Source organism: Synechococcus sp. PCC 6717 (assembly GCF_022698185.1).
GTDB classification, from domain to species: domain Bacteria; phylum Cyanobacteriota; class Cyanobacteriia; order Thermosynechococcales; family Thermosynechococcaceae; genus Thermosynechococcus; species Thermosynechococcus lividus.
This window is the reverse complement of record NZ_JAKLTV010000025.1, coordinates 1-57,671: the sequence shown is the minus strand read 5'-3', so window position 1 is coordinate 57,671 and position 57,671 is coordinate 1. Positions and strand designations below refer to the sequence as shown.

General features: G+C 53.9%; 52 protein-coding genes (1 of these 52 running past the window's edge). 23 read left to right on the top strand and 29 right to left on the bottom strand.

Going from position 1 to position 57,671, the window contains the following annotated elements; translation table 11 throughout:
- The 7 genes from L5470_RS10390 to L5470_RS10360 all read right to left on the bottom strand — a co-directional run.
- Positions 1–361, bottom strand: partial view of a serine/threonine-protein kinase gene (locus L5470_RS10390; protein WP_499499861.1) — the beginning only. Its footprint begins 1,430 nt before the window's first position; only the first 361 of its 1,791 coding nucleotides appear in the window; its start codon is at positions 359–361; its stop codon lies beyond the left edge, outside the window.
- A 97-nt stretch (positions 362–458) separates the two neighbouring features.
- Positions 459–1,268: a tetratricopeptide repeat protein gene (locus L5470_RS10385; protein ID WP_499499859.1), complete on the bottom strand. Its 810-nt coding sequence runs from the start codon at positions 1,266–1,268 to the stop codon at positions 459–461.
- Between the two features lie 38 nt (positions 1,269–1,306).
- Positions 1,307–1,789, bottom strand: a complete 483-nt coding sequence (locus L5470_RS10380; protein ID WP_099799938.1) for a 2Fe-2S iron-sulfur cluster-binding protein — start codon at positions 1,787–1,789, stop codon at positions 1,307–1,309.
- Between the two features lie 51 nt (positions 1,790–1,840).
- The gene (locus tag L5470_RS10375) at positions 1,841–2,512 is read right to left on the bottom strand and encodes a V4R domain-containing protein (RefSeq protein ID WP_448534486.1); all 672 of its coding nucleotides are present in this window, start codon (positions 2,510–2,512) and stop codon (positions 1,841–1,843) included.
- Positions 2,513–2,547: 35 nt separating this feature from the next.
- Positions 2,548–3,033 (bottom strand): bilin-binding protein, encoded by a 486-nt coding sequence (locus L5470_RS10370; protein ID WP_448526550.1) that lies wholly within the window; start codon positions 3,031–3,033, stop codon positions 2,548–2,550.
- 32 nt (positions 3,034–3,065) lie between these two features.
- Positions 3,066–3,635 (bottom strand): hypothetical protein, encoded by a 570-nt coding sequence (locus L5470_RS10365; RefSeq protein WP_198406027.1) that lies wholly within the window; start codon positions 3,633–3,635, stop codon positions 3,066–3,068.
- Entirely contained in the window at positions 3,616–4,353 is a 738-nt protein-coding gene (locus tag L5470_RS10360; protein ID WP_448513852.1) for a V4R domain-containing protein, read from the bottom strand. Before L5470_RS10360 ends, L5470_RS10365 begins: the two co-directional genes overlap by 20 nt.
- Positions 4,354–4,853: 500 nt before the next feature.
- Here L5470_RS10360 and L5470_RS10355 point away from each other — a divergent pair, with 500 nt between their 5' ends.
- Positions 4,854–5,180, top strand: coding sequence for an MGMT family protein (locus L5470_RS10355; RefSeq protein WP_448513853.1), 327 nt, complete (start codon positions 4,854–4,856; stop codon positions 5,178–5,180).
- Here the strand turns inward: L5470_RS10355 and L5470_RS10350 are convergent.
- The gene (locus L5470_RS10350; RefSeq protein WP_227517386.1) at positions 5,177–6,538 is read right to left on the bottom strand and encodes a PP2C family protein-serine/threonine phosphatase; all 1,362 of its coding nucleotides are present in this window, start codon (positions 6,536–6,538) and stop codon (positions 5,177–5,179) included. The two genes, L5470_RS10355 and L5470_RS10350, sit on opposite strands and share 4 nt — an antisense overlap.
- Before the next feature lie 647 nt (positions 6,539–7,185).
- Here L5470_RS10350 and L5470_RS10345 point away from each other — a divergent pair.
- Positions 7,186–8,478, top strand: a complete 1,293-nt coding sequence (locus tag L5470_RS10345; RefSeq protein WP_499499856.1) for a DNA methyltransferase — start codon at positions 7,186–7,188, stop codon at positions 8,476–8,478.
- On the opposite strand, the gene L5470_RS10340 is transcribed toward L5470_RS10345, so the two are convergent.
- The 5 genes from L5470_RS10340 to L5470_RS10320 all read right to left on the bottom strand — a co-directional run bounded on the left by L5470_RS10340 (position 8,473) and on the right by L5470_RS10320 (position 15,997).
- Complete coding sequence (locus L5470_RS10340; protein ID WP_499499854.1) at positions 8,473–9,324, bottom strand: Tab2 family RNA-binding protein; 852 nt, start codon at positions 9,322–9,324, stop codon at positions 8,473–8,475. The two genes, L5470_RS10345 and L5470_RS10340, sit on opposite strands and share 6 nt — an antisense overlap.
- A 144-nt stretch (positions 9,325–9,468) precedes the next feature.
- Positions 9,469–11,364 carry an ATP-dependent zinc metalloprotease FtsH2 gene (gene ftsH2 / locus L5470_RS10335; RefSeq protein ID WP_499499852.1) on the bottom strand — a complete coding sequence of 632 codons (1,896 nt, stop codon included), beginning with the start codon at positions 11,362–11,364 and terminating at the stop codon, positions 9,469–9,471.
- A 65-nt stretch (positions 11,365–11,429) separates the two neighbouring features.
- Entirely contained in the window at positions 11,430–13,844 is a 2,415-nt protein-coding gene (gene recG / locus L5470_RS10330; protein WP_499499850.1) for an ATP-dependent DNA helicase RecG, read from the bottom strand.
- Positions 13,831–14,670, bottom strand: coding sequence for a hypothetical protein (locus L5470_RS10325; RefSeq protein WP_099799125.1), 840 nt, complete (start codon positions 14,668–14,670; stop codon positions 13,831–13,833). The genes recG and L5470_RS10325 overlap by 14 nt, the downstream gene beginning before the upstream one ends.
- Before the next feature lie 154 nt (positions 14,671–14,824).
- Complete coding sequence (locus L5470_RS10320; protein WP_099799126.1) at positions 14,825–15,997, bottom strand: transaldolase; 1,173 nt, start codon at positions 15,995–15,997, stop codon at positions 14,825–14,827.
- 151 nt (positions 15,998–16,148) lie between these two features.
- Between L5470_RS10320 and leuC the strand changes: the two genes are divergently transcribed.
- From leuC to radA, 4 genes are read left to right on the top strand one after another with little or no spacing between them, the layout of a single operon-like run.
- The gene (leuC, locus tag L5470_RS10315; protein ID WP_099799127.1) at positions 16,149–17,552 is read left to right on the top strand and encodes a 3-isopropylmalate dehydratase large subunit; all 1,404 of its coding nucleotides are present in this window, start codon (positions 16,149–16,151) and stop codon (positions 17,550–17,552) included.
- Between the two features lie 42 nt (positions 17,553–17,594).
- Complete coding sequence (locus L5470_RS10310) at positions 17,595–17,915, top strand: phasin family protein (RefSeq protein ID WP_499499847.1); 321 nt, start codon at positions 17,595–17,597, stop codon at positions 17,913–17,915.
- On the top strand, positions 17,909–18,391 hold the full coding sequence (locus L5470_RS10305) for an FKBP-type peptidyl-prolyl cis-trans isomerase (RefSeq protein WP_099799129.1): 483 nt from the start codon (positions 17,909–17,911) through the stop codon (positions 18,389–18,391). Before L5470_RS10310 ends, L5470_RS10305 begins: the two co-directional genes overlap by 7 nt.
- A gap of 12 nt (positions 18,392–18,403) precedes the next feature.
- Positions 18,404–19,786: a DNA repair protein RadA gene (gene radA, locus L5470_RS10300; RefSeq protein ID WP_499499845.1), complete on the top strand. Its 1,383-nt coding sequence runs from the start codon at positions 18,404–18,406 to the stop codon at positions 19,784–19,786.
- Positions 19,787–19,790: 4 nt separating this feature from the next.
- On the opposite strand, the gene L5470_RS10295 is transcribed toward radA, so the two are convergent.
- Entirely contained in the window at positions 19,791–21,263 is a 1,473-nt protein-coding gene (locus L5470_RS10295) for a M16 family metallopeptidase (RefSeq protein ID WP_499499843.1), read from the bottom strand.
- Between the two features lie 211 nt (positions 21,264–21,474).
- Here L5470_RS10295 and L5470_RS10290 point away from each other — a divergent pair, with 211 nt between their 5' ends.
- The 7 genes from L5470_RS10290 to L5470_RS10260 all read left to right on the top strand — a co-directional run bounded on the left by L5470_RS10290 (position 21,475) and on the right by L5470_RS10260 (position 27,607).
- The gene (locus L5470_RS10290) at positions 21,475–23,967 is read left to right on the top strand and encodes an EAL domain-containing protein (protein ID WP_499499842.1); all 2,493 of its coding nucleotides are present in this window, start codon (positions 21,475–21,477) and stop codon (positions 23,965–23,967) included.
- Positions 23,968–24,334: 367 nt separating this feature from the next.
- The gene (locus L5470_RS10285; RefSeq protein ID WP_099799132.1) at positions 24,335–24,757 is read left to right on the top strand and encodes a heavy metal-responsive transcriptional regulator; all 423 of its coding nucleotides are present in this window, start codon (positions 24,335–24,337) and stop codon (positions 24,755–24,757) included.
- Positions 24,758–24,794: 37 nt separating this feature from the next.
- Entirely contained in the window at positions 24,795–25,034 is a 240-nt protein-coding gene (locus tag L5470_RS10280; RefSeq protein WP_099799133.1) for a thioredoxin family protein, read from the top strand.
- 156 nt (positions 25,035–25,190) lie between these two features.
- Positions 25,191–26,429, top strand: coding sequence for a permease (locus tag L5470_RS10275; protein ID WP_499499839.1), 1,239 nt, complete (start codon positions 25,191–25,193; stop codon positions 26,427–26,429).
- A complete protein-coding gene (locus L5470_RS10270; RefSeq protein ID WP_499499877.1) occupies positions 26,420–26,530 on the top strand; it encodes a mercury resistance system transport protein MerF in 111 nt (36 codons plus the stop codon). The genes L5470_RS10275 and L5470_RS10270 overlap by 10 nt, the downstream gene beginning before the upstream one ends.
- Positions 26,524–26,943 (top strand): putative iron-sulfur cluster-binding metallochaperone, encoded by a 420-nt coding sequence (locus tag L5470_RS10265; RefSeq protein WP_099799903.1) that lies wholly within the window; start codon positions 26,524–26,526, stop codon positions 26,941–26,943. Before L5470_RS10270 ends, L5470_RS10265 begins: the two co-directional genes overlap by 7 nt.
- Before the next feature lie 61 nt (positions 26,944–27,004).
- Entirely contained in the window at positions 27,005–27,607 is a 603-nt protein-coding gene (locus L5470_RS10260) for a Uma2 family endonuclease (RefSeq protein WP_227517334.1), read from the top strand.
- A gap of 20 nt (positions 27,608–27,627) precedes the next feature.
- Here L5470_RS10260 and L5470_RS10255 read toward each other — a convergent pair whose 3' ends face one another.
- The 5 genes from L5470_RS10255 to fbp form a co-directional block, all read right to left on the bottom strand.
- Positions 27,628–27,807, bottom strand: a complete 180-nt coding sequence (locus tag L5470_RS10255) for a hypothetical protein (RefSeq protein WP_099799135.1) — start codon at positions 27,805–27,807, stop codon at positions 27,628–27,630.
- A 127-nt stretch (positions 27,808–27,934) separates the two neighbouring features.
- Positions 27,935–30,184, bottom strand: coding sequence for a cation:proton antiporter domain-containing protein (locus tag L5470_RS10250; protein WP_099799136.1), 2,250 nt, complete (start codon positions 30,182–30,184; stop codon positions 27,935–27,937).
- A 10-nt stretch (positions 30,185–30,194) separates the two neighbouring features.
- Complete coding sequence (opcA, locus tag L5470_RS10245; protein ID WP_448514680.1) at positions 30,195–31,541, bottom strand: glucose-6-phosphate dehydrogenase assembly protein OpcA; 1,347 nt, start codon at positions 31,539–31,541, stop codon at positions 30,195–30,197.
- 108 nt (positions 31,542–31,649) lie between these two features.
- Entirely contained in the window at positions 31,650–33,179 is a 1,530-nt protein-coding gene (gene zwf / locus L5470_RS10240; RefSeq protein ID WP_099799137.1) for a glucose-6-phosphate dehydrogenase, read from the bottom strand.
- Positions 33,180–33,182: 3 nt separating this feature from the next.
- Positions 33,183–34,235, bottom strand: a complete 1,053-nt coding sequence (gene fbp / locus L5470_RS10235) for a class 1 fructose-bisphosphatase (protein WP_099799138.1) — start codon at positions 34,233–34,235, stop codon at positions 33,183–33,185.
- A 394-nt stretch (positions 34,236–34,629) separates the two neighbouring features.
- Here fbp and secG point away from each other — a divergent pair, with 394 nt between their 5' ends.
- A complete protein-coding gene (gene secG, locus L5470_RS10230) occupies positions 34,630–34,863 on the top strand; it encodes a preprotein translocase subunit SecG (protein ID WP_099799139.1) in 234 nt (77 codons plus the stop codon).
- 42 nt (positions 34,864–34,905) lie between these two features.
- Positions 34,906–35,190, top strand: a complete 285-nt coding sequence (locus L5470_RS10225; RefSeq protein WP_099799140.1) for a DUF427 domain-containing protein — start codon at positions 34,906–34,908, stop codon at positions 35,188–35,190.
- On the opposite strand, the gene L5470_RS10220 is transcribed toward L5470_RS10225, so the two are convergent.
- From L5470_RS10220 to petG, 3 genes are all read right to left on the bottom strand, one after another.
- Positions 35,187–36,095, bottom strand: coding sequence for a methylenetetrahydrofolate reductase (locus L5470_RS10220; protein WP_499499832.1), 909 nt, complete (start codon positions 36,093–36,095; stop codon positions 35,187–35,189). The two genes, L5470_RS10225 and L5470_RS10220, sit on opposite strands and share 4 nt — an antisense overlap.
- A 62-nt stretch (positions 36,096–36,157) precedes the next feature.
- Positions 36,158–37,495: a ribosome biogenesis GTPase Der gene (der, locus tag L5470_RS10215; RefSeq protein ID WP_499499830.1), complete on the bottom strand. Its 1,338-nt coding sequence runs from the start codon at positions 37,493–37,495 to the stop codon at positions 36,158–36,160.
- A gap of 243 nt (positions 37,496–37,738) precedes the next feature.
- Positions 37,739–37,852, bottom strand: a complete 114-nt coding sequence (gene petG / locus L5470_RS10210) for a cytochrome b6-f complex subunit V (protein WP_099799905.1) — start codon at positions 37,850–37,852, stop codon at positions 37,739–37,741.
- Positions 37,853–38,052: 200 nt separating this feature from the next.
- Between petG and L5470_RS10205 the strand changes: the two genes are divergently transcribed.
- Together L5470_RS10205 and recJ are read left to right on the top strand one after the other, a co-directional pair.
- Positions 38,053–41,196, top strand: coding sequence for a PAS domain-containing hybrid sensor histidine kinase/response regulator family protein (locus L5470_RS10205; protein WP_499499828.1), 3,144 nt, complete (start codon positions 38,053–38,055; stop codon positions 41,194–41,196).
- Positions 41,197–41,206: 10 nt separating this feature from the next.
- Positions 41,207–43,432 (top strand): single-stranded-DNA-specific exonuclease RecJ, encoded by a 2,226-nt coding sequence (recJ, locus tag L5470_RS10200; protein WP_499499826.1) that lies wholly within the window; start codon positions 41,207–41,209, stop codon positions 43,430–43,432.
- Here recJ and L5470_RS10195 read toward each other — a convergent pair.
- Both L5470_RS10195 and L5470_RS10190 read right to left on the bottom strand, forming a co-directional pair.
- Positions 43,417–44,790 carry a ParA family protein gene (locus L5470_RS10195; RefSeq protein WP_499499824.1) on the bottom strand — a complete coding sequence of 458 codons (1,374 nt, stop codon included), beginning with the start codon at positions 44,788–44,790 and terminating at the stop codon, positions 43,417–43,419. The two genes, recJ and L5470_RS10195, sit on opposite strands and share 16 nt — an antisense overlap.
- Before the next feature lie 155 nt (positions 44,791–44,945).
- Entirely contained in the window at positions 44,946–45,206 is a 261-nt protein-coding gene (locus tag L5470_RS10190; RefSeq protein ID WP_157768346.1) for a spore coat protein U domain-containing protein, read from the bottom strand.
- Positions 45,207–45,452: 246 nt separating this feature from the next.
- On the opposite strand from L5470_RS10190, the gene L5470_RS10185 reads away from it, so the two are divergent.
- Positions 45,453–46,571: a geranylgeranyl reductase family protein gene (locus L5470_RS10185; protein ID WP_099799145.1), complete on the top strand. Its 1,119-nt coding sequence runs from the start codon at positions 45,453–45,455 to the stop codon at positions 46,569–46,571.
- Here the strand turns inward: L5470_RS10185 and L5470_RS10180 are convergent.
- Genes L5470_RS10180 through mnmA form a run of 4 tightly spaced genes read right to left on the bottom strand, consistent with a single transcriptional unit; the run spans position 46,568 to position 51,243 of the window.
- Complete coding sequence (locus L5470_RS10180) at positions 46,568–49,159, bottom strand: TIGR03960 family B12-binding radical SAM protein (RefSeq protein ID WP_499499821.1); 2,592 nt, start codon at positions 49,157–49,159, stop codon at positions 46,568–46,570. The genes L5470_RS10185 and L5470_RS10180 overlap by 4 nt on opposite strands.
- Before the next feature lie 24 nt (positions 49,160–49,183).
- Complete coding sequence (locus tag L5470_RS10175; RefSeq protein WP_499499819.1) at positions 49,184–49,849, bottom strand: hypothetical protein; 666 nt, start codon at positions 49,847–49,849, stop codon at positions 49,184–49,186.
- A gap of 34 nt (positions 49,850–49,883) precedes the next feature.
- Complete coding sequence (locus tag L5470_RS10170; protein WP_099799146.1) at positions 49,884–50,114, bottom strand: DNA-directed RNA polymerase subunit omega; 231 nt, start codon at positions 50,112–50,114, stop codon at positions 49,884–49,886.
- Positions 50,115–50,139: 25 nt separating this feature from the next.
- On the bottom strand, positions 50,140–51,243 hold the full coding sequence (mnmA, locus tag L5470_RS10165) for a tRNA 2-thiouridine(34) synthase MnmA (RefSeq protein ID WP_448527635.1): 1,104 nt from the start codon (positions 51,241–51,243) through the stop codon (positions 50,140–50,142).
- 234 nt (positions 51,244–51,477) lie between these two features.
- On the opposite strand from mnmA, the gene rbp reads away from it, so the two are divergent.
- From rbp to L5470_RS10145, 4 genes are all read left to right on the top strand, one after another.
- Entirely contained in the window at positions 51,478–51,765 is a 288-nt protein-coding gene (gene rbp / locus L5470_RS10160; RefSeq protein ID WP_099799148.1) for an RNA-binding regulator, read from the top strand.
- A gap of 77 nt (positions 51,766–51,842) precedes the next feature.
- Positions 51,843–52,859, top strand: coding sequence for a ketol-acid reductoisomerase (gene ilvC / locus L5470_RS10155; RefSeq protein ID WP_376787919.1), 1,017 nt, complete (start codon positions 51,843–51,845; stop codon positions 52,857–52,859).
- 26 nt (positions 52,860–52,885) lie between these two features.
- Entirely contained in the window at positions 52,886–53,956 is a 1,071-nt protein-coding gene (gene ruvB / locus L5470_RS10150; protein WP_499499816.1) for a Holliday junction branch migration DNA helicase RuvB, read from the top strand.
- On the top strand, positions 53,953–56,454 hold the full coding sequence (locus L5470_RS10145; RefSeq protein ID WP_499499814.1) for a sigma 54-interacting transcriptional regulator: 2,502 nt from the start codon (positions 53,953–53,955) through the stop codon (positions 56,452–56,454). The genes ruvB and L5470_RS10145 overlap by 4 nt, the downstream gene beginning before the upstream one ends.
- Positions 56,455–56,526: 72 nt before the next feature.
- Here L5470_RS10145 and L5470_RS10140 read toward each other — a convergent pair whose 3' ends face one another.
- Entirely contained in the window at positions 56,527–56,847 is a 321-nt protein-coding gene (locus L5470_RS10140; protein WP_198405976.1) for a hypothetical protein, read from the bottom strand.
- Positions 56,848–57,054: 207 nt separating this feature from the next.
- Between L5470_RS10140 and L5470_RS10135 the strand changes: the two genes are divergently transcribed.
- Positions 57,055–57,300, top strand: a complete 246-nt coding sequence (locus tag L5470_RS10135; RefSeq protein WP_099799152.1) for a DUF3134 family protein — start codon at positions 57,055–57,057, stop codon at positions 57,298–57,300.
- The last annotated feature ends 371 nt before the right edge of the window (positions 57,301–57,671 follow it).

Here is a 57,671-nt window from a genome sequence, read left to right as displayed (position 1 = left end):
GGATAATGCGTAATGCGGTTGTCAAGGGTAAGCTTTGCTCCTGTTCAAGGAGCGATCGCAGTGTGCCGCCCACGCAATAGTCCATCACTAAACTGCGGTACTGCATCTGCCCCTGCTGGCGGGCAGGAATATAGTCAATGGCCTGACAACTCACCACATGAGGATGCTGCAGCGTCAGCAAGAAGTTGAGTTCCCGTAAGAACCCGCGGGTGAGCAAGTGTCGCTCATTGAGCACCTTAATGGCAACCAGTTCCCCAGATTCGCGGTTCACACCGACATACACTTGCCCATACTGCCCCTGCCCGGCTACATCCAAGAGCCGATAACGAGAGGTTTGGGCAGCGTGAGCCGTGAGTAGCAAGGGGCCTCAACAACAAGGGTTAACAACAAGGACTCCAACCTTTATTCGCTGTTGCGCTAGGTGAAATACAGATCAAATTTAGCAACGTTGAGGTTTTTCAGGAAAAGAGCAATTCTAGGGGAACTTCCTTCTCCGCCTGCTCAGCGCTGCCTACTTCGTGGATGCGTTTGGCTAAATCCCGTGCCCGCTGATAACTGGCAATATCACCACTTTCAAAGAACAGTTTAGCAGCGGTTCGCAAATCTTCGACGGCACCCTTGCGATCGCCTAGGGTAGAGCGTGCCACCCCACGATTGTGGTATGCCTTAGCATAGGCATTGTTGATGCGAATAGCTTCTGAGTAATCCAGCACCGCTGCTTCTGCATCTCCAAGGCGTTGGTGGGTTAGGCCGCGGTTATAGTAGGCTTTTGCATGACTTGGATCCGTTTGAATCACTTGAGTATTCTTCTCAATTTCCCGCAGACAGTCGAGCACCTCTTCAATTTGTTTTTGCTCCGTATCCAGAATGCGGGTGTAATCGTGAAGATCCCGCGTCCCTTGGTTGAGCTGAAGTACTTGCTGCTGCACATCTTCGAGGCGATCGCGCACTTGACTCAGAGCAAAGGTCAGGTTTGTCAGGTTCGACTGCTGCGTTGCCTGAGACTCGATCACTTGAGCCATCTGTTCGCGCTGTGCCTCAGCAAATTCCTTAAGGCTCGCGTTCAGTGTCTTGCGGCTGACAAGGTTTAGGCCCACCGCCAAGGATAATGGCAGCGGGGCGATCGCCGTCAAAATGGTTTGCTGAGTTACTGCGGCTGCAATGGAAAGAAGCACCGTCAACCCAGTTGCCCCCGACTCCAACAGCTCAAAACCCCCTGCTTTTGGTACAGATGGGATAGGATTTGCACTTAAATCACGATTTTCCATGGTTTAGCTCCCTATAAACTTGTAAACAGACGGCTGCCCTAGGCATCCGACGTATTGGCAAGAAATTGTCCCACTTGCACTTGGGTATCTTTTAGCTGGGTAATCATCGTCCGGGTAATCAGCTTACCCGCTTCCACCAAAATGCGCCCATCCAGAGGATGCAGAATATCCTGCTCTGCCCGCCGCCCAATCAGGGATTCAATATCCTCCACTGCATTGACGTACATCCCTGAGGGTAACTCCACCACCACCCCTGAGCCAAGAACCCGCGCCTGGCAGGCAAGACGCGACGATGTATTAGCGGTTGTAATCACCTCTAAGGTGCGCTGCTCTCGCTTAGTCATCGGCGAGAGGCTTTCCATCCCTTCCTTGATATACACGTGGCAGGTGGCACACATCCCCCGCCCACCACATTCTTTGAGGACGTGTAGTTCAGAGTCCAACAGCGCAGACAGCAAATTATCGTTGGTGTTAATGGTCGTTTCCCGAGAAATGGGTTCGAGTTTTACAACTTTTGCCACTGCTGTGTGCTCCTCAATATCCGTCCGTATCATTCATTTTGAATGATAGCCCTAAGCAGTCTGGGTGCGGCAGAGCCGCTCCATAACCGTGTTGTGATCCTGCCCCTCCTGTAACCATGCCTTAGCAGGTTCCACCCGCTCCCGCAACCCCAACACAAAATAGTTATTGCTTGCGCCAAGGGTTTCACAGGCCGTTTGCACACAATGGAGATCCCGACCCGTGAGTTGGCTAAAGAAGGCCTCCAGAATGCCAGCCTCAGCAAAACACTGCGGCTGACCAGTAGCCTTGGGCGCAGCCTCTGCAAACGCGGAGTCCCAAGTTTTCACCACCAAAAAGCCCTGCTGATAAAAGCTAACATCCAAGTCCAGGGTGCCCCAGCCATGAGTTTTCCAGCATTCCTTAAGGCACTGCAAAAACTCAATCATTTCCATCTCCGCCAGCGGGCGACCATAGTACTCGCTCACATCTTCCACAAAGCGACGGTAAAAATTCTTGCCCCACCAGCGACCACAGTTAAACAACACGACCCCAGTGGCTTGGCCGACTTCGTGATCGAGTCCTGTGTAGATCGCTTGCAACAGCACATCCGGCAGGGCAATTAAGCGGGCACCTTTGCGATTTTCAATCAGCCCTGTTTCAAAATCCCCCTGAACGTAGGCATCAGCAGCAAAATAGTTACCCGGTAAAACAGGGTCTTTGACCAGATCAGCAACAGAAATCATAGAACATCCTCTTAAAAACTCTCAAGATAGCAGGCTTAGGATTGAACGCTAACAACCGCAGGGATCCCCACAAGGGTAGCTTGGGCATGATCCAACAGGGGCAAAATTAAATCCTGCTCAGCATCGGTGAGCATTTCCTTGAGGCGGGCACTCAAGAGGTCGTGGCAACTGGTCCACACCGTTTGGGTTTGATGAGCATTGACAACTCCCGTCAGCCATTCCAAGAGGCGGTGTTGTAAAAATTCAGGATTATTCAGGAGCATGGCCATGGCCGCGTAGCGCAATAGGGCAATCGACTGCCGCAGCACTTCCTCAAGGGTGCGGGGGTTTTCCGTAGGATAGTTCTTTTGGAGTTTGTCAGCAACGGGTTGGAAAATCTCAACCTCATGATCCCGCAAAAACTCGTAGGTGTGTAGCCGCTGTTGCAGGGATTCAACATGATGCCGCAGGACTTTGATGTCAACATTACTGAGGTAGTTTTCTTCGGCTTTGTAGTAGAGGTTCATTAATTCGGTATGCATAGGGGTCTCCTTAAAACTCCTTAAACAAGCGTTTAGAACAGAGTAGACAGGTCAGACAGGGTGAACTCTGGTTCAACTGGGGGCGCAGGATCTACCACGGGTTTACTAACTTGGGCGATGACGGGCTGACCGCTCCAAGGGATTCCTGCACAAAACTCGGCCACCGACCGTCGCCACAGAGACACCCCCGGTTCAAGGGCAATTGCTTGGTCAGGCCGACCGTCCCAGTTGAGTTGGCCAAAAAAGGTGGCCACAGACCAAGCTGGCCATGCCGCTGACACAGGTCTATCGCTTGCGGTACCTGCTGCTAAGGTTTCATTGACAGGAAGTATGACACCAATCCCCTGCCAGTTCATGCGGCCAAAGAAATCTTTGACGTGGTACCGTGACCATTCAGTGGGGCTGGTGGTGGCAGGGGGTGCACTTGAGACCAATCCAAGCCAATTGACCCGCTGCCAAAACTCACTCACGCGCACGGTGTGCCAGTTCATGAACGCTGGCTCAAGGGTGGGTGTATCTGCCACAGGTAAGCCAAGCCAGTTAAGGTGCGCCAAGAATTCAGCCACGGGGCGCTGCTGCCAGTTACCGCTTAGCTGTTGCATAGACAAGTTCCCCACTGCGGAGCCGTTTTTCAATATCCCGTGCAGATGCCCCTTCGTTTTGCCAAAAGGCTGCTGCATCGATGCGATCTTGTTTGCCAAGAAGGAACTTGCAGTAGGTTTCGCCCATGGCGTAGCACTGGATTTCAATGCAACTGAGGTCTTTTTGAATGAGGCCACTAAAGAAACCAGCAAACAACCCTGCGTAGAGATGGCAGACGGGGCGACCGACATCCCCAAGGGTACGCGCCACTACTGAGTCAAAAATGTTGATAAACATGAAGCCGTGCTTCTGTTCACTGAGATCGACTTCCCAGTTGCCCCATCCTTGGGTCGTGCAAGGCCACCACCAAGCCTCTAGGACGTAGGGTAGCCGCATTTGCTTGAGACCTTGCTCGTAGCCGTATTCCTTGGGAAACCACTCTTGAAAGAAGCGGGCATCTCGGCGGCCCCATTCTTCGCCAATTTTGTACATCACAACACTGGAGGCGGGGCCAACTTCTTCTTCAAGACCTTCTATTAAGCCAATAATAAAATCCTCAGTGACCAAGAGGTTGCGGGCATTATTCCAATCGGTGTAGGTGCCGCGATCGCTATCAAATTGAAAGAAGTCCCACAGCGCATAATGGTGGTGGCGCTTCGGATACTTTTTCTGCAGTAGGTGGTTGGCACCGAAGTAACTACCGGAGGCGGCAGGGGGGCGAGAACTTGTCATTGTCATAGAGCAACTCCACAAAGATGGTTCAGAAAAACAGGTGGATACCTAACGTCCTTGGCAGAGATTGTCAAACCCAAAGAACCGAAACCCAACGGTCATAAAAAACTCCATAGTGGTACAGGTGAATAAACCCTAGCCGCTGTACCCAAGGTGGCTAAGAAACGCACCAGCAGTTGAAACTCTTTGGTGAGGTTGCAACTGAGACTCTCAAGAATCTGAGGGTATATTCCCATTCTTATATGATTTTCTTAAGTCATTGCAAATCAATGATTTCCTGTGCATTATTTCTTAACTGAATGTATTAATCTTGTTACAGGCTGTTTCACTCACGAACACGGCACAAAAATATAGCGTGCAAAGAAATCCCTCATTAGGGCACGTACACTCGTGTACTAGGCTTAATTTAGTGGGTTCTTCCTCTTGGTTGCCTCCGTGCTAATACTGATTCAACCCCTGTTATTGACCCAATAAGGTAAATTCTTGTAAAGCCGTGCGTGGGTACCATGCAGCAACCATCCTCCCATACGTTCCAGCAGTGTATCTACCAACTGGTGCAGCAGATTCCCTGTGGCTACGTGGCCACCTACGGCCAAGTGGCGGCTCTGTGTGGCTGGCCACGCCATGCCCGCTTTGTGGGCTATGCGCTATACCAAGTGGCTCCAGATTCAGACATTCCGTGGCATCGGGTAGTCAATGCCCAAGGGAAGGTGTCTCTCTCGTGGCGCCGCGGCGGTTCTGACGAACTACAACGCTGGCGATTAGAGGCAGAGGGGGTGGTCTTTAATGCCAATGGCCGCATTAACTTGCGTCGCTACGGTTGGCAGCCTTAATCCATCACCCGCATCACAATTAAGGTCATGTCATCGCTGATGCGCCCTTCCACACCAATAAAGTCGATGACTGCTGCAAAAATGTAGTCGAGCAAGGCTTGGGCATCTAAGCCTTTCGCGCACGCACGTTCGAGGACAGCGGCCAGCCGTGCTTCTTCGAAGCGATCGCCCTTGGGATTGTCGGCCTCGGTAATCCCATCGGTGTAAAAAACAACGGTGTCCCCGGGCTGTAGCCGCACTTCTACTTGCTGATATTGGGTGCGCTCATCGAGGCCAATGAGCATGCCGTAGGTGTCTAGTCGTTGGACAGTACCGGTTTCGGCCCGCCACAGTAGCGGGGGTAAGTGAGCAGCGTTGCTGAAGGCTAGGACACGGGTTTGCGGATTGTATTCGGAGTAAAAGAGGGTGACAAAGCGATGGGAACTCTCTAGGTCAGCCTTCATGGCGCGGTTGAGATGCTGTAAGATGCGGCTGGGACGATGCCCGTTCAGTGCCTCAGCCCGCAGCATTCCCCGAGTCATGGTCATAATCAAACCCGCAGGAACACCTTTGCCCATGACATCCCCAATGGCGATCCCCCATCGCCCTTGACTAATGTCTTGACTATCGGCAAGTCCATAGGTAATGGGAATAAAGTCGTAGTAGTCCCCCCCCACCCAACTGGCGGTGCGACAGGCGGCAGCCAGATCAAGCCCTTGAATCTTGGGGCAATGGCGCGGTAACAAGCGGCGCTGAATTTCGGCACCAATTTCCAGTTCGCGGTCAAGACGTTGGCGATCGCGCAGCTTCAGAGCCATCTCATCGTTGGCAATGGCCACTGCGGTTTGATCGGCAATCACCTGCAGGAGTTGCTGGCGCGTTTCTGTCCACTCGTAGGTGGGTTGCTGGCTAAAGACGTAGAGCCGTCCGCGCTCTGAAAGGTTGGTATCTTTGACCAAAATCGTGGTGCCGTAAAACTGAATGCCCGCAGGAAGACGATCTTGCAATTGTTGATCGAGCACATGCTCTAAGCGGGGGCGATCGCCATGGGGATCAGTGGTCATGATCCCGACACTGTTGGCTAGGGTACGGGTGGCGGTTTCTAGGGCGGCGCGGATATTGGGGCACTGATCACTGGCATGACAGTGAAGCTGCTCCAGCCGTGCTTGACCGTCGGCACGGAAGAGTACCAAGGCAGCGGCCTCTGCTTCGGTGACACGGCAGCTAATCAGCGGGATTAACTCAAAAAACTGGTTGAGGTTATTAAAACTGCGCAGGGCAAAGCTGAGAGAGGCCAATAATTCTTGAATTTTACTGGTCTCGCGCTGTAACCGAGACACCATCTCTTTGAGGGCGATTACAGGACTCGAGGAACTCATAGCAGCAAGGGAAGAGGCGGGTAACATGGGCAGCCAATGACCGCAAAAGAGTCAATTGCCTGTACAGCGTAGCGCAAAAAACGTCAAGATGAAAGACGTTTGGATTTTTTATACTACTTTATAGTAGTGATGTGGGCGGGCTAAAACCCCTCCGCTTTAGCGAGGGGATACAGCCAACTCAGGGGGCTTTAGCCCTCTCTATGTGTTAAACTAGAGACGTGGAAAGTAGGCGTATCAACTACGCGAAGAAACATCCTAGTACGGAGAAATCCCGGCAAGTAAGTCACTACCGCTTTGGCGGCAAGCCTAAACCACTGCAAGCAATGGCAGGATGTTGAGCGTATCGAATTGGCTAGTGTTGAAAARGGCGAAACCACAAACCGAAACATAAACGTAGTCCCAATAGCAGAAATGCTTGAGGTGAGTAGGGGGTCTTTGACTGCCCCCACCCGCATTAAGTTGTGGGTGACAGCTCAAGGGAAAAGCGAAGCAACGCGGCTTCAGCCCGTTGCGCAGCATCCGTTGGGAATCCCCTCTCTTTCAAGGAGGGGAGAAGTCAAGCCGAGCCACCCCTATAGCGTCCTGACCCTCCCATCAGTTATCTTATTAAAACTCTGCCCCCCCCACAGAACAATGCAGCTCAGGGAATGGACTACAGCCGGCCTGAAATCAACCACGTGCGCTTAGACGATCTTGCGGCTCACGATTGGTATCGCTTTGTCCTGTCTTTTCCGCCTCACTTAGTGCAAGATTATTTAGCCAAGTTTCAAATTAACTCGCAACAGCAAGTGCTTGATCCGTTTTGTGGAACAGGCACGACAGTCGTGGAGTGTAAGAAACTAGGTATTCCTAGTGTTGGGATTGAAGCAAACCCGATGGCATGGTTTGCCGGAACAACCAAGCGGGATTGGACGCCGGATCCTCATACCTTACTGGAGATAGCCCTCGAAATTGCTACCCGGGCGCAAGCCGCTATATCAATTCACGGTGAACCTCTGAGAACCCTACCGGAGGAGAGTTATAGGCTGCTTTTGAAAAACTCTATTAGCCCACTCCCGCTCCATAAGACCCTTATTTTGTTGGAGGCTATTGAAGGCTATCCTGAGCAGAGCTATTCCTGCCATCTTAAGTTAGCTTTGGCTAAAGCGCTAGTGACATCAATTAGTAATCTGCGGTTTGGACCAGAGGTTGGTGTAGGTAAACAAAAGGAGGATGCACCAGTGGTCGAAGCTTGGCTTGAGGAGGTCAGCAGGATAGCAAACGATTTGCCTCAACTGGCACCCTTAATGTCTGTTCCCAGTAAAATCTATCGTGCGGATTCTCGGCAAATTTTACCAGCCTTGTCACCCAAGTCTATCGATGCAGTGATTACCTCACCGCCCTATCCTAATGAAAAGGACTATACGAGAACGACTCGATTAGAATCGGTTCTCCTAGGATTTATCAAGAACAAAGCTGATTTACGTGCACTTAAGCAAAATCTCATCCGATCTAATACACGCAATATCTATAAACTTGATGCAGACGATCGCTGGGTGAATAAACATACAGGCATACAGGCGATCGCTAAGGAAATTGAAGATCGGCGAATTGAATTAGGAAAAACCAGCGGTTTTGAACGGTTATATCACCGTGCAGTTAAGTTGTACTTTGGCGGCATGGCTAAGCATCTTGCTGATTTACGCTATGTGTTACGGCCAGGGGCGCATCTTGCCTACGTTGTTGGCGATCAGAGATCCTATTTGCGGGTGATGATTCGCACCGGTCATCTTTTAGCAGAGATTGCCAGTGGATTGGGCTATGAGGTCTGTGGTATCGATCTTTTCCGTACCCGTGCGGCAACCATTACCAGAGAGCACGTTAGAGAAGAGGTGGTTATGCTGCGTTGGCCTGGAGAGCTGCCAAATTATCCCTATCCTTTTAGTGATCAAGCCTTATGAATCACTGCTGCTTTGGTATTCAAGGGGATGTAGCAGCCACAGTGCCGTGTAGGTGGTATCGTTTTCGGCAGGCTGAATCAGGAAAAAGTGTAAGCCTTGAGTGCGGGCGAGGCGATCGCGAAAGAGATCACCCGCAGCAGCAATCTCTGGATTGCTAAAGGTTAAAAAGACCCAGCGATCGCGCAGGCCACTGTGGAGGATCACGCCACAGGGTTCACCCCGAATGAATTCCAGCCGATAGGGCGACTGTTCCTGAAACCAGCGGGCAAGTTTCAACGACTTACGGCCAGCATAAAGAATAATCCCCGGAATGGCACAATCACTCGCAAGGCCGAGGTTTTCAGGCAGCATATCCATCTCAAAGGACAAAATTCGCAGCGGGTACTGCATGAGTTGGCTCAGTTGGTCGGGGCTAATGGCGGCAAATTGCCAGTAGTCTCCCCAGATATCATCGGGTAGAGGCAAAGGCGGTGGCTGATCGATCGCCAGTGGATCGTAGGCGGCGCCAGTGTAAGTTTGAAGGTTAGGATATGCCGCTGCCCGTTGCAAGAGAAATTGCTTGAGTGCCAACGTCCGTCGTGTTACCTCTAGGGGTAGATTTAAGCGTTGACAGGCAACTTCAATTAAACCTAGACTTTGCGGACGAAACACCTGAACGCGATCGGGCAAGGGCTGACCACAATTACGAAAGGCTTGAGTGAGCCATACTGAAGTTGCCAAAGGCTCTGGGCAAAATTCCGTGTAGTAAAACTGCTGCTGTGGGTCACAAATTACAAGCTCCCACAAAGGAATTCCTGTAGGAGTTTGCAGGGGGCGGCGATAAAAATCAACTTGCCAGTAGGACATTTTTCTGGGAATAAGCAGCAATATTTTATTAATAAATATGGAGTTCTCAGGATATGCAAAAGCACAAAAAATGAGGTGTCAGTTTTGATACCTGCACCTCAAATATTTCAACTATAGGGTTAACTACACTGGGGTAAAAAGACCCTACAGTTGCGGCACAAATCGTTCCTTATCGGGCACGACAGTATATTCAGCAACAATTTGCCGGAACTCTTCTCCGTCAATGGTTTCTTTTTCTATCAATAGGTCCACTAAGCGATCAATGACTACACGATGTTCACGGATCAGCTTAATGGCTAACTCATAGCTGTGCTGCACCAGTTCGCGGACTTGGGCATCAATGCGGGCGGCAATTTCTTCGGAGTACTCTGAGCGAGAGACTAGATCGCGCCCTAAAAAGACTTCGCCGTTTTGGGTTTCTAACGAGAGCGGCCCAAGGTCAGACATGCCAAAGCGGGTGACCATCTGCCGTGCCATAGCAGTCACCTGTTGCAGATCATTGCTAGCCCCTGTGGTGACTTCTGCATCGCCAAAGACGACGTATTCAGCGGCACGTCCCCCTAGGGCACCGGCCATCCGTGCCATGAGTTGCGATCGCGAGATCAGGCCTGAATCTTCTGAGGGCATGAACCACGTCAGGCCACGAGCCTGGCCCCGAGGTACAAGGGTGACCTTTTGAACAGGGTCGTGATCCTTGAGCAGCGTACCGACAATGGCATGCCCCACTTCGTGGTAGGCAATCAAGCGCTTACTTTTGCCGTCAATGAGGGGGGTGCCTTCCATGCCAGCTACAACCCGATCCACAGCATCATCAATTTCCAGCATGGTGATGGCAGGCTTGCGACGACGGGCTGTGAGGATTGCTGCTTCGTTGAGCAGGTTGGCTAAGTCAGCACCCGTGAAGCCAGGGGTGCGGCGAGCAATAGCCTCTAGGGAGACTTCAGGGGCGAGTTTCTTGTTACGGGCATGAACATTCAAAATCGACAGCCGGCCTTTAATGTCGGGGGCATCTACAATCACTTGGCGATCGAACCGTCCGGGGCGCAGTAATGCGGCATCGAGGACATCGGGACGGTTGGTTGCCGCAATGATAATGATGCCGGTGTTGCCCTCAAAGCCATCCATTTCCGTCAGCAACTGGTTGAGGGTTTGCTCGCGCTCATCATTGCCACCGCCAATGCCAGCACCGCGCTGGCGACCCACCGCATCAATTTCATCAATAAAAATCAGGCAAGGGGCATTCTCCTTGGCTTTCTTAAAGAGATCCCGTACCCGCGAGGCACCGACCCCCACAAACATTTCCACAAACTCTGAGCCAGAAATGGAGAAGAAGGGCACACCGGCTTCCCCCGCAATAGCTTTGGCTAACATGGTTTTACCCGTTCCTGGGGGGCCCACCAACAGGACGCCTTTGGGAATGCGGGCACCCACTGCGGTGAATTTTTCTGGCTTCTTCAAAAAGGTAACGACTTCTTGGAGTTCTTCTTTAGCTTCATCGACGCCAGCAACATCGTCAAACATTACGCCTGTTTTGGCTTCCATCTGAAAACGCGCCCGGGACTTGCCAAAGTTCATTGCTTGGCCGGGGCCACCGGGGACGTTGCTCGAGCGCCGAAAGAGGAAAAAGAGACCGCCGATGAGCAAAATTGGAAAGAGAAGATTACCCAGCAGACCCCAAATAGCGCCATCGTTGCGAGTCGGGTGAACGTCTAGTTCAACGTGCTGCTCGCGCAACTTACTAATAATCTCGGGGGAGGTGCCGGGCATATCGACCCGTACGCGCAAGGGTCGTCCATTGACTAGCTCTGGGTCAGACACATCAACAATGGCGGTACGGCCGTTATCAAAAATATCGACTCTACTAATGCGCCCAGCATCCAGATAACTGAGAAACCGACTATAACTCATGCGGGTGCTGGCGGTGTTGAGTGGGGGTTGGCTTTGGCTGAGCATAAAGTTGCTGGCACCCTGCCAAATCAACACTCCTACAAGGAGTAGGGGGATTGACCAAAGAAGCAGTGTTTTCCAAGAGACTTTCATGGGCGGTATTTATTATTCAGATTCTTAACTAAATTTAACATAAGGATCAGGAGAGTGGGAAACCGCTAATTCATCATCCCCTCGAGGAGGCGATCGCGCCGTTGCTTGAGGGTTGAGCGCAGCAATGGATAAGCCTGTAATTCTGGATCCTTAGCGAGCAGGTCGGCAGCGGCCTGCCGAGCGTCCTCCAAACAGTCTTGGTCGTCAACTAAGCTCGCGAGGGCAAAATCCGGTAACCCCGATTGACGGGTTCCCAGCACTTCACCGGGACCGCGCAACCGCAAATCCATTTCAGCAATAAAAAAACCATCTTGGGACTGGGCTAAGACGTTTAAGCGTTGCTTGGCGGCATCGCTACGGGAGCTATTGAGCAAGATACAGAAGGACGGATAGCGACCGCGCCCGACCCGACCCCGCAGTTGATGAAGTTGGGACAGGCCAAAGCGTTCGGCGTGTTCAATGAGCATCACTGTGGCATTGGGGACATCCACCCCGACTTCCACGACGGTGGTGGCCACCAGAATATCTAGTTCTCTTTTGGCAAACGCCTGAATCGCTGTATCTTTTTCGCTAGGGTTCATGCGGCCATGGAGGAGGCCAACGCGAAAGTTGGGGAAAATATCGCTCTGGAGACGGTCGTGTTCAGCAATGGCAGATTTGAGATCTAGCTTTTCTGACTCTTCCACTAGGGGCAGAATAATATAGGCTTGGCGGCCTTGCGCTACTTCACGGCGGATAAGATCGTAGGCATGGGGGCGATCGCCCCGTCCTAGTACGGTTGTTTGAATGGGTTGGCGACCGGGGGGGAGTTCATCAATTTGGCTCACCTCCAGGTCGCCATGGAGCGTCAAGGCCAAGGTACGCGGTATCGGTGTGGCGGTCATGGTCAATACATGGGGAAGCTCCCCCTTCGCTTGCAACTTGGCGCGCTGAGCGACCCCAAAGCGATGCTGTTCGTCAATGATCACTAAACCCAAGCGAGCGAAGGTTACCCCGTCCTGAATGAGGGCATGGGTTCCCACTAGGAGCGGTAGCTCCCCCGTGGCTAACTGATCTAGGATCTGTCGCCGTTTGGCGGTACGGACTGACCCCGTCAGCACTTCTACAGGCAGATGCAGGGGCGTCAACCACTCCAGAAGTTTACGGTAGTGTTGCTCAGCGAGCACTTCGGTGGGGGCCATGAGCGCTGCCTGATAGCCAGACTGAATGGCTGCCAAGAGTGTAATTACCGCCACCACCGTTTTCCCGGATCCCACATCCCCTTGAACCAGGCGGTTCATGGGAACCGGTTGCTGTAAGTCTGCCAAAATCTCGGCCACAACCCGCTGCTGCGCTCTGGTGAGTTCAAAGGGCAGCTGGCCATAAAACTGCTCAATGAGTTTCCCTTGAGGGCTAACGGGTGGGCTGTGCTGCTGCTGGTGTTGGCGACGACGTTGCAGCAGGCTCAACTGCAAATAAAAGAATTCATCAAAAATGAGCCGTCGCCGTGCCTGTGCGAGGCAGTCGTGATCCGTGGGGAAGTGAATCTGCCGCAGGGCGGTTTCAAGGCCGATTAAGCCATGGGCACGGGCGATCGCCGCGGGCAGGGGATCGGGGTACCCGCTCAGCAAGGGCAGCACGCGATCCACAGCACGGCGCAGGATGCCGGGGGAGATCCCCTCGGTTAGGGGATACACCGGCACAATGCGCCCCACCGACAGAGACTCAATCTCAGCGCCAGCGTGCTCCAGCACCTCTAGCTCCGGGTTATCGAGGGTTAGGCCATAGGTGCTGGCTTTCACTAACCCGGAGGCTGCCACAGTGGTTTGCGGGGCATACAACCGCTTTTGTTGCTCCTGCCACCCCCGCTGGGCATAACGCGCCCCAGCATAAAAGCGACTGAGACGAATTTGGCCACTGCGATCCTGGAGCACCAATTCGAGGATGGTTAACTTGGCATTCCGGGGACTGGTAAAGCAGTTGCAACGGCGTACGGTGCCCACAAGGGTCACGGTTTGCCCTGGCTCTAGCTCACGAATCGCCACTTGACGGGCATAATCAATGTAATCGCGCGGAAAGTAGTAGATGAGATCATTCAGCGTGTAAAGACCGAGTTTGGCTAAGCGATCGGCAGTGCGATCGCCAATGCCGGAGATTTTTGCAAGGGATTGTTGCCAAGGATCGGGGCGCGGTGCAGCCGTTAACTGTTTGTGCACCTCGTAGAGGAGTTGGCGGGTTTTCACCACAAGGTGCTGTCGCTCAGGGGTGGAGAGGTTAGGGTAGTCTGCGTAGGCGGCAGCGGTCTGTTGCCAGCGATCGCGCACCTGAGTTGGCAGGTGTTGCAGCGGGGCTTGACTGAGTTCTTGGTGTAAATATTCGCTAAAGCGGGAGGTCTTACCCTGCAAATTACAAAAGCCCCGCTCGGTTTCAATGGCAAGGGCGCGTTGTAAGCGTGGCCAATCCAGTGACACCGAGGGTCTCCTTACGCTAGTCCGCGGCATCCTGAAAATGGTTGGCTTCGTTGGCTTTCCACGTCTGCCACCAGACACGGCTGGCTTTCAGGGTCAGGTACTGGCGCTGTTTTTTATGCAGTTGCTGTTGCAGGCTGGCCAACCGGGATTCCAGTTCGCGAATCTGACTGCGCTGATGAGCAAGGGAGGGGTGCTGAAACTCTAACTCCTCCAACTGGAGATAGATGGCTGCTATTGGATGAGGGGCCGGGTTTGCACTCTTGTCTTCAGTGTTCGCGTTCTCCTGCGTTTGTTGCTCCTCCAGCATCATCGTGAGCAGATGGGGAATGCGACCCAAAGGACGATTTTCGGCCTTACTGGCAATATCTAGGATGACGGCAATGGGGGCAGGGGGCAAAATTGCGGCACGTTGCAATAGGTGATTCATCTTGAGAGAGCCGCGGTACAGGGTTTTGCTGAGTTTCTTCTGTAGGGAGTCGTCCGGGGCGATAGAATCCTCAGCCTCATCCTCGGAGTCATCGGGCACTGCCGCTGCAGATTCCTCGCCTGCGTCCTCTTGGGCTGACGCTTCCTGCTGGTGCGGCTGAAGGCGCAGAATCGCTGCTTCTAGGCTCAGGGCAAGCTGATAAATACGCTGTTGCAACTGTTGGCGATCGCCCTCCTCAAGAGTTAGAAACTGCTCAGGAAACACTTGGGTGCACACTTGGTAGCTAACAGTAATAAGCTGCTGACGGGCGATCGGAGCTAGTACCTGAAGGTATGCATCATAGAGGTGGCGCATTTCTTGGAGGGTACCCATCAGCAGCCCCTGCAGAGCCAGTACTTCCTGTTCAACGGTTTCTAAACTTCCAGACATAGACCTCCACTGTTCGCTAGCGTGCGAGGGGACATCCCCATAGCCATCTCCCAGACGAAAACTATTAAAGACTATTAATATTAATATCTTGGCAAGATACTCCCCTGATAGGCCAACCAGAGGAGTATCGTAGCAGCATTGACAACGTAGTCAGCTAGCGAGCCTTGGCTAAATGCAGCACAGCCCCCAAGCCCGCACCCATATCTTCGGGTGTGACTTTACCGTCATGATTGGCATCAAGGGCATCAAACACCGCATCGGTGCCTAACCACTCTTCGCGGGTAATAATTCCATCACCATCCAGATCGTAAACATGAAACAGCTCCTCTGCCGCATGGGTCAGGGTCGATTCCCCTTCGAGTCGTGCCAGTCGTTGCGACAGTAAGTCTTCTAAGGTTTCTAATGCCTTCGTAAAGCCCTTAATTCCCTCATCCAGCTTTTCACTAGCCATCGCATCAGCGGCATGCATTTGGGCAAACGTCACCTCATCCATCGTCAGTTTCTCAATGGTGAGACTAGCGGCAGTCGCTGGGTCGAGCTTGCGGGGTAACTCGCCGTTGGTGCTCTGCAATTCCTGTAGCAGAGCCGGAGAAATGGTCAGTAAATCGCAGCCTGCTAGCTCAGTAATTTCGCCAATGTTACGGAAACTAGCGCCCATGACTTCAGTGGCATAACCAAACTTCTTGTAGTAGTTATAGATTCGGGTGACAGAAATCACCCCCGGATCCTCGCTGGGCGGATAGTCCTTGCCGGTTTTTTTCTTATACCAATCCAGAATGCGACCCACAAAGGGGGAAATTAAGGTAACACCCGCTTCAGCGCAGGCCACCGCCTGATGTAGCCCAAACAGCAGGGTGAGGTTACAGTGAATCCCTTCTTTTTCTAGCGTTTCTGCGGCGCGAATCCCCTCCCACGTTGAGGCAATTTTAATCAGAACGCGATCGCGCCCTACCCCCGCGGCTTCGTACTGGGCAATGAGATCCCGGGCTTTAGCTACGGTTGCCGCTGTATCGTAGGACAGTCGGGCATCCACTTCTGTCGAGACCCGACCGGGAATAATGTTTAAAATTTTTAGCCCAAAGGCCACGGCTAAGCGGTCAACGGCAAGGGAGACGACCTCCTTTGCGGTGGCTCCAGACCCTAGGTGCTCTTTTGCCTTGAGTAGGGTCTCATCAACAATCGGCTGATATTCGGCCATCTGAGCGGCGGCGGTAATCAACGAGGGATTAGTGGTCGCATCGCGGGGGGTAAATTTTTCAATGGCCAAAATGTCTCCGGTATCTGCAACCACGACCGTCATTTTTCGTAACTGTTCTAGCAGGTTCATGAGACAGGCATCCCAAACGTGTCTCTTTTATCTTAGTGCGCCACCTCAAGACCCCGTTGCTCTCCTCCGGCTCGGCATTCCCATCCGTCGCAGCCGATATAATGCCGATATAATAAAGTGATCCACATTTTTTGTTTCTCTCTTAACCCTTATGAGTCGCGGCACCCTCTTTGATAAAGTTTGGCAGCAGCACACGGTGGGCACCTTACCCTCGGGGCAGACCCAGTTGTTTATCGGCCTGCACCTCATCCACGAGGTCACCAGCCCCCAAGCCTTTGCCATGCTGCGGGAGCGAGGATTAAAGGTGTTGTACCCCCAGCGGACGGTGGCAACGGTGGATCACATTGTGCCGACGGACAGCCTCGCACGACCGTTGCAGGACGCCCTAGCAGAGGAGATGCTCCAAGCCCTTGAGGCCAACTGCCGCGAGCACGGCATTCCCTTTTTTGGCATTGGCTCCGGGCGGCAGGGGATTGTGCATGTGATTGCCCCAGAGCAGGGGTTGACCCAGCCGGGGATGACCATTGCCTGCGGGGATAGCCACACCTCAACCCACGGTGCCTTTGGGGCGATCGCCTTCGGTATTGGCACCAGTCAAGTTCGTGATGTGTTAGCCACCCAAACCTTGGCACTGAATAAGCTCAAGGTGCGCAAGGTAGAGGTCAACGGCACCCTAGCGCCTGGGGTGTATGCTAAAGATGTCATTTTGCACCTGATCCGTCACCTAGGCGTCAATGGTGGGGTAGGCTATGCCTACGAGTTTGCTGGCACCACCGTTGCCCAAATGTCGATGGAAGAGCGGATGACCGTCTGTAATATGGCCATTGAGGGGGGGGCGCGCTGCGGCTATATCAATCCCGATGAAACCACGTTTGCCTATCTCAAGGGTCGTCCCTTTGCCCCCCAAGGGGAGGCTTGGGAGACAGCGGTAGCGTGGTGGCGATCGCTGCGCACTGAGGTGGATGCCGAGTACGATGATGTGGTGGTCTTTGATGCAGCCACCATTGCCCCAACCGTCACTTGGGGGATTACTCCAGGGCAGGGGGTTGCTGTGGACGAAACCTTACCCAGCCTAGAGATGCTGCCGGAGTCAGAGCGAGGCATTGCCCAAGAAGCCTATGATTATATGGGCTTACAGCCCGGTCAGCCTATCCGTGGCACCAAAGTCGATGTCTGTTTTATTGGCAGTTGTACCAATGGTCGGATCAGCGATCTGCGGGAAGCCGCCAAAGTCCTAGAAGGACGCAAAGTCAAGCCCGGGGTCAAGGCCTTTGTGGTGCCCGGTTCTGAGCGCGTCAAAGCCCAAGCGGAAGCTGAGGGGCTAGATACCATCTTTGAAGCAGCAGGGTTTGAATGGCGTAATCCCGGCTGCTCGATGTGTTTGGCCATGAACCCCGATAAACTCCAAGGCCGGCAAGTGAGTGCCTCTTCCTCAAACCGTAACTTCAAGGGGCGGCAAGGCTCAGCCGCAGGGCGAACGCTCTTGATGAGTCCCGCGATGGTGGCAGCAGCGGCAATTACTGGGGAAGTCACCGATGTGCGCCAATTTCTCTAGGGGCAATGGCACAATACAGTATAGGCGTTGTCTGCGTGCCCCATGAACCAACAAAATTTGCTTCAGCAATTGCTTCTCATCGGTGTTGGCACCACCTCCTTGGTGGCAGAAAAGTTACGCCAAGTCAGTGATCAGTGGGTAAAGGAAGGACGGCTCAATGCCGATCAAGCCAAGGCAATGGTGGATGAAGTCCTCGCTCACCTCAAGGAGGATGCGGCCACCCTAGATGAAGCAGTTCAGCGGCAAACTCGCCAGTTCCTCGAAAGTTTGGGAGTGCCCCAACGGTCTGAACTGGATGAACTGCGCGGACGCATTGATCGCCTCGAACGAGATGTTAGGGAGTTAAAAAATCGCTCATGGTAGTTGTCCATCGTCCCCTGCGCCAACTGCTCTGTGGTATTGTCCTAGTAGTGGTATGGATGGTGATCGCGTTGCCAGCAATCGCCAGTGTGCCGCTGGAGGCATCAACGGAGGCTGCTGGACTAATGAGTGATTCTACGGTTGTCACGACCCCCTCGGGGTTACAGTACGAAGATTTAGTGGTGGGGTCGGGGGCACAACCCCAGCCGGGGAATCGGGTCACGGTTCACTATACCGGAATGCTCACCAATGGGCGTGTGTTTGATAGCTCTCACGATCGCGGTCAGCCCTTTCAGTTTCAGATTGGTGTGGGGCAAGTGATTAAAGGGTGGGATGAAGGCGTTGGCTCCATGCAGGTGGGAGGTCGTCGCCGTCTCATTATTCCGCCAGACCTCGGCTATGGTGCGCGCGGTGCCGGAGGTGTGATTCCCCCCAATGCCACTTTGATTTTTGATGTAGAACTCCTTGGCGTGCAATAGCGCGCAGATTCCATGCCCAAGGCGAAGGTACTGTACATCTGCCGCGAGTGCGGTGCCGAATCGCTGCAATATTTTGGTCGCTGTCCCAGTTGTGGTCAGTGGAATACGCTGGATGAGCAGGTGACCTCACCCCTGACGACCGAGTCGGGTACTCGGCGATCGCCCCGTCGCAGTCATCTTGCCCAGCCCCTTGCGGCCAAACCACTAGCTGCGATTGAGGAGCAGGCGCACCCCCGCTCCCTCTCTGGGTTTAGCGAGCTGGATCGTGTCTTGGGGGGGGGCATTGTTGTGGGTTCCTTAGTGCTGGTGGCGGGTGAACCCGGAATTGGCAAATCGACCCTCTTGCTGCAAATGGCGGCTCAGTTAGCCACTCGGCAGCGGGTGCTCTACGTTTGTGCCGAGGAGTCAGGGCAACAGGTAAAGTTGCGATCGCAACGTTTGGCCGTCGCTGCACCGGAATCCCTCTACTTGTTAGCAGAGACCGACCTAGAAATTATTCTCCAAGAGCTGGCTCACCTGCAACCGCAGTTAGTCATTATTGACAGTATTCAAGCGGTGTATTTACCGCAACTGACCGCTGCCCCCGGCTCTGTCTCCCAAGTGCGTGAGGGCACCGCCGCCTTAATGCGCCTCGCTAAGCGGGATCACATCAGCTTATTTATTGTTGGCCATGTCACCAAGGAAGGGGCGATCGCTGGGCCAAAGGTGTTGGAGCATTTAGTGGATACGGTACTCTACTTTGAGGGCGATCGCTTTGCCAGTCACCGCCTCGTGCGCGCCGTCAAAAATCGCTTTGGTGCCAGTCAGGAAATTGGTGTTTTTGAAATGGGTGCCCAAGGCTTAGTGGAAGTCACCAATCCCTCAGCGTTGTTTTTGGGCGATCGCGACCCCGCACCGGGCACCGCAACCATCGTGGCCTGCGAAGGCACCCGCCCCCTCGTCGTCGAACTGCAAAGCTTGGTCAGCCCCACTAGCTACCCCTCCCCCCGCCGCACTACCACTGGCATTGAATACAATCGCTTCCTGCAAATTTTAGCCGTCCTAGAAAAGCGCCTTGGGGTTCCCCTCTCTAAGCTTGATGCCTACGTGGCCACCTCAGGGGGCTTAACCGTAGCGGAAACCGCAGCGGATCTGGGCGTTGCCGTTGCAGTGGTAGCCAGCTTTCGCGATCGCTGGGTGCAGCCCCACACCGTCATCATTGGCGAAGTGGGGTTAGGCGGGCAAGTACGGGCGGTGTCTCAACTTGAGCTACGGTTGCGGGAAGCCGCGAAGCTAGGGTTTCGCCGTGCCATTATTCCCCACAGCCAACAGTGTGCGATTTCCGGTCTTGAGATGTGTCCCGTGAGCCGCGTGGCCGATGCCATTGTTGCTGCTTTGGCAGCCCCTGCGCCCTAAAGCCCTAAAATAGTCTGAACTCACTGTGGGGCAAGGCTTGAGCCTCCAACTTACGACCATTACCGACAATAAGCGTGCGCCAAGTATCTGGCGCGAGGTGTTGTTGCGCCACCCGTTGCACATCCTCGGCAGTAGCCGCTTTCACCGCTTGCTGGTAGCGAAAGATAAAATCCTTAGGGAACCCATAGTACTCGTAGCGGATTAAGCGATTAAGAATTTGCACACTATCGCGAAAATTAAACACAAAAGAGTTCAGGATCGACTCTTTGGCGTAGGCTAGCTCTGCTGCGGCAATGGGTTCGTGCTGCAGGCGTTCAATTTCCTGTCGCAGTGCCGCTAAAAACGTTGCTGTCGCAGCAGTCTGCGTTTGACCCACACCGTAGAAAACCCCTTCATAGTCAAATTCTGGTTTCCATGCTGCATAAACGCTGTAGGCCAAGCCTTGGCGCGATCGCAGTTCGTTAAACAGCCGTCCGCCAAAGCCATTGAGAACCCCATTCAAAACGTAGAGGTGAAAGACATCAGGATCCCTAAGGGTGCCCCCCAACTGACCGGTGTAAATATAACTTTGAGATAAATGAGGCCGATCAATAACAACCGTTGCGGGGGTGCGATCGACGCTAATCGTTGGCAACGGCGGCAGCGGCGGCAACTGGGGTGGGGCTTGCCACTTGCCAAAAATACGCTCTACGGTTTGTTTCATCTGGGCAGCATCAAAATCACCCGCAATCCCAAGAATGCAGCGACTGGGGGCAAGGTACGTTTGATAGAACTGCTGCACATCCTGAGGCTGAATAGCGGCTAAGGTATTGAGCTCCTGAGTGCGGGCATAGGGACTCTCAGCGCCATAGATCAGCTTGTAAAATTCCCGCTCCGCTTGGGCATTGGGTTGATCATTGCGCCGCTCAATCACACCTTGGCGACGACGAATGGCTAACTGGAAGCGCGCCGGTTCCACCGCTGGCGCTTGCAGCATTTCCGCCACTAGTGCCAAAAGGCTCTCATGGTGCTCGCGTAAACCATTGAAACTGAGGCGACCCATACTTTTGCCCACCCCTGCTTCAATGGAGGCTGCCCGATCTTCTAGCCACTGATCAATCTCCGCGGCTCGATGTTGGGTAGTGCCACCCGTCCGTAATAGGTCGCCGCTGATCTCTGCTAACCCCACTTGTGTCGGTGGATCCCAGCGACTTCCAGCCTGAAACAGTAAACTCCCCCGCACGAGTGGCCATTCATGATCCTCAAGGAGATACACCACGATGCCATTGCCCAGTCGAAACCGCTCAGTGGCGGGTAGCTGAACCGCTGGCAAGGGCGGTAATGTTAATTCAGTGTAATGTTTAGCCGTCATGGCGCTAGCTGAGTGTGTCCATAGGAGCATTAGACCCAGCACAAGTACAACAAGACAGGCCAACCCCCACCCCTGTCGCTGCCAACGGCGGCACTGGTAGCAGGTGCGAGACATGAATGGGGTCATAGGGAGCAAGCATCACGATGTGAAAGATCATCCACCGATTCTAGAGGGTGACGTGGTGGCCAAAGCGCTACTGAGAAGCGGCAATATTTTCTTGAACATCATAAAATGTCGCCACTTAAAATAGCAGTATAGTGAAGCTAGCCTGCGCTCCTACTGCCATAAATAATTTTGCGAGTTCACTTCCCGATTGCTACTATTCGAGGCTACTTGCGTGACATCTGAGACGCAAAAGTTTCGGCACCTGCTTGTCATTGAGGATCAATCGGGTCGCCGGACGGTGAATTTACAAGCCAGCACCTATACCATTGGCCGACATCCCAGTAACAAAATTGTCCTGAAGTCGGCTATGGTGTCGCGCCAGCACGCCGTCTTACTGCGAGTGTGTGATCCGAGTACAGGCCAGTATTTTTTCCGTTTAATTGATGGGGATTTACAGGGTAAACGGAGTGTCAATGGCATCACCGTCAATGGGATGCCTTGTCAGTCTCACATTCTGCAGCATCGGGATTTAATTATTTTTGGCGGGGAGGTGCGGGCACGTTACCATTGCCTTAGCAATCTCTCGGATTCGGGCTTTAATCGCTACACCCATGCCCTTGCGTTTGCCAGTATTCCCGATGGTTATGTTCCCAATGCGGCTAAGACTGCGCTGGTGGAACGCCAAATGTCTCAGTTGAGCGATGTCCAGCTTTTGCGGCTGTCGTCGTTTCCAGAGTTAAGCCCCTATCCAATTATTGAACTCTCCCCCCATGGTCATATTACCTATGTGAACCCGGCAGCCATTAGTGCATTTCCGGATTTAGAGGATACGGGCTTTGGCCATCCATTGTTGGCGTGGATCCAAGAGAACTCACGCTGTGATCAACGCTTTTTTCTGCAAGAGGTTATCGTGGGCGATCGCACCTATGAAGTAACAGTACACAGCCTGCGGGAAAGTGATCTCATTCGCTGTTATATCACCGACATTACCGAACGTAAGCGATCGGAAATGGCGCTGCGCATCAGTGAGGAGCGCTATGCCCTAGCCGCAGAGGGTGCCAATGACGGCCTTTGGGACTGGCACATTGTTGATGCGTCAATGTATTACTCGCGCCGCTGGGAGCAATTAGTGGGCGAACCCCCGGGCACCCTCAAACCTACGATTGAAGAGTGGTGGCAGCGGGTGCATCCCGACGATCGGCAGCGGGTGCAGACGGACATGCAGGAGCATTTGCTGGGGGCGCGCCCCCATTTTGAGTGTGAGTTCCGCATCAAGCATGCAGATGGCAGTTATCGCTGGATGCGATCGCGGGGTAAAGCCCTGCGTAATGAACAGGGGCAGCCCTACCGGATTGCTGGTTCAATGACCGATGTGACTGAATATCATCTCATCCAAGAGCAAATTCTCCACGATGCCCTGCACGATGCAATGACGGGGTTACCCAATCGGGTGTTGATGATGGATCGGTTGGGGCAGGCGCTGATCCAACGCATCCGTCGTCCCTATAAGCTCTTTGCAGTGCTCTTCTTGGATGTAGATCGCTTTAAGCTGATCAACGACAGTTTGGGGCATTTGGCCGGAGACCAGCTTTTGATTGCAATTGCGCAACGCTTGCTAGCCTGTGCTCGCGCTGAAGATACAGTGGCCCGCTTGGGAGGAGATGAATTTGCCATTCTGGTTACAGATTTAACGGCACCGGAGCAGGCCATTGAAATTGCTGAGCGGATTTTATTAGCTCTCGATCGCCCCTTTTTACTCGATGGTCATGAAGTGTTTACAAGCGCCAGTATTGGCATTGCCTTTCCGAGTGCCGAAAGTTCAACGGCTGAAGACCTGCTGCGGGATGCCGATACAGCAATGTACCGTGCGAAGTCCTTAGGTAAGGCTCGCTACGAAGTATTCAGCATGGCGATGCGGGCGCAGAATATTGCCCTGATGCAAACGGAGACAGAGCTGCGCCGGGCTGCGGAACGCAATGAATTTTTGGTGTATTACCAGCCGATTGTGGATTTAACGTGCCGGTGCATCGTTGGTTTTGAAACCCTCCTGCGTTGGCAGCATCCACAGCGGGGCATTGTCAGCCCGGGTGAGTTTATGACCGTTGCAGAGGAAACCGGGTTGATTTTACCCATCAGTTGGTGGGTGATGGCCGAGGCCTGTCAGCAAATGCAGCGATGGGCGGTGCAGTTTCCCCAGAGTAGGGAGTTAACGATTAGTGTGAACTTAACGGGGCGGCATTTTCAGCAGACGAACCTACTCCCCCAGTTAGAAGCGATTCTCAGTGAAACGGGATTTCCGGCTCAGCGGTTGCGGCTTGAAGTAACGGAGGGGGTCTTAATTGACAATAAGGAGATGGCGATCGCCGCGCTTAAAGAAATCCGTGCCATGGGGATTGGCCTGTACATGGATGATTTTGGTACGGGTTATTCGTCGTTGAGTTATCTGCACCGCTTCCCAATTGATACCCTGAAAATTGACCGTGCCTTTATCTCCCCCCTCGACCAAGAGGAGCAATCCCTTCGTATCGTACATACCATTATTGCCTTAGCGCAGTCGCTCCAGTTAACGGTGGTGGCAGAGGGGATTGAAACCCAAGGCCAGTATCGCGCCCTGCAAACGATGGGCTGTACCTACGGTCAAGGGTATTTCTTTGCGCGCCCGTTACCCGCTGCCAAGGTAGAGGAGTTACTGGCGCAGCAGTCGCTACAGGTACTTGCCAGTTAAGTTACACCAGCTTTGACATGCTCCCCATGCCTAAAGTCAGGGGATGCTTCTAGCCTCACAGCTTAGAATGACTGGTTCACCGACAACACTTCAAGCACAGCAGTTTCCTACGTTACCCCAGAGGTTTGTTCCCGTATGCCCTACGGTACAGCAAAAAACTACGATACTCGGTTTTTTGAGTGGTTGCATACCTTGCCACTAATACCAGTACGGCACAAAAGAAAATAATTTGGGCCTTATATCCCCATCGCTAAAGCTATGGGCTTTACGGCGTTCTTCGGTAATTTTGTCCAAAAAACCATTGACCTTATACCTAAGTCTAAGGTGTAGGATTGATGCATGGAATGGCAACGGAGTATCCGAGCCGATGTTGCAGGTAGGTGAAGTTTCTCGTCAGTTAGGGCTCAATCCTCAGACCCTTTACTTTTACGAACGGATTGGCCTGATGCCCAGTCCAAAACGAACAGCGGCAGGCTACCGGCTCTATGAGCAGTCAGATCTGGAACGGCTAGCTTTCATTTCCCATGCCAAAGCCTTGGGACTGAGCCTAGAGGAGATCAGGGAACTGTTGCTGTTACAAGATGGGCGGCAGCTTTCTTGCCAGGAAGTGTATGACCGCCTGCTCAAGAAAGTGCAACACATCGACGAGACCATCAGCCAATTGCAAACCCTGAAAGCGCAACTCAAGCCCCTTCTAGATCAATGCCAGCAGAGTTTGACACACCCCTCAACAGGGCAACAGTGTGTCGTGTTTCAACAACACCCGTTAGTGAGTCCGGCAGAGTCGTGACCCAACCCACCACTTCAGGATCAGGAGCAATTAAACCATGACACTCAAGGTTGAAATTTTAGGAACCGGTTGCAAAAAATGTCAGCAGTTAGAGGCGAATGCGAAGGAAGCGATCGCCCATCGCCAGCTAGACGCTGAGATTGCCCACATCACCGACACGATGGAAATTGTCAAACGGGGGGTGATGAAAACGCCAGCTCTGGTCGTCGATGGCAACGTGCTGAGCCAGGGCAAAGTGCTAGAAGCCAAGGATATTGAGGCGCTTTTGCCTGCGTAACGATTGCAAGTCCACAACGGATCGACATTTTATCTTCATTGACTCCATGGCTCCCCGATGGTTCGGATAGGAGGGTTGTTTATGCATTTTTGGAAATCGGAATGGAAACCCCTATTGTGGATTGTGGTAGGTTTCCTCCTGTGTTTTTACCTCCCTGTGGAACTGATTCAAAATTCAGAACGGCTGAGAAATGCTGTTTTTGAATCGTTGTACCTGGTGCGTTGGTACGCGCAAGAACACGTTCTACTGTGTCTGATTCCCGCCTTCTTTATTGCCGGCGCGATCGCCGTTTTCATTTCCCAGGATGCGGTGATGAAATACCTGGGGGCTAATGCGAATAAAGTGCTGGCCTACAGTGTGGCCTCGGTGTCCGGCACCATTCTGGCTGTCTGTTCCTGTACGGTTTTACCGCTATTTGCCGGAATTTATCGCATGGGGGCTGGTTTAGGTCCCGCCACAGCCTTTCTCTATTCGGGACCGGCCATTAACGTTTTAGCGATTATCATGACGGCCCGCATTCTGGGTCTCCAGTTGGGCATTGCAAGGGCAGTGGGGGCGATCGCCTTCAGCGTCATTATTGGGTTGCTGATGGCGTTCATTTTTCGCAAAGAAGAACTGGAGAAAATCGACGCTCAAGCAGGATTTCCCGAACCGGAAGTGGCCCGTCCACTGTGGCAAAATGCCCTGTTTTTTGCCGTGATGGTGGGGATTCTGGTCTTTGCCAACTGGGCAAAACCCACGGAAATGGTAGGCACTTGGGCCGCGATTTATGCCGCGAAGTGGTGGATTACGGGCGGATTGGCGATCGCCCTGGCAGCCATTCTCATCACCTGGTTTGGCCTCAATACGGGCAAAGTGGTTTTAATTGCTGCCGTGACGGCTGTTTTGGCCTTCCGAGTTCCGGAACAGCCAATAGTGGCCTTTGGGGCGGGCGTCATCGGGCTATCCTGGCTGACCAGCACCAATAAGGATGAAGCGGGGGAATGGTTTGCTTCCTCCTGGGACTTTGCCAAACAAATTCTGCCGCTGTTGTTGCTGGGGGTGATCGTGGCGGGTGCGTTGCTCGGTCGTCCGGGACATGAAGGCTTAATCCCGTCAGAGTGGGTAACACGGGCAGTCGGCGGCAATTCCTTGCTATCAAACTTTGTGGCGGCGTTTGCGGGCGCGTTTATGTACTTTGCTACGCTGACCGAGGTTCCGATTCTGCAAGGCTTAATTGGCAGTGGCATGGGTCAAGGCCCTGCCTTAGCCCTGTTGCTAGCAGGCCCTGCGCTGTCATTACCCAATATGCTGGTGATTCGCAGCATTATGGGGACGAAGAAGACGGTGGTGTTTGTGTCGTTGGTGGTGGTCATGGCAACCATTTCGGGAATGGTGTATGGGGCATTTTTCTAAACCCAAAGGGTTTTGGCAAGCGCTGCTTCACACCATTACTGGTTTTGATGCTGGGAGCAATCGGTTTAGGGGCTTGGATGGGTTATCAGGAGGCATGTTGATGAATTGTCCCCACGATCGCAGCCAGGGAAAACCTGTCAAAGTGCTGACATTGAAAAGCCTCCTAGTACCCCAGGCGCTCGAACGACTCAATTCTCAGGCAGACTATCAATTTTGTAGCAGCGCCAATTGTCCCATTGTCTACTTTTCAGCAGAGGGAGACACGTTCACCACCAGCGATCTGAAAGTACCTATGTTTCAAAAAGATCCCGCTAAGGAGGTGCCGGTTTGCTACTGTTTTGGCTGGACGCGCCAGCGGCTTCAACAAGATCTGGAACAGCACGGGCAAACTTTAGCGATCGCTGCCATTACCGCTCACATCCAAGCCGGACGCTGTGGGTGCGAGGTCAATAACCCCCAAGGGAGTTGCTGTCTGAAAAACGTTCGCGATTATCTGAGTGGGCGACAGGAGTAGCACTTTGGGGAATCGTTCTGGCGCTGATTGAGAATCGAGGCTTCATCTGGTTGGAAGTCAGATGACCTATGATCAATGTACGCATGGCGAGGGTTTTATGCAGTCCACCAACACCAATCCAGTCCGTTGGACAACGGCTGATCTGGCGATCTTTGACGGCGATCGCGCCAATCGCTATGAAATTATTGAGGGAGAACTGTTTGTGACCAGAGCGCCCGATTGGAAACACCAAGCCGTTTGTATCAATGTTGGAACGGTGCTCAAGCTCTGGTCTGACCAGAGTGGGCTAGGGCAAGCCGCGATCAACCCTGGTATTGTGTTTTCGGAATCAGATGCTGTGATTCCTGATGTGGTGTGGGCTAGCCATGAGCGACTGGAGCAATTACTAGATGAGGCAGGACATCTCACAGCGGCTCCCGAACTGGTGGTTGAGGTGCTGTCACCGGGGAAGACAAATGAACAACGCGACAGGGAAGCGAAGTTGAAGCTGTATTCGGTGCGGGGGGTGCTGGAATACTGGATTGTGAATGCTCAGTCCCAAAGTGTTGAAGTGTATCGCCGGGAGAATGCGGTGCTGAAGCTGGTGGCAACGCTGTATCCGCAGGATGAATTGACCAGCCCGGTTTTGCCTAGTTTTCGCTGCCTGGTGAGCCAGCTTTTCTAGCTGCAAGGCATCAGCGTCACCTATTGCCCTAACCGCAACCATCCAAAGAGGATTTGCAAAAGCCTGGCCAGCAAGACCACGGTACAGGCCATCGCCATGCCAAATACCAACGCCAACAGTAATGCCACAATGGCAGTGGTCAAACTTCCAAACAGGTCGCCGCGCCAATTGCAAAAGTGAATGGGATTGATCAAGCTCATCGAAACACCAGGACAGGAATATTGCTACTGCGCAGACTTTGGGCAGTGGTGCTGCCAATGACCAATTTGTCATGTAAGTCGCGATAACAGCTCGCTACGTCTATCAACTACGGTGGTTGTTGCGTACCTACGGCGGCAGGGGCACCGATCGCGCCGTTAGTTGATCCCCCAAACGGGTTAACTCTGTCCCTGCMCCCGCCAACAGGAGACGATCCCCAGCCATTAACTTACAGTCCGGCGCAGGCTGAGAGAGGAGGGTTCCCTCCCGGCGTAACGCACGAATGGTCACAGTGTCTGGTAAGTGCAGATCGGCAATGGTCAGATGCCGCTCATTGATTTGACTGGGCAACATCAACCACAGAAACGATGTTTCGCCCTGAGGCACACTCACAGTGCCGCTAATCAGCGATTCAAAGGCTTTTAGCTCTGAGGGCTGGCCGATGATCAACAGGCGATCGCCCGCTTCTAGGCAGGTTTCACCACTAGGATAATCTACCTCTGTGCCATCTTGACGCACAATGGCCAGCAGCGTTACGCCAGTGAGCTGACGCAGTTGGATTTCCGCCAAGCTCATTCCCCTCACCGGCGAATCATCAGGGAGCAGGTACCAGCGACTGTTCATGTCCTGTGCTGCTTGGCGCAATAACCGTGCTGTTTTATCTGGCGAGGTATCGCCCCGCAAGTTTTCATAGTGGCTTTCACGCACCTGTTGCACCTGTTGCTGGATAGCACGCTCACCCATGCCAAAGGTAAAGAACAGGTGGGCGGCTAGTTCCAAACTGGCTTCAAACTCCGGCTGCACAACTTCCCGTGCCCCCAACTGGTAGAGCAGTTCAATATCGCGATCGCTATTGGCACGGACAATGACATCCAGCTCCGGCGCAAACTCAAGGGCACGCTTCAAACACAGGCGGGTAGTCATACTATCCGGCAGAGCGATCGCCATCCCTAGGGCTGCTTCCACCCCAGCCTTTGCCAGAATCGTGGCACTGGCTGCATTCCCATAGATATAAGGCAACTCCGCAGCTTTCACCTCATTGATGACACTCTCACTTTGCTCAATCACCAGAACCGGGTACTGTTGGTTTTGCAGCAGCGTGACCAAGCTTTTACCCACTCGACCATAGCCACAGACAATCACGTGATTGCGTTGGGGCAACTCCCCTAAATCCATCCCCAAAATCTCGTCCTCCTTGAGGACTTGCCGCAACCATGGTAAGTCTAACAGCAGCGGCACCAATTTCAGCAAAAAGGGTGTAACGACCAAGGTCACCGCCGTTGTGCCCAACGTCAGAAGGTAAACTTGCTGAGACACTAACCCTAGCCCCCGCCCCGCCGTCAGCAGCACAAAAGAAAACTCCCCAATTTGCGCCAAGCCAATCCCCGCCAGCAGTGAGGTTTTCCACGTATAGCCAAAGAGCTTCACAATCGGGGTTGTAATTAAAAACTTACCGACAATCACCAAGCTCACCAATTCAATGATCAGATCCAGATGCTGCCAGAGAAAGATAGGATCAATGAGCATCCCAATTGAGGCAAAAAAGAGGGTTGTAAAAATATCCCGAATCGATTCCACGTAGTCAAGGGTTTGGTCAGCGTACTCCACCTCAGAAATCATCAAACCGGCAATAAACGCGCCAATTTCAATCGATAGACCCAAATACTCCGTAAGCAGCGCAATCCCCAGACACAGCGCCACCACCCCCAACAAAAACAATTCCCGACTTTCGGTTTTCGCCAGCAGGCGCAGCAGGGGAGGCAATAGCCAAATCCCCGCCACCACCGCTCCCACGGCAATCAGGCCAATGGTTAGCACAGCTTCTCCCACCGCCCAGCCCAACTCCTCAAGGGGCTTATCCAAGGCAGGTAACACGGCCACCATTAGCCCTACCGCCAGATCCTGCACCACTAACATCCCCAGCATAATCTGGCCTTGCAGGGATTCTAACTCGTTGCGATCCATCAAGCTGCGCAGTACCACTGCGGTTGAGGACAACGACAGCACTGCCCCCAAAAAGATTCCCTGACTGGCAGAGGTCACCCAACCCACCCCCACCGAAATCAACGTTGTAACGGCGATCGTCAGCAGAATTTGCAACGTGCCACCGCCTAAGCTAATGCCCTGTACCTTTTTAATTTCACCCAGGGAAAAGCTAACCCCCAAGGCAAAGAGCAAGAATGCGACCCCTAACTGCGCCAAGGCTTCAACTTGGGGGACTTCCCGCAGCAGCCCAAGCCCCGTTGGCCCCACCAGCATTCCAGCGAGCAGGTAGCCAAGGAGAATAGGCTGTCGTAGCAAGGCCGCCAGCACCCCACCCACCGCCGCTGCCCCCAGCACAACACCGAGGTCAATGACGAGGCGAAAGTCTTCATTCATCCAAGGGTTCCTAAGGGATCAAGTCTAACAGTTGTAAGACCGCGGCAAAGCTCTCAGTATATAGCACATCCTGCCCCCAGCGTTGCAGTTCTTGGCTCAGGAGCAGCTCAGCAGTCTGATCCGTTAAGGGAGTCACATGGTAGGTACGGCACATCTGAGCACTGCCACCCGATTCCATGCGCATGCAGCCACGTGTCTCCGAGCAAATAATCGTACAACAATCTGCCTCTGGATTGCTAGAGGTGAGTTTGAGATCAATTAAGTCCCCCAGAACCAAACCGCTGTCGCCGGTGGGAATGCCTGCTAACTCTGCTTTAATCAGCCGCTCATCTGAACCCACCAGTTCAATGTGGTAGAGGTCATAGTCGCCACTTTCGAGGGTGACGCGACGGGGTTGCCACTGTAAGCGGGACGCCAGCCACCCCAGATACATTAATGCTTGGGCAGGATTGCCTTTTTCGTAGTCAATCACGACCTGATCAATCTCCTTGACCGCTAGCCGTCGTTCCGGTGGGTCAAAGGCTTCAGCCGCTAATTCTTGCCATGCCCCCAGTCGCCGCCAGTTTAGATCGGTAATTGGCAATCCTTGCTGCAATAGGTCAGCAAGGGTACGAAATGTGCTAGTGGGCACCAGAAACTCACTAGAGTCAACAATAATCCGGCTAAATTTGGGGGCAAGGGTTTGAAACAGATCAAGGTTATGTTGCAAATCCCCTTTCCACCAGAGGAAGCGGGGTAAGTCGCGAATGACCAAGGACTGCAAGAGTGGCTCAACCCGCGCAAAGGCGGCATGGGTTCCCTTAAGGGTAATGTACTCGCAGCAGATCAGGGAACTGCGGACTTTTTTGTTAATGGGACAGTAGGCGGCCACTTGGGCGGTAATACCCGTATCGTCGCCAAGGGTTGGGCACAGGGCAATGACGCGACAGGGATTTTGACTGGCGATCGCGTCGGCAACACTGCCACCGCGCACATCCATGGCATAGCGATCCGGACGAGTCATCCCTTTAGCCGCTTGGGCAGCGTATTCTTGCTGTAGGATCTGGCGTAGCTCAGGGGACGGTCGGCCGGTAATGGGCAACCCGTAATCTTTTTGCGCCGATCGCAGGGCTGCTTGCATCCGCGGCCCCAGAATACCATCAATTGGACCGCTGTAGTAGCCCAAAGCGGCAAGAAGTTGTTGCGTATCGTCCGCTTCGTAAACAACGAGGGTAAACGTTGTAGCTCGCACTGCTGCAGGGGCATTGCCATCTCCCCCATGGCTGACCCAGATTTGGCTGAGGCTGTGTTCAATATCATCAAGGGAGACATCAACTGGATCTTGAAGGGCGACAAGGGGCGTAGATTCGCTGGACATAACTGAAGTACCTGTATTACGTCGATTCGATTGATTAAGGAGTGCCTAGGGGGTGAGCCTTTTACATGCCTATGATTTCTATGATGCGTAATTTGGCCGCCATCTATCCTACAGGCGTCGCCAGCGACGACCGTCAGCGTTAATCATCGCTTCGGCGGCATCTGGATCCCATGTCCCCGCTTCGTAGGTGGGAATTAACGCTGGATCGCTAGGCGCCTCCCAAGCGCTCAGGACGGGCATCACCACCTGCCATGCCGCTTCCACTTCATCTGCGCGGGTAAAGAGGGTTTGATCCCCAAGCATACAGTCTAGTAACAGGCGGGCGTAGGCATCAGCAGTGGCCATACCAAAGGACGCCCCATAGCTAAAGTCCATTTCCACCGTGCGCGATCGCAAGTCAGCACCGGGCATTTTGGCCTCAAAGCGTAGGGCAATGCCCTCGTTGGGCTGGATGCGCATGGTCAGGATATTCGGGTTCGTCTGGCGCGCCGCTGACTGAAAAATCAAGAGGGGGACTTGGCGAAATTGAATCGAAATTTCCGTTACCTTTTTTGCAAGGCGTTTGCCGGTGCGCAAATAAAAGGGCACCCCCTGCCAGCGCCAGTTATCAATGAGCAGCTTCAAGGCGACGTAGGTCGGGGTGGTGGAGGTGGCACTGACCCCCGGCTCTTCGCGGTAGCCCACCACGGGTTTACCCTTCATCCACCCAGCACGGTATTGCCCCCGCACCGCACAGGCATCAAGGTTATCGAGATTTGCCAGCCGAGTGGCCTGTAGCACCTTCACCTTTTCGTTGCGAAGGCTGTCGGCATCAAGGGCATTGGGGGGTTCCATCGCCGTCAGTGCGAGTAGTTGGAGCATGTGGTTTTGCACCATATCCCGCAGGGCACCAGAGGTTTCGTAGTAGCCCGCCCGGTCTTCTACACCAACGGTTTCAGCCACGGTAATCTGGACATGATCGACGTACTGCCGATTCCAAAGTGGCTCAAAAATCGCATTGGCAAAGCGAAACACCATCAGGTTTTGGACGGTTTCTTTCCCTAGGTAGTGGTCAATACGATAGACCTGCTCTTCTTTACAAACGGACTGCACCACTTGGTTGAGGGACTGGGCAGAGGTGAGATCGCGACCAAAGGGCTTTTCAATGACTAGTCGCCGCTTTTGGGGGTTGGCTAACAGCCCTGCCGCCCCAAGTTGCTGAATGCCTTCCACAAAAAAGTTAGGAGACACTGCAAGGTAAAAAACATAGTTTCCGCGGGTCTGCCGCTTTTCGTCGAGATCCGCAAGCAAGCCCTTAAGTTTGCTATAGGTGTTCGGATCGTCCATATTCCCGGCACAGTAGTAAAGCCCTTGGGCAAACTCCTGCCAGAGGGGTTCCGCTTGGATGCCGCCGCCAAATTCCTCCACTCCCTTGCGCAGGTGCTCCCGGAAATAGTCGTCACTCCAGTCCCGACGGGCAACGCCAACAACAGTGATCTCGGCAGGCAGGCGGTGTTCTAACTTGAGTTGATAAATCGAGGGAATCAGTTTGCGTTGGGTGAGGTCGCCAGTCGCGCCAAAAATCACCAAAATAAGTGGCTCTGGGGTGCGTTCTTGACGTAAGCCTACCCGCAGCGGATTTTCAAACAGCGTGACCATGAGTTAAACCTGTAGGACAGTTGTGTTGGCATCGGCTTGCTGAATAAAGGATTCCACGAGTTCTACATTCTGCTGACTGCCGATAATGAGGGGGGTGCGCATGTGCAGATGGTTGGGCACAATATCCAAAAGGGGCTGAGTGCCATTGCTGGCTTTGCCTCCCGCTTGCTCCACTAAAAAGGCAATGGGGGCAGATTCGTAGAGCAGCCGCAGTTTACCCTCGGGATTTTTCTGGGTGCCGGGATAAAGAAAAACCCCTCCCTGCATAAGAATGCGGTGGATGTCTCCCACTAAGGCACCGCTATAGCGGGCACTGTACCCCGGCTGGCGATGGACATGGCGGACATAATTGCGAATGGATTCATCCCATGCCCAGAAGTTGCCTTCGTTAACGCTATAGATGGAACCGCTGGCAGGCATTTGTAGGTTTTCAATGGCGAGGATAAATTCCCCTAGGCTGGGATCTAAGACAAACACATGGGTGCCCTTGCCAATGGAATAGACCAGCATGGTACTTGGGCCATAGAGAATGTAGCCCGCTGCAATTTGCTTGTGGCCGTTTTGGAGTAAATCTGCGGCATTGCCATCCAGATCATTCCCCTCTTGCTGGCGAATCGCAAAGATGGAGCCAACGTTGAGGTTGATATCCACGTTGGAGGAGCCATCTAAGGGATCGTACAGGAGGGTATAGCGACCGATGGGACAGTTTTCAGGAATGTAGTAGGGCGTTGCCATTTCTTCTGAGGCAAGGCGGCAGACTAAGCCACTTTGCTTGAAGACGGAAATAAATACTTCGTTGGCGTAGAGATCCATTTTCTTGACATCTTCGCCCTGAACATTCACTGCCCCTGTAAATCCGAGTACTCCCTCCATTAAGCCAGCACGGCTAAGGCGGCGGGCAATGAGCTTCCCTGCTAGGGCAATCCGATTCATGAGGGCGCTGAGGTCTTGGGCAGCAGCATCAAAACTTTGCAGTTGCTGCAAGACGTGACGAGATAGGGTACGACAATCGCGATCAAGAGTTTGTTCGTGGGTGTCGGTTGGGGATTCGGCCATGAGACCCTCCCTACGTGGAGATGCATCTAGCCCCCATCGTAAAAGTTATTTTTCAGGAGAATGTAACTCTTTAGAACAACTAAAGATTCTGTGGGCTTACGACGGCGATGGCGTGCCCTCATCCCCAACCCTTCTCCCCAAGGAGAAGGGAGCTAAGAGTCTTGTGCCCTCTCCTTTGCGAGAGGGCTAGGGTGAGGGCGGCAAAAGACTCAAACCCGAAAATCATACGTCTATTCAGCAACGCCCCAACCGTTATTTGATGATTGGTTGCCATCGGAGACGTGAGCTTCCTTAAGGGTGCCTGCACCCACTACACTGTAAGTGATGAGTTCGTCAGGCAATGTGGGCTTGGCCTTCTGTTGTGGGGGCGATCGCCCAAGTAGTGAGGTAAACCATGATTGAAACGATCGCCACGGGAATTTGGGCATTTTCGGCGCTTGGCTTAATTGTACTAGTGCTACTCCATAGTCCTAAGGGGGATGGCTTGGGGGGGATTGGCGGTCAGGCGCAGTTATTTACCAGTACCAAAAGCGCTGAGACAACCCTTAATCGTGCCACTTGGACCTTAACGGTACTGTTTATGGCCTTGACGGTTGCCCTGAGTGCAGGGTGGCTGCGGTCACCATAGCCACTAGAGTCTAGGTATTTGAGAGTTCATCGAGGGATAACCATGGCCACAGCCACGTGGAATAACGTCATTCTTGCCCAGAGCGATCGCTACGAAGTGGTGGAAGGCAACATCTATTTTCCGCCGGACGCTTTGCATCAGGAGTATTTCCAGCCCAGTGATACCCATACGGTGTGCGGCTGGAAAGGAACCGCCAGCTACTACCATGTTGTAGTAAACGGCAAGACCAATCGGGATGCGGCGTGGTACTACCCCGATCCCAAGCCAGCGGCGGCCAATATTAAGGGGTATGTGGCGTTTTGGCGGGGAGTGCAAGTCACCCGCTAGTTTGGCGAAGCTCCGCTGAGGGGAGGAATACCAGCACGATCCAAAATTTTAGGAATCAGATCCTCGCGGCGCACGGCCATCAGGTGAATGCCTTGGCACAGCGATCGCGCCTGTTGGATGTGCTCTGCCGCAATGGTGATGCCTTCATCAAGGGGGTCAGTTGCCGCTGCGAGGCGATCGATAAGATGCTGAGGGATAGAGGCACCCGGCACCGCCCGGTTAATAAACGCTGCATTCTTGGCAGACTTCAGCAGAAAAATCCCCGCTAAAATCGGTCGTTCACAGCCGGCAGCCACTTGGGTCATAAACTTTTCGAGGCGATCGAAATCCGTAATTAACTGGGTTTGGAAAAACTGCGCCCCCGCCTTTAGCTTCTTTTCAAAGCGTTGCTGCAACCCTGACCAGCTTGGGGACTGGGGATCCAACGCCGCACCTGTAAAAAACTGGCTGGCACCGTCGGGCAGCGGACGGTGCTCGCTATCCATCCCCTGATTCAGTTGCTGGATGAGGTGGAGTAACCGCACCGACTCCAGATCAAACACAGGGCGGGCGTGGGGATGATCCCCAGCTTTTACGGGATCCCCTGTCAATGCCAGCAGATTGCGAATACCGAGGGTGGCAATGCCCATTAAATCTGCCTGTAGGGCAATGCGGTTGCGATCGCGACAGGCCAGTTGGCAAATGGGTTCTAAGCCATGCTGTTGCAATAAATAGGCTGCAGCCCACGAACTCATCCGCAGTACCGCTCGGCTGCCATCGGTCACATTCACGGCGTGGACTCGCCCTCGCAGGTGTGCCGCTTGGCGCAGCATTGCTGCTGGGTTGGTGCCCTTGGGAGGACACACCTCTGCTGTAATTAAAAAATCACCCCGCTGGCAGGCAGCTTGGAAAGACGAAACAGTCAAGGGAGGCTAGACACAATGCGACTAGGCCACTATCATACCCGCAATGGGGCGCTAGGATTCCTTTAGGTTTCGACCTGCCGTGGCTTTTTACTGCGCCACAGCAGCCGAATCGGTGTGCCTTGAAAGCCGAGTTGCTTGCGTACTTGGCTTTCAATATAGCGGCGGTAGTTCTCCTTAAACAGTTTGGCATCGTTGACAAAAATGGCGATCGCTGGGGGTTGGGTGGCCACCTGGGTTGCATAATAAATTTTGCCTTGACGACCTTGGCGGGTGGCGGGGGGGCTGTGCCAGCGCAGGGCATCTTGAATCACCTCATTCACCACTGCCGTACTGACGCGGCGGCGGTGTTGCTCAACCGCTGCATCCACCGCTGTAAAAATTTTATCGAGGCGCTGCCCTGTCTTGGCGCTAATAAAGAGTGCCTCCGCCCAGTCCAAAAAGTTGAGCCGTCGGTAGAGGCGATCGCGATAGGTATTGATGGTGTAGGTATCCTTCTCAGCCACTGCATCCCACTTGTTCATAATTAGAACACAGGCCCGCCCCTGATCCGCAATGTGCCCTGCCAAGCGTTGATCCTGCTCGGTAATCTCCTCTAGGGCATCCAACACCAGCAGCACCACATCCGAGCGATGAATGGCCTTAAAGGCGCGGTGCACACTAAACATTTCCGGCCCATATGCCACACTGCTCCGCTTGCGAATTCCCGCTGTATCAATGAAGCGGTAGTACACACCGTTGCGTTCAATCACCGTATCAATGGTGTCGCGAGTGGTGCCGGAAATAGGACTCACAATGGCGCGATCGCTACCAATGAGAGCATTGAGGAGACTCGACTTACCGACATTCGGGCGACCGGCAATAGCCACTTGAATCTCCGTGGGGGTTTGGGGAGCCGTTTCTACGGGCAGATAGGTAATTAACTGATCGAGGAGATCGCCGGTACCGCTGCCGTGGATACTCGAGACCGGATAGGGTTCCCCCAGCCCTAGCGACCAAAACTCTGCCGCCTGCACCTGTCCCATCTGGCGCGATTCACACTTATTGACCGCCACCAAGATCGGCAGCGATAGTTGCCGCAACCATCTAGCAATATCATGGTCTAAGGCGGTGGGTCCGGTCTGTCCATCCACCACAAAAATTGCTGCGGTGGCTTCCTGTAGTGCCAGTTCCGCTTGCTGACGAATTAGAGGCAGAAACTCACTGTCATCGTCAAATACCAAGCCCCCCGTATCCACCACCAGAAATTCCCGATCTTGCCAAAAAACAGGGCGATAGGTGCGATCGCGCGTCACCCCCGGCGCATCATGAACAATGGCATCTCGCTCCCCCGCCAAGCGATTGACGAATGTAGATTTGCCGACATTGGGGCGACCAACAACAGCAACAATAGGTAATGACATAGCAATGACTCCACAGCCAAGAATGGGATTTTCAAGACCGTTGCGTTCATGTCTAGCCCGTACTGCTGAGGATGGTTTAGAGAGGGCATTCACGGTCAAGATAGGTGTCTGCCAAGGCAGCAAATTCGCACTAACGAAAAAAGGCGATAGGGGAGCGAGGTATTGCTGTGCTCCCCTGCACCGCCATGCACAGGATAGGATGGTTGATTAAGTCTTGAACGACGCTTGAGAGCCAGTCAGCCCCTAGAGTCCCAGCTGATTACCGCGCTTATACTGCTGGTAGGCAGCAAAAAATAAGCCTGCTAAGGTGACCGGAATTAACCCCAAAACAATCCCACACAGTAACGGCTCAATCATGATGGTTGTTTGACCTTTGCACAATACATGAACTCCATCCCTCACGATACACTAAATTTACGGGGTCTTACGGCCTACGTTAGGGAGTTAACGTATCAACTCTCTCATCTGGGAACTCTCCCCGGTGTTCTCCTACCGTCTCACCCGATGCGCTTGATCGTCGCTCCTACGGTTCTCCCTAGAGGTGTGTATCGTTCCCCATGGCTCAGCGTCCACTGTCCCAATTTCTCAAGTTTTTGTTGCCTGCAACGATCGCTCTGGTAGCCATTCTTGGGCCGATTTATCTAGCGCAGCGCAGGGATGCCATTGAAGATCTTCAACTTCGAGAAGAGGCCAAGGTTGAGCGGGGTGCCTTTACTTTAACGAATTATATAAATTTACTGATCACTGAAGTACAAATTTTAGCGGCAACCCATGACGTAAAGTATTTTTTAGCCCTCAAGCAGGGTCACGGAAGCCCCTCGGCAATAGATGCCTTAGATCACGCCCGCTCCCTACAAGCCATTGAAGATAACCTGTACAATTTTTTGCGGCAAAAGCGAATCTACGATCGCCTGTACCTATTCGATCTAACGGGACATCTTAGCCTGAATATTGCCCTGACTCATGACTTTAATCGCCGCTTAAGCAATGGCACTCTCTCACCGGAGTTACAGAAAATCTACTGGCCAGTCATTCGTCAATTAGAACGGGATGAGGCCTTTATTTCCCCGTTTGACATTGATATTGACAAAAATCAACCCCACATTGCCCCCACGCCCATTCTGTATCTGGCTGCACCGGTCTATACCCGCGATCAACAACGTGTTGGGTTTTTGGTGCTGCGATATGATGCCAACCATTTACTGCATATCCTCATGAACACTTGTCAGGGGGTGTACGGCAGTTGCCTATTAGTAAACGATCAAGGGTATTGGTTACTGGCAGAGCGCACGAGCGATGAATGGGGCTTCCGCTACCCAGAGCGGCAGGGTTCCACCGTGGGGGCTATGTTTCCAGAATTATGGCAGCGGATGCGTACTCAGACGCTTGGCCGGTTCATCAGTGATGATGGCCTCTTTGCCTTTCACCAGGTTTTACCTCTGAAAGTCAACCATTACTCGGTCAACCTGACAAATAACGGTGCGATCGCCGAGCGCGACTATCGTCTATGGGTGATTTCCCGCGTTTCCCCTCACATTCTGGCTCAGCAACTAACACCAATTCATCTACAGTTCCTATTCCTATTTATTGTTCTGTGGCTGTCAGCAGGGATCGGCATTTTTATGATTACCAGTAATCGTCATCGCCAATTCTTGCTCAATCAGCGACTTGCAGCTAGTGAGGTTCGGTTTCGTACGGTCAGTGACATGGCACCTGTAGGTATTTTCACCGCCGATGCTGAGGGCAAACTGACCTATGCTAACAAAACATTCCTGAAGATGCTGGCTGTTGAGCCAAATGAGACTGCGGCGATCGATTGGCAACAGTTTCTTCATCGGGAAGATCGGCTATCTGTTATCGCCGCTTGGCAGTATGCGATCGCCCAACAACGACCCTTCAAAAAGCAGTTTCGGCTGCTCGATAGGGATAGTCAAGTCTCTTGGGTGAATGCTCAAGCCATTCCCACCTTTGAAGAGGGGGTGTTCACCGGTTTTGTTGGCACTTGGCAAGATATTTCGCAAATGATGCAGCAGCAGCAACTGCTAGAGGCCGCCCGCCATGCTGCTGAAGACGCAAGCCGTGCCAAGAGCGAGTTTTTGGCCACTATGAGCCATGAAATTCGCACGCCTATGAATGCCATCATTGGCCTAACTGGGTTGCTGCTGGATACCCCCCTTACCCCTCAGCAACAGGAATTCTTAAATACCATTCGCCTGAGTGGTGATGCGCTACTCACCATCATTAATGATATTCTCGATTTTTCCAAAATTGAATCCGGCACACTGGAGCTAGAAGCCTATCCCTTTAACCTGCGCACCTGTGTTGAGGATGTGCTGGACTTAATGGCCAACCGTGCCTTAGAGCGGAAAGTGGAACTCATTGCCCACATTGACCCAGAGGTTCCGGTTCATGTCATTGGCGACATGGGGCGACTGCGGCAAATTCTGGTTAATTTACTCAGCAATGGTGTGAAGTTTACCGAGCATGGCAACCTTATTTTGTCTGTCAAGCCTTTCGGGCAAGGCAAGCTGGGCGATCGCTACGAGTTTTTATTTGCTATTCAAGATACGGGGGTGGGCATTACACCCCAAGGGGTACAGCGACTGTTTAAGCCCTTTAGCCAAGTGGATGCCTCGATTACCCGCCACTATGGTGGCACAGGGTTGGGGCTGGTGATCTGTCAGCGGCTGGTGGAGCGCATGCAAGGGCGTATTTGGTTGGAAAGTAAAAGTCAAGGGTCAGCCTTAGCCATAGGTGGGAATCCACCGCCTCACTATGAGTCCATTCCCATACCAGAAACGGGTTCAGTGTTTTACTTTACGGTGCAGCTTCTGCTCAACCCAAATGGGGCCAAAATTACCCCGGTGGATGGCTCTCTCCTGCAAAACCGTCGTGTGCTAATTGTGGATGATAATGCCACTAATCGACAGATTTTAGCCTTGCAAACCCGTAACTGGCAAATGCAGCCCCTTGTGGCGGAAAGCGGTGCCGCTGCCCTATCCTTACTGCAAACGAATGCTGCCATGGATGTGGCAATTTTAGATTTACAAATGCCGGAGATGGATGGCGTAACGCTGGCACGACAGATTCGCCAAGTCCATCAGCAATTACCAATTATTCTGCTGACGTCGCTAGGATGTTCCCTCAGTCTTGAAGAGACTCAACTATTTACAAGGCTGATTAGTAAACCAGTGAAACAGTCCACCCTTTACAATGTCCTCAACGACTTGTTTAGTGACTCTCCCATTCTCTCCATAGCAACACCCAAACAGTTTTCAACTCAAGCCCTCAAGGCAGATTTACCCCCCTTGCGTATCTTGGTTGCTGAAGACAATAAGGTCAACCAGATGGTGGCATTGCGTATCCTCGAAAAAATCGGCTACCGTGGCGACATTGCGGCCAACGGCCTAGAGGTGTTGGATGCGGTGAAGCGACAGCCCTATGATGTCATTTTAATGGATATGCAAATGCCGGAAATGGATGGGTTGACCGCCACGCGGGAGGTGATCCGGCTCTACGAAACCCTAGCTCAGCCGCGACCACGGATTATTGCCATGACCGCCAATGCTATGGAGAGCGATCGCCAACTCTGTTTAGAGGCTGGGATGGACGATTATGTCAGTAAACCCATCAGTCTGGAAGACCTCGTCCGCGCCCTGCGGCAGTGTACTCCCCTCGTCAACGCTACCACCGCTGGTTAGGGTGATTCCGATGTGGCAGCAACTCACCACGGAAGTGGCTCCGGCGGACTTTGTGGCTCAGGTTCGAGCGCTCTACCCCCAAGCCGGCGCATCTACCGCCCAACTGTTGTGGCAGCGGGGCATCCGACGGGAGGAGGTCGCTGCCTTTTTAGATTGGCAAGCGTATTGCCCGACCTCCCCTTTTGAGTTTCCAGAGATGTCTGTAGCTATGGCGCGGTTACAGCAGGCACGCCAGCAGCAGGAGAAAATTGCCATCTGGGGGGATTTTGATGCCGACGGCGTGACCGCAACGGCGGTTCTTTGGGRGGGKCTCTATCATTTTTTTGGTCAACAACTAGCGGGCTACTACATCCCTAATCGCCTGCAGGAGTCCCATGGTCTTTCGGCAAAAGGATTGCAACAGCTCAAGCAGCAGGGGGTTTCCCTAGTCATTACCTGCGACACTGGTTGCACCAACCACGCAGAAATTGCCTTTGCTCGCACCCTAGGGATTGAGGTTATTGTCACCGATCACCATACCCTTGCGCTGGAACCTCTGGGTGCGGTTGCCTTAATTAACCCGCGGCAGTTGCCCCCAGAGCATCCCCTGCGCCCGTTATCGGGGGTGGCAGTGGCCTACAAGTTTGTTGAGGCGGTCTATGAGACATGGCCGCAACACTCAGTAGTGCCTCTGGAGTCCTTACTGGATTTAGTGGCGATTGGTCTGATTACCGATTTGGTGGAGTTGCGTGCCGAGGCGCGGTATTTGGCGCAGCGAGGGCTAGAGGTGCTTGCCAAGACACCACGGCCTGGCCTCAACGCACTATTGGCAACGTGTCGGCGGCAGGGAAATCGGGTTACGGATATTAGTTTTGGCATTGGTCCGCGCATTAATGCTGTCAGTCGGGTGGCCGGGAATGTGAAGCCGCTGATTGAACTCCTGACGACCCTCGATCCGCAGCACGCCCAGAATATTGCCAATGCCGTTGAACAGGCCAATAATAGTCGGCGGCAGCTCCAAGGGGCGATCGCCACCGAGGCACATAAGAAGGTAGCTCAACTGGATCTGTCAACAGCGCGGGTGATTGTCTTAACCGATGAAAATTGGTCTGCTGGCATTCTTGGCATTGTGGCCAATGAGTTAGTGACCACCTATGGTCGTCCGGCCATTTTGCTGCGTACGGATCCCCAGACTGGCATGGCCACTGGTTCAGCTCGGTCAGGGGGCACCGTGGATCTCTACGAGGCACTGCGGACTCAGCAACACCTGTTTGTCCATTTTGGCGGCCACCCCTACGCGGTGGGGTTTAGCCTGAAAACGGCTGATATTCCTGCCCTCACAGCGGCGCTGAATGATTACCTCCTCCACCAGCAAGGCACAGCCACGGCGATCGCTCAGCCCCTCACCATTGACCTAGAGGTTCCCCTGTCGGCATTGGGGATGCCTCTGTTCAAGGAGCTGCAGCTACTAGAGCCGTTTGGCTTAGGCAATCCTCAACCCCGTTTGTTCGTCCGTGGGGTAGCGATCCAGAACCCCAAAGAGTATCGGGCTAAACATCAGTCTCTCGTCTATACACGGTTCGATTTAGTCGAGCCACAGACAGCAGTCCGCTTTCCAGCAGTATGGTGGCGCCATCGGGTCAGCGATTGTCCAGCAACGACCTGTGATGTTGTCCTAGAGCTTGAAGAATGGAACGGCAGGATAACAGCTAACCTTGTGGCGCTCCGACCCAGTGCAGCCAATACCATTACTCCTGCACCCGTTGAGTTAATCTATGACTTTCGCGATCGCCCTGAGGCAGCACCGCAGACTGGCCTGCGGGTAGAAACGTGCCCCACCTCTGCGGCGGCATGGAAACACTGGGTTGATTGCGCACAGGCACAGCAACAGCCCTTGATTTTGGCCTACACTGCGCCAGCAGAGCTAGACCCCCTCTCCCTGTGGCAGACTCTCGTGACACGCTTCAAAGTCGCAAGTCAGCAGCAAGGCCCCCTAGAGCGCAGCCACCTCTTAGCCGAGTTGGAGTTAGACGAGGCCTGTTTCAGGAGCGCCCTCGCGGTGTTCAACACCTTAGGGGTTGAGGTGCACGAGCAGGGAGAGGTGTTAGTCTGTCGTTGGCCACAGCACCCCCACCCTTCCCCAGACACTGCCCCAGCCCTAGAGGCATTTTTGGCGGCGATCGCCGAGCAACAGTTTCGTCGCCGCTATTTTGCCCAAGCACCGCTTCAGTGTTTGCAGCGCTATGGAAGGGGTTGAAAATAGGCCTGCACAAGGTTTTGATAAAAGCCCAGCACCCGCTTATCCTTAAAGACCGCTGGCACCCGTGCAAAGGCCGCTCGGGAAATAATTGCATATTCGGGGATGGCCAAAACAGCCGTGTCATTGAGGTGATAGTTCGGCCAAAAGTACGGCGTGAGATGGGCAAATTTTTGTAAAATTTGGGCGATTTCAGCGGTGGCAACCTCCATGGCCTTATCTGTGGTGGGAGCACCATTAAAAAAAATCGGTAGGGGCAAGGGGCCACCGTCGTAGCGGAATGTTTGAATTTCGCCAAAGATAAAGCTGTGAATAACGTGGGCGGCATTGTTTAGGGAGGATAAATCGGTGTGTCGCGTGGGGATCAACACCACATCACTGGCATAGAGGGCACTCTTGCTGAGAAACAACCAAGAACTAGGGCAGTCCAGCAAAATATAGTCGTAGCGATCGCGCAGGGGCTGCAACACCTCTCGCAGGCGGGTAATAGGCGGGGKGCCCGCTTGCATCGCCTGAATGAGAACACTCTGGAGTTGGGGAGCCGCCGGAATCACATCAAAAATATGGGCAGATTTAATACGGCTACCGCTGCGCAGGCGCAGATCAAAGGAACGCACCGCGGCAGTGATGGGTAGGCTGGGGTCTTGAATACAACTGGCCAGTGTGGTCGCTGTTGGACTGAGTTCCAAGGAGCGGCTGAGATCCCCTTGAGGGTCACAATCCACCAGTAACACGGCTTCATCCGCCACCGCTAGGGTTGCGCCTAAATTAATGGTGGTCGTTGTTTTGCCCACTCCCCCCTTATGGTTATAGATACACACAGTGGTTGCTCGCTGGGGATGCTGGAGACAGGCACGGAGGTCTGCGACAATGCCGTCGATGCGATCGCCCCTCAGTTCAAAATTGGGAGTGGCGGGATACACAAGGTGGCCATGACGTTGAAACAATTGCAAATGCCGGGCATTGGTGACCAGCCCCCATGTCGTTTGGCGGCAGTGCTCCCCTGCTAAAAGGTGCCGTAGTTGGCTGAGGGCACGGGTTTGGTGTGCCGACCCCTCCTCTAGGCTCAGGGTTACCGTTTGGCTCGGGGTATTGCGAGAGCGGCGGGCAGGAGCCTTAATTTCCACAATGAGATCAGGGTGTCGCCGTTCTTGGCCAAAGGCTGGGCGATCTTTGCTGGGGAAGCGAGCTGCAATATCGGCAATCCCTGTGCCGGTATCAAAGCAGGTGATGCGATCGCCCGGTCCGAAACCAAGGAGCGTTAGTAATGGATGAATAAAATTGTGGTCAATAACCGCTTCACAGGTTTCATCGCTGCTAATTTGCTGCCACTGCGATCGCAAACGGGAAATATCCAAGGGTCATCTAAACCTCCGAGATACCCCGGTCAACTACGCGCCGGGACGACATAGAGGCAGTGCCGTCGCACCCGCCTTTTACTAATTGTAATAACTGCTAGTTTGAACCCAAAATGGGCATGACCGCAAAACTGTTAGTTAAAACTGAATGGTAATTACAATTGTGTCAGTGTAAAGCTGTTGGCGGCACCGCTGCTAAGGCGAATGGTGACAGGGGCTTGAACATCGGTACACACAAACAAAAACCGTCCGGTGGCATCATTGGGGGCGGCATCAAAGGAACTGTAGGCACCAAAGTTAAGGCCGGTAACGCTACTGATCGTGCAGTTTGCCAACACCCTGCTGGCGATGAGCGTACTACCTATCGCTGCACCAACAATCACCGTCGATAAACTACACTGCGAGAACAGAAACATGGCTGATAAGGGGGCATGATTCTTGCTGTTTGCGGTGGGGTCGTTCATAATGCTTGCCCAGAGGGTCGAGGGAGAATGGTGGGGGTTGTTACAACTGCTGCCCTAAAGCCCACGCGCTTTAGCCGTGGAAGTATGTCAATCCCTAACTCAGACTCTAGTGAACTAACCCTCTTCAATCATACCCGCCAGGGTTAGATAGAGAGGATCAAAAAAGGATAGGAGCTTGTGGGAGTAAGCACAACAGCGATGTACGACTGTATTATTGTTGGCGGTGGGCCAGCGGGCGGTGCAGCTGCCTATCACCTTGCGCAGCGGGGGCGATCGGTCTTGGTGTTGGAAAAATGCCCACTGCCGCGCTCTAAGCCCTGCACTGGTGGGGTCTCACCCGCAGTGGCGCAGTGGTTTGACTTTGACTTTAGCCCTGCCATCGTGGAGACCACCCGTACAGTTCGCTACACATGGAAGCTAGAGGATGCCGTAGAGCGGGAACTGAATATTCCAGACCCCATTTGGATTGTGCAGCGGTCTGTGTTTGATCACTTTCTGTTGCAGCAAGGGCAACGGTTAGGGGTAACGGTCTGCGATAACACCACGGTGACGGGGATTGACTTTACAGGCGATCACTGGTCGGTGCATACGCCAACTGCGGCCTATCGGGCGGCCTATGTAATCGCTGCCGATGGTGCGAACAGTCAAATGGCGCAATGGCTAGGTTTTAAGCCAAAGGTGGTTCGTACCGCAGCGGTGATGACCGTGCCCAATGAGGGGGGCGATCGCGCCGTGCATTTTGAATTTGGTCTGGTCAAAAATGGTTTTCTTTGGAGCTTTCCCAGCGGCGAGTTGCGCACCGTAGGGGTAGGGGTGTTACGGGGGGGCGATCGCACTGATTGGGAACCCGTGTTGCAGCAGTACTGCGCCGCCCATAACCTAGCAATGGCAAACAGCCACGTTCAGTACCATCCCCTCTGTGTGTGGGAAGGGGCACAGCCCTTGCACACTCAGCACGCCCTTTTAGTAGGGGAAGCAGCGGGTTTAGTGGATCCCTTTTCCGCAGAGGGCATTCGTCCGGCGCTCTACAGTGGCATGTGTGCAGCAGAAGCCATTGATGCGGCCTTAGCAGGAGACCCGACCGCGCTGCCCAACTATAGCCAACGCCTCCAGAACGAGTGGGGCACCGATCTAGCGTGGGCACAACGCCTCGCCGGACTCTTTCATCGGATGCCCGGTGTGGGATACCGTTTAGCCATGAAACGTCCCTCCGCCACTCGGCGACTGGGGCAGGTGCTCTGCGGTGAGCTGCGCTACCGCGATATTGCGGCTAATGCCATGAAGCGTCTGAGCACCGCCTTTATCCCCGGACGTTAGGGGGAACAGCTCTCAAGGTGCAACTGCCGACGGGTCACCCGCTGTAACACTAGCGATCGCCCACTGGCGACTTCCAGTAAGTGCAGGCAGTGTTCAGGCCGCAAGAAGGTGCCATCATTGCGGCACACGCCTTTATAGATTAAACGTAGGGTTGGCCAATGGGGTTGCTCTGGGGTAAGGGCAATCTCGAGGAGGCGATCGCGCAGGTTAATGATCTTCGATTTGCCGGATTTAGTGGTTAATTCGTAGGGCACCTCAGCGGTCGCTCGCAGGGTCTGTAGAACCTCCTCCCACTCCGGCAGGGAACACTCGTCTGGGGCGCAAATCAGCAGTTCGTAAGTGGCGGCCACAAGGGCTTGGCTGGCAGCAGGCGCGCTCAAAGGCACCACCTCACAGCGATAAAGGGGTAACTCTGGCGGTAGCTGCTGCCGCAACTGGCTGAGGACAACCTCTGGATCAACCGCTTGGTGAAATTCAAGATCCACAAGTTCACCTTCACTGGCCATCCCCAGGGGCAAGGCACTGGCGGTGGCAATGCGCGGTGCAGGATGAAACCCACCACTAAAGGCAATCGGTAGCTGAGCACGGCGCACGGCTCGCTCCAGCAGCCGTAGCAGATCAAGATGGCTGATGAGGGTCATGCTGCCCACTTTGCCAAAGGTGAGGCGGAGGCGTTGAACCCGCTCCTGAGGAGGACGGCACTGCTCTTGAATCGCAGGAATGGGGGGCGGTGGCACCACAACATTATGGCCAAAGTCAAGGCCACACACGCCACAGTGGGAGCAGCCAGCAAAGGAACAATCAGGAACCACAACTGCGGCGAGGGCACGCTGGAGATCCTCTTTGAGCCACGCTTTGCTAATGCCAGTGTCAATGTGATCCCAAGGGAGGGGCGCATCCAAGGCGGCAGCTTCGCCACTAAAGACATTCCACTCCCCGGCTTCGAGTTGGCGGTATTTCCAATCTAGCCCTGCCTCGGCGATCGCTTGCGTCCAGGCGGCATAGGCACGATCTAGGCTTTCCCACCATGAATCTTCGCGCGCCCCTAACTCCCATGCGCGGCGGATCACTGCCCCAAGTTGGCGATCGCCGCGACCGACAAAGTCCTCCATCGCAGAGATGCGCACATCGGTAAAGTTGACCTTGAGGCCGCGAATGGTGCGGAACTCCGCCTTCAGGAGCGCCTGCTTACGCTCAAACTCAGCCGTGGAGACCGCATGCCACTGAAAAGGTGTGTGGGGCTTGGGGGTAAAGTTAGAGATCGTCAGATGAAAATTCAGGGGTTTGCGGCCTTTCATCCAGCATTCTCGTTTGAGCCAGCGGATGGTTTCAGCAATGCCAAGCACATCGGCATCGGTTTCCCCGGGCAGGCCAATCATAAAATAGAGCTTGACTTTGTCCCACCCCTGCTCGTAAGCGGTTTTGACCCCCCGCAGCAACTCTTCATTAGTTAGCCCCTTATTGATGATGTCCCGCAGTCGTTGCGTTCCTGCCTCCGGGGCAAAGGTTAAGCTACTCTGGCGGGTGCCGCCGACAATGTGGGCAATGTTTTCGTCAAAGCGATCCACCCGCTGGCTGGGTAATGACAAGGAGATCTGCTCATGCCGGAGGCGATTTTTAATTTCGACCCCCACTGCGGGCAGGGCTAAATAATCGGAACAACTTAACGAAAGCAGCGAAAACTCGTTATAACCGGTTGCTCGCATCCCGGTTTCAATGGCGGCAATCACCTCATCTGGAGCCACATCCCGGGCAGGACGGGTGAGCATCCCCGGTTGGCAAAACCGACAGCCCCGGGTACAGCCGCGGCGAATTTCCACCGTCAGGCGATCGTGCACCGTCTCGACGTAGGGCACCAAGCCAACGGCATAGGCGGGTAGAGGGGTAGCCACGCGGCGCAAAATCCGTTCTGGAACATCCCCACGATTGGGGACAACGGCACCATCCGGTTGGCGATTGTAGAACTGGGGGACATAAACCCCCGGCACTTGCGCTAGGTCTAATAGAGTCTCTTGGCGGCTGAGACCGGCGCGCTTCGCGTCTGCCACCACTAGGCCAATTTCCGGTAGCAGTTCCTCGCCGTCCCCAAGGGCAAAGAAATCAAAAAAATCAGCGTAGGGTTCTGGGTTGGAGGTGGCGGTTTGCCCGCCGGCAAAGATCAGGGGTATCTCGGTGGTGTGTTGCCGCTCAGCCCACGTGAGGGGTAGCCCAGCTAAATCCAACATTTCTAGGATATTGGTTGCCCCCAATTCGTAGCTAAGGCTAAAGCCAATCAGGTCAAAGTCCGCCAGCGGGCGGCGGGACTCAACAGCAAACAGCGGTGTTTGGGTGGTGCGCAGTTTTTGCGCCAGATCCGCAGCGGGTAAGTAGGCGCGATCGCAAAGCTGATCGGGCACCGTATTGAGAATGTTGTAAAGAATAATGTGCCCAAGGTTGGAGGCACCGACTTCATAGATTTCTGGGTAGCTGAGTACCCAGCGAACCGTGGCCGCGTCCCAAGGTTTACGCACTGCCCCCAATTCATTGCCCAGATAGCGGGCGGGCTTGAGAATATCAGTACTCAGCAGTTCAGCAACGGGAATAGCCATAGTTTAAGACCAACTCAGAAGGGGCTAGGGCAGTAAAAAACGAGCATCGCCAGTGGGCTGGGGGCGCGGTGGCTCCGCTGGAGTGAGCAGGGTGGCTCCGCCCGGCTGGGGGATAGGGGGCAACACAGAACCAGAGGGATTCCTAGGCACCGGCTGTGGTAGCACCTCCGTTTGGGGGAGTTGGGGTGTGGTCGTGGGTAACCCCGCCTGTCGGGCATAGAAGGCCGTTAGGGTGTTAACCAAGGCTTGGCGCTGCTGGCGGTTCAATTGGCGAATGGCCGCCACATCCTGCTCCATCGGGKTTGTGGTTAAGTAGGTTCGCCCCGGGTAGGTTTCCGGGCGTAGGACATCATTGACCCCGAGGTAGTCCGCTAGGGAAATCAACCAATCAAAGCGAGATAGGGGCGATCGCCCTTTTACGGTAGTGTGATAGACAATAAACCGCTCTAAAAGGGTACTTTCCGGCGCCGGGCGGCGGTTATCTTGGCGGATATAGTGATTTGCTTTCGGAAAATCGGGCAGTTCTGGGTAGAGGGCTTCAGCCACTTGGCGCGGATTGATCAGAAGTTGTGCACCTGTAGCCGGTGGAGCAGGCTGCGATCGCACCGAGATAGCGCCAAACCACAGAGCCACCAAGAGCCAGCCCAGCCCCAGACCCGCAAAAAAATGCCCCCACCGCCGCCTGCTCATGCCATACCTCCAAGATTCCTGCGCAAGGGTGGTCTTAATCTGCCAGTAACTCGGGCTGGGCAATTTCATCCGACATTTCAATGATGGCACGGATCACTGGCTTCAGCGGCAGATCGTCAAAGTCCTCGGAGGCGTCTAACCCTCGCCGCTGTTTGGCACGGTTGGCAATCTGCACTGTAATGCGGTAGCGATTGGACGAGTGCTGAATCAATTGCTCGGCACGGCGCATAATATCCGAGGCAGAATAGTTCAAGCGTTTTTGCATGGGGTAACTCCTTAATGGTTTTGGTTCACAGGGATCCTAGGCCATTGCTCGTGGTTTCATCCTCGGCAACGGGTTGGATAATCCCACCCCCCAAAAGGCGATCGCCCTCATACCAGACCGCCGCTTGGCCGGGGGTCACCCCAAACTGGGGATCTGCAAACACTAATTTTACTTGTTCAGGGTCAGCGGTGGGCAGAACCGTCACCGGCACCGCTGGGGTGCGATAGCGAATTTGCACCTCTACCTTGAGGGGATATTGCGGGGGGGCAATGGATACCCAGTTCACTCGCGCCACGGTACATTCCCCGCGCACAGCACTGGCGCGATCGCCAACAATCACCCGGTTATGCACCCGATCCAGCGCCACAACGTACAGGGGTTCCGCCGCCGCAATCCCCAACCCCTTCCGCTGACCAATGGTGTAATGATGGATACCCTGATGATGCCCGAGGACACGTCCGCTCAGGTCCACAACCTCCCCAGGGGTGGGTGGCAGATACTGCTCTAAAAATTGGCGCATCGAACCGTGTGCCTCAATCAGACATAGATCTTGGCTGTCCGGTTTGGTGGCGGTGTGCAGGCCGTACTGCGCCGCAAGGGCACGGGTTTGATCTTTGGTTTGGCTCCCCAAGGGAAACAGGACATGGGCAAGAATCTCTTGAGGCAGATCGTAGAGAAAGTAGCTCTGATCCTTGTGGCGATCCACCGCCCGCCAGAGTTCGTAGCGATCGCTATTGGGGTTATAGCGCACCTGGGCGTAGTGACCGGTGGCGATAGTGTCAATCCCTAATTCAGCACGGCTGTAAGCTAGCATCGGCCCAAACTTGACCATGCGGTTGCACTGGGAGCAGGGCAAAGGGGTAATGCCACTGGCATAGCCGCTAACCAAATAGTCCACAATGTATTTTTCAAAGATTTCGCGGCTGTCAACAATGTGGTGCGCTACCCCCAACTCCTCGCACAGCCGTGCCGCATCCACCAGCCCCTCAGAGCAGCACTGTCCTTTACCCTTCATCAGCCATAGGGTTAACCCCACCACCGGATAGCCCTGTTGCTTCAAGGAGGCGATCGCCACAGAGCTATCGACCCCTCCCGACAAACCAACCACAACCGCTGCTAATCCTGACATTGTTAAGATTCACAAAAAATACCCCTCTTTTAGCCTAGCATTCTCTTTTCAGCGGCGGCAGAGGCGCACCATCAGCTATAATCAATAGGCAAGGTTGGCGAGTAATCGCCGCTTGAGTATTTAGGTAGAGCGATTCATGAGTTCGGTCTTAGGGAAGGTTGGTTACGTGACAGTCATCTCTCCGAAGTCAGCGTCAACGTATGGTTCAACTTTTGCTTTGGAGCAGATCAGATTATGTCTATTTATGTCGGCAACCTTTCCTACACGGCCACTCAGGAAGATTTAGAGGCCGTATTTGCCGAATACGGAGCCGTCAAACAAGTCTATTTACCAGTGGATCGGGAAACCGGTCGCAAGCGTGGCTTTGGCTTTGTGGAAATGTCCACAGATGCTGAAGAAGATGCAGCGATCGCCGATCTCGATGGTGCTGAGTGGATGGGGCGGCAACTGAAGGTCAATAAGGCACGCCCGCGCGAGGCCATGGCAGGCAGTGGGGGCAATCGTTTTTCGCGGAACCGCTAAGCTCGCTAACGTTGCACCTTACCGACTCTACTCAGAACTAAGGTAGTAGAGACACAGTAACGACCTGCTGCAAGCAATTGGAAAGGAAAACAGTCACTATGGCACGCATGTATTACGACGCAGATGCCCAGCTTGAGCTTCTCAAGGACAAAACAATCGCAGTCATTGGCTATGGCTCTCAAGGTCATGCCCATGCCCTCAACTTACGGGATAGCGGTCTGAAGGTTGTCGTTGGGCTCTATGCTGGCAGTCGTTCTGCAGAGCGTGCCCGCGCCGATGGTCTGACAGTTCACCCTGTAGCCGAGGCTGCCAAAATAGCCGACTGGATTATGATCCTCCTTCCTGACGAGGTGCAGCGGGTCGTCTATGAACAGGAGATTGCCCCCAATCTGCAAACCGGCAATGTCCTCTCCTTTGCCCATGGCTTCAACGTTCACTTTGGCCAAATTGTCCCCCCCGACAATGTCGATGTGGTCATGATTGCCCCCAAAGGCCCCGGCCATTTGGTACGGCGCACCTACGATCAAGGGGAAGGGGTGCCCTGTCTATTTGCGGTCTATCAAAATGCCAGTGGTCAAGCACGGGATTTGGCTATGGCCTACGCCAAAGGTATTGGTGGCACCCGCGCCGGTATTTTGGAAACCACCTTCCGCGAAGAAACAGAAACCGATCTCTTTGGGGAACAAGTGGTTCTGTGCGGCGGCCTGAGCGCCCTAATCAAGGCAGGGTTTGAAACCCTTGTCAGTGCTGGCTACCAACCGGAACTGGCCTATTTTGAGTGCCTCCACGAAGTGAAGCTGATTGTGGATCTTATTGTGGAAGGGGGCTTGGCCAAGATGCGCGATAGCATCTCCAACACCGCTGAGTATGGCGACCTCACCCGTGGGCCGCGCATTATTACCGATGACACCCGCGCCGAAATGCGCAAAATTCTTCATGAAATTCAAACCGGGCAATTTGCCCGCGAATTTGTCCTAGAAAATATGGCAGGTAAGCCGGGCTTTACGGCCATGCGCCGCCGGGAAGCAGAGCACCCCATTGAGCAGGTGGGTCAGGAACTGCGGTCAATGTTTAGCTGGCTAAAACGCACCTAGGGAGGGTAGCTGCCTAGGAGGTCGGGATGGCGATTATTTCTTCCCAAAATCCCTCGCCGGAGCGATCGCCCTCCCCATCCTTGCTGTCTGCGGCTCTGAATTCTGAGGAACAGCAGTCCACCAGCGAAGACTCGCTGCGCCCCCAGTCGTTGGCTGAGTACATCGGCCAGCAAGAACTTAAAGATGTTCTAGAAATTGCCATTCAAGCGGCTAAGTCTCGCCAAGAAAGCCTAGATCACCTGCTGCTCTATGGCCCGCCGGGGCTAGGGAAAACCACGATCGCCTTGATTTTGGCTGCGGAAATGGGAGTGAATTGCAAGATTACCAGTGCCCCTGCGCTGGAGCGCCCCCGCGACATTGTTGGCCTGTTAATTAACCTCAAGCCCGGCGATATTTTATTTATTGATGAAATCCATCGCCTCTCGCGGATGACTGAAGAGCTGCTCTATCCGGCGATGGAAGACTTTTACCTTGATCTGACCGTGGGCAAGCACCAAAGTGCGCGCTCGCGGCGGCTTTCCCTTAACCGCTTTACCCTAGTGGGGGCCACCACCCGTGCCGGTGCCCTGACCTCGCCGTTGCGGGATCGGTTTGGGTTAGTCCAGCGACTCCGCTTTTACCAACCTGCGGAGCTGCAGCAGATTGTTGAGCGCACAGCAGTGATCTTGCAAACCCCCATTACCCCTGAGGCAGCGCTGGAAATTGGCCGCCGCAGTCGGGGAACCCCCCGCATTGCCATTCGGCTTCTGAAGCGGGTGCGCGATTATGCGGCCGTCAAACATAGTGGTAAAATTACCTTGGCCGTGGCGATCGCGGCGTTGGAATTGTTTAACGTTGATCCAGCAGGGCTGGACTGGACCGATCGCCGCCTGCTGAGTGTGATAATTGAATCTTATCAAGGGGGACCGGTGGGGATTGATGCCTTAGCTGCTGCAACGGGAGAGGATGTACAAACGATTGAGGAAGTGTACGAACCCTACCTGATGCAGATGGGCTACCTGCAACGCACCCCCCGCGGGCGGATGGCCACCCCTCAAGCATGGCAGCACTTGGGGTATCGCCCTCGCCAATTCCCATTATTGGAGCCTGAACCGTGAACCTCTCAGATCGGTTAGAGTGGCTGCAGCGCCATACCCCCTTTGGGTCTCTATCGTTGGCCGCTCTAGAGGCGATCGCCGCTGCCTGTCGCCAAGAGCAGATTGCTGCGAATCGGCGGCTGGTGCTCGAAGATCAAGCCGTTACCACTCTTTACATCTTGAAATCAGGGCAGCTCGAAGCCTACCACACCACTACGGATAGTCCTGCCCAAGTGATGACGCTGCCACCCGGCACAGTGTTGCACTGGCCAGAGTTAGTGCTTGATCAGCCAACACCCCACACGGTGATTACCCTCAGCGACTGTGAAGTGTGGACCCTCTCGCGGGACGTGTTTAACCGCCTTGCTGATCAATTTCCCGAACTGCGGCAAAGCATTTCCCAGCACCTCAGCGGTGCCCTAGCGGATGTAACGGCTCAACTGGCCTACGAACAGCAGCGTCAAATGGCTCTGCGCCCCTATCTGGTACCGCGGGTCAAACAGGGCATCGTCGGCAGCAGTCGCTATGCTATCCGGCTGCGCCACGCGATTAAAGAGGCCGCAGGCGATCGCCACTCCGTACTGATTTTTGGCGAGCCAGGGCTTGAGAAAGACAACATTGCTGCGCTGATTCACTATGGTTCGCGCGATCGCCGCCAACCCCTCATTCAATTGAACTGCGGCACCCTCTCAGCCAATGGTGCCGAACTCTTTGGCAAAGCAGGCGGCAAGCAAGGACTATTAGATTGGTTGAACGAAGGGACGCTCATTCTCAATAACGTTCACGAGTGGCCAAACGCCCTCTACCCCCAACTGCGGCGGTTGCTACAGAGCCGKGAGTACCTGCCCGTTAGCGACACAACCACTACAGCGCGACTGTTTCAGGGACGTATTATCCTCATTGCCGAGAAAAAAGACTGCAACTGCCAAGATCTCGTTCACCACATCATCCGAGTACCGCCCCTCCGGGTCACCAAAGCGGATATTGAAGCCCTCGTCAACTACTACATCACCCTCTGCTGCCGCAGTAAACGCATTCCCAAACCCCGCATCACCCCTGAAGCACTGCGGCGACTACAAAGCTATGACTTTCCGGGCAACCTACGGGAATTAGCCAGCCTCGTGGAGCGCGCCATTCTCCAAGCCAATGGTGCCAGCCTCCTGACAGAGGAAGTTTTTTGGCCAGAACAGGTCAAGCAGCGCCGTTTCCGCTGGAATCTCCTCAATGCCTACCCGCAGTTGCGTTACCTCCTCCGCAGTCCGTGGTGGCCCGATCGCCTCAACTATGGCCTGACGCTGTGGGCGTTTCCCCTCATTGTGGCCATTGGCCTGTGGGGGCCACAAGACCGTGAGCACAATCTTGCCTTGAACCTATTTTGGGCATGGTGGTGGCCGCTCTCCCTGTTGATCTTTCCCTTTTTAGGTCGTATATGGTGTGCCGTTTGCCCCTTCATGATCTATGGTGAACTGCTGCAAACGCTCTCCCTGAAACTTTGGCCGCGCCGCTTAGGGTCTTGGCCGCGCCCTCTGGCGGAAAAATGGGGTGGCTGGATGTTGTTTGCCCTATTTACGGCCATTCTGCTGTGGGAGGAACTATGGGATCTTCCCAATACTGCCTATCTGTCTAGTTGGCTTCTGATCCTGATCACTGCTGGGGCAGTCATTTTCTCGCAGCTTTACGAACGCCGCTTTTGGTGCCGCTACCTTTGCCCCATTGGTGGGATGAATGGTTTGTTTGCCAAGCTCTCTATCATTGAACTGCGTGCCCAGCGGGGAATCTGCGCCGCCAGTTGCACCACCTACCAGTGCTATAAAGGCGGGCCAGCCCTTGGAGAAGGTCAAGAGACTGGCGGCTGCCCCATCTATTCTCATCCGGCACAACTGACGGACAACCGCAACTGTGTCCTGTGTATGACCTGCCTGAAGGCGTGCCCCCACCGCTCGGTGGAGCTAAATTTGCGTCCGCCAGCCATTGAACTTTGGACGAGTCATACCCCTACCGCCTACGAAGTCTGCCTGCTGTTTCTCCTGTTAGGAGCGGTGGTGCTGCACCACCTGCCACAGGTATTGGTGTGGTGCCATCAGCCTCAGGCACCATTTCTGGTAAAGGCGGCGATCGCCACCCTGACGTTGGCGGTGCCCGGTGCTATTGCGTGGGTGTTGCACCAAGGGCAGCGACTCTGGGGCTCCCCTCAACCCTTTATCCGGTTAGCCTACGGTTACTTGCCGCTGGTGCTGGGGGCTAACCTTGCCTACTACTTGCCCCTTGGTTTGGGCGAAGCCGGTCACCTTTGGCCGGTCACCTTGGCTACCTTTGGCCTGAGTGCAGGGACACCTTTTCAGTGGAGTGCCCACCCAGCAGTGGTTGCTTTTTTGCAAACCACGGCATTGGTAGTGAGTACCCTTGCTAGCCTACTGTTGACCCAAAAAATTAGTCGGCTCCCCCTAAGCGCCCTTTGGCCACAGTGCCTAGGAATTGTGGGCACTGCCGTCATGATCAGCACTCTGGTGAGTTTGTAGGTGGAGGATGAGGTTGACCTGCTCTCCAAGGCGTCTCACTCTTGGCGCGGCAAGCCGCAGAGCCAGTACCTGTTACTGTGTGACCCGCTGCAAGCAGGTTTGTGCTGTATTGGTGAGCATTTGCCGTACTTCAGGGCTGGCATTGGCTTGGACGTTCTGGCCAATCGCATTAAATTCGTCTAACGACAGCGAGGTTTGTAACTCGTTAATCACACAGCTGCAATAGGCATTGCCATAGTTTGCCATTTGTGGCACCTGTTCCTTTAAGGCGGTTGCGCACTCCGTTGTAAACCGTGAAACCACTTCCGGCGGGTAGGGTGCGGCGATCGCCGTACTTGCTACACCAAGGGACAAATAACTCAAACTTAGAAAACTAATGGCTTGCATCCGCATAAAAACGTCCCTCATGTAACAAAATATTGAATTGATTTCTTTAGTGACGCTTACACTCTAGATCGGTTCCTTAGAATGTGCCACTGCCAACGTTGCCACCCACAGAACTGCACGTCCTGTGGGCGGTGCTCCAAAATCAGCCCCGAACAGGCTAGGATGAACAATGGTGCATAATCCTAAAAACACAGTAGTCTTCGATAGCCTTCTATGACCCTACACAATCCTTCCTTGTACGAAGAGCCTATCTCGCAAAAGAATCTCACCTCAGCGGGACGTTCTGATCGCTCGATTCTTGAATGGCTTCAGCAAACAGGACGGTTCATTGCCCGCGATGGTAACGAAGCCGATCCCATCCTAGAGAGCAGCCTAGACGATATGGGAGAAATTGAAGAGTTTGTCAGCGATAGTGCCGCTGACTATGAAGAAGAGGATGATCTGGGGTTGGATGAATAACGGGTAAACGCACCTAATTATAGGAGTGATGTGGGCGGGCTAAAACCCCTCCGCTTTAGCGAGGGGATACAGCCAACTCAGGGGGCTTTAGCCCTCTCTATGTATTAAACTAGAGACGTGGAAAGTAGGCGTATCAACTACGCGAAGAAACATCCTAGTACGGAGAAATCCCGGCAAGTAAGTCACTACCGCTTTGGCGGCAAGCCTAAACCACTGCAAGCAATGGCAGGATGTTGAGCGTATCGAATTGGCTAGTGTTGAAAAGCGCGAAACCACGAACCAAAACATAAACGTAGTCCCAATAGCAGAAATGCTTGAGGTGAGTAGGGGGTCTTTGACTGCCCCCACCCGCATTAAGAGATCGGAAGAGC

Excerpts from the sequence above, each read along its gene's own strand:
- L5470_RS10140 (WP_198405976.1), bottom strand. The coding sequence starts at position 56,847 with ATGCGGATGCAAGCCATTAGTTTTCTAAGTTTGAGTTATTTGTCCCTT.
- leuC (WP_099799127.1), top strand. The coding sequence starts at position 16,149 with ATGAGTCGCGGCACCCTCTTTGATAAAGTTTGGCAGCAGCACACGGTG.
- L5470_RS10285 (WP_099799132.1), top strand. The coding sequence starts at position 24,335 with ATGTTGCAGGTAGGTGAAGTTTCTCGTCAGTTAGGGCTCAATCCTCAG.
- L5470_RS10325 (WP_099799125.1), bottom strand. The coding sequence starts at position 14,670 with ATGTCTGGAAGTTTAGAAACCGTTGAACAGGAAGTACTGGCTCTGCAG.
- zwf (WP_099799137.1), bottom strand. The coding sequence starts at position 33,179 with ATGGTCACGCTGTTTGAAAATCCGCTGCGGGTAGGCTTACGTCAAGAA.
- opcA (WP_448514680.1), bottom strand. The coding sequence starts at position 31,541 with ATGTCCAGCGAATCTACGCCCCTTGTCGCCCTTCAAGATCCAGTTGAT.
- L5470_RS10260 (WP_227517334.1), top strand. The coding sequence starts at position 27,005 with ATGACCTATGATCAATGTACGCATGGCGAGGGTTTTATGCAGTCCACC.
- L5470_RS10350 (WP_227517386.1), bottom strand. The coding sequence starts at position 6,538 with ATGAGTTCCTCGAGTCCTGTAATCGCCCTCAAAGAGATGGTGTCTCGG.
- der (WP_499499830.1), bottom strand. The coding sequence starts at position 37,495 with ATGTCATTACCTATTGTTGCTGTTGTTGGTCGCCCCAATGTCGGCAAA.
- L5470_RS10280 (WP_099799133.1), top strand. The coding sequence starts at position 24,795 with ATGACACTCAAGGTTGAAATTTTAGGAACCGGTTGCAAAAAATGTCAG.
- L5470_RS10135 (WP_099799152.1), top strand. The coding sequence starts at position 57,055 with ATGACCCTACACAATCCTTCCTTGTACGAAGAGCCTATCTCGCAAAAG.
- recG (WP_499499850.1), bottom strand. The coding sequence starts at position 13,844 with ATGCCGCGGACTAGCGTAAGGAGACCCTCGGTGTCACTGGATTGGCCA.
- L5470_RS10385 (WP_499499859.1), bottom strand. The coding sequence starts at position 1,268 with ATGGAAAATCGTGATTTAAGTGCAAATCCTATCCCATCTGTACCAAAA.
- radA (WP_499499845.1), top strand. The coding sequence starts at position 18,404 with ATGCCCAAGGCGAAGGTACTGTACATCTGCCGCGAGTGCGGTGCCGAA.
- L5470_RS10340 (WP_499499854.1), bottom strand. The coding sequence starts at position 9,324 with ATGTCCTACTGGCAAGTTGATTTTTATCGCCGCCCCCTGCAAACTCCT.
- L5470_RS10255 (WP_099799135.1), bottom strand. The coding sequence starts at position 27,807 with ATGAGCTTGATCAATCCCATTCACTTTTGCAATTGGCGCGGCGACCTG.
- L5470_RS10170 (WP_099799146.1), bottom strand. The coding sequence starts at position 50,114 with ATGCAAAAACGCTTGAACTATTCTGCCTCGGATATTATGCGCCGTGCC.
- ruvB (WP_499499816.1), top strand. The coding sequence starts at position 52,886 with ATGGCGATTATTTCTTCCCAAAATCCCTCGCCGGAGCGATCGCCCTCC.
- L5470_RS10265 (WP_099799903.1), top strand. The coding sequence starts at position 26,524 with ATGTTGATGAATTGTCCCCACGATCGCAGCCAGGGAAAACCTGTCAAA.
- L5470_RS10320 (WP_099799126.1), bottom strand. The coding sequence starts at position 15,997 with ATGAACCTGCTAGAACAGTTACGAAAAATGACGGTCGTGGTTGCAGAT.
- L5470_RS10185 (WP_099799145.1), top strand. The coding sequence starts at position 45,453 with ATGTACGACTGTATTATTGTTGGCGGTGGGCCAGCGGGCGGTGCAGCT.
- L5470_RS10360 (WP_448513852.1), bottom strand. The coding sequence starts at position 4,353 with ATGACAATGACAAGTTCTCGCCCCCCTGCCGCCTCCGGTAGTTACTTC.
- L5470_RS10355 (WP_448513853.1), top strand. The coding sequence starts at position 4,854 with ATGCAGCAACCATCCTCCCATACGTTCCAGCAGTGTATCTACCAACTG.
- L5470_RS10225 (WP_099799140.1), top strand. The coding sequence starts at position 34,906 with ATGGCCACAGCCACGTGGAATAACGTCATTCTTGCCCAGAGCGATCGC.
- rbp (WP_099799148.1), top strand. The coding sequence starts at position 51,478 with ATGTCTATTTATGTCGGCAACCTTTCCTACACGGCCACTCAGGAAGAT.
- mnmA (WP_448527635.1), bottom strand. The coding sequence starts at position 51,243 with ATGTCAGGATTAGCAGCGGTTGTGGTTGGTTTGTCGGGAGGGGTCGAT.
- petG (WP_099799905.1), bottom strand. The coding sequence starts at position 37,852 with ATGATTGAGCCGTTACTGTGTGGGATTGTTTTGGGGTTAATTCCGGTC.
- L5470_RS10365 (WP_198406027.1), bottom strand. The coding sequence starts at position 3,635 with ATGCAACAGCTAAGCGGTAACTGGCAGCAGCGCCCCGTGGCTGAATTC.
- L5470_RS10345 (WP_499499856.1), top strand. The coding sequence starts at position 7,186 with ATGGACTACAGCCGGCCTGAAATCAACCACGTGCGCTTAGACGATCTT.
- L5470_RS10310 (WP_499499847.1), top strand. The coding sequence starts at position 17,595 with ATGAACCAACAAAATTTGCTTCAGCAATTGCTTCTCATCGGTGTTGGC.
- L5470_RS10190 (WP_157768346.1), bottom strand. The coding sequence starts at position 45,206 with ATGTTTCTGTTCTCGCAGTGTAGTTTATCGACGGTGATTGTTGGTGCA.
- L5470_RS10375 (WP_448534486.1), bottom strand. The coding sequence starts at position 2,512 with ATGATTTCTGTTGCTGATCTGGTCAAAGACCCTGTTTTACCGGGTAAC.
- secG (WP_099799139.1), top strand. The coding sequence starts at position 34,630 with ATGATTGAAACGATCGCCACGGGAATTTGGGCATTTTCGGCGCTTGGC.
- L5470_RS10370 (WP_448526550.1), bottom strand. The coding sequence starts at position 3,033 with ATGCATACCGAATTAATGAACCTCTACTACAAAGCCGAAGAAAACTAC.
- ftsH2 (WP_499499852.1), bottom strand. The coding sequence starts at position 11,364 with ATGAAAGTCTCTTGGAAAACACTGCTTCTTTGGTCAATCCCCCTACTC.
- L5470_RS10305 (WP_099799129.1), top strand. The coding sequence starts at position 17,909 with ATGGTAGTTGTCCATCGTCCCCTGCGCCAACTGCTCTGTGGTATTGTC.
- L5470_RS10205 (WP_499499828.1), top strand. The coding sequence starts at position 38,053 with ATGGCTCAGCGTCCACTGTCCCAATTTCTCAAGTTTTTGTTGCCTGCA.
- fbp (WP_099799138.1), bottom strand. The coding sequence starts at position 34,235 with ATGGCCGAATCCCCAACCGACACCCACGAACAAACTCTTGATCGCGAT.
- L5470_RS10295 (WP_499499843.1), bottom strand. The coding sequence starts at position 21,263 with ATGACCCCATTCATGTCTCGCACCTGCTACCAGTGCCGCCGTTGGCAG.
- L5470_RS10180 (WP_499499821.1), bottom strand. The coding sequence starts at position 49,159 with ATGGCTATTCCCGTTGCTGAACTGCTGAGTACTGATATTCTCAAGCCC.